We start from the raw sequence: 46077 nt of genomic DNA, 5'->3' as shown, positions 1-46077 counted from the left end.
CCGGCCGCAGAGTCGATGCCCCAGGTCCTGCGCCGACCCGCCCCCTGCCGCGTGTCGGGGGGACCACGGGCGCCGGCGGTCCCGGGGCGCATCCCGAGGACGCGCGCGCCGGAGCGTGGGGCGAGGAGCCGCAGCCCGTGCACGACAGCCGCGGACACGGCGGCCCTGCCGGGCCCGGCGGTCCGCCGCGCACCCGGCGTCACCGTGCCCGGAGCCCGCGCCCGATGCGGCTCGGCGCGACCCTCGCCGTGCTGCTGCTGGTGATCGTGCTGGGCTGGGGCGCGGGCCTCACCCTCTGGGCGAACAGCCGGATCGAGCACGTCGACGCGCTGTCCGAGGCGGAGAACACGCCCGGGACCACCTATCTCATCGCCGGCTCCGACGAGCGCGACGGCGAGGCCGTCAGCGCCGACGGCACCGAGGGCGCCCGCACCGACACGATCATGCTCCTGCACAAGGCGCGGGGCGGGAAGAGCTACCTGATCTCGCTGCCCCGCGACACGCTCGTGGACATCCCCGGGTACGGCGGGTACAAGCTCAACGCCGCCTACTCCTTCGGCGGCGCTCCCCTGCTGGTCGAGACCGTCGAGGAGTTCACGGGGCTGACGATCGACCACTACGTCGAGATCGGCTTCGACGGCGTCTCGCAGGTGGTCGACGCGGTCGGCCATGTCAACCTGTGCATCGACCAGGACGTGGACGACGAGAAGTCGGGGCTGAAGATGACGGAGGGCTGCCACGACGTGGGCGGCGAGCAGGCCCTCGCCTTCGTGCGCGCCCGCTATTTCGACCCGACCGCCGACATCGGCCGCCAGGCCCGCCAGCAGCAGTTCGTCTCCGCGCTGATGGACCGGGCCACCTCCCCCGCCGTGCTGCTGAACCCGATCACGCAGGTGCGGCTCGCGGGCGCCGGCTCCGGCGCGCTGACCACCAGCGACGGCACCGGCATCGTGGACGTGGCCCGGATGGCGCTGACCGCCCGCTCCGCGATGGGCTCGGGCTCGCTGTCGATCCCGATCGAGGATCCCGAGTACCAGACCAACAACTCCGGCGTCGCGATCCTCACCGACGACGAGGACATCAGGGCGTTCTTCGACTCGGTAGCCGACGGCACGGCCGAGCCCACGCCGACGGAGGGGTGAGCGCGGGGCGCCGAGGAGCGCCCTTCACGACGAGGAGCGGCCGGCGTCCCAACGTACGTCGGCCGCTTCCTTGTCATGGGCCCTTGCGGGCTGGGGCCCTGCCTCGTGGGGCGCCGGGCTCAGCGGAAGAGTATGTCGATGACGATGTTCACCGAGTTCAGCACCGACTGGCCCTTCGAACGGGAGTAGTCGGTGTAGAGGATGTGCACCGGGTGCTCGGCGACGGTGAGCTTGTGGCGGCCGATCTCCTCGACGATCTCGGAGGCGTGCGCCATCCGGTTCTGCTCGATCGTGATCTTCTCGCACGCCCCGCGGCCCAGCACCCGCAGCCCGTTGTGGGCGTCGGTGAGCTTCACCCCGGAGGTCAGGTTCGAGTACCAGACCGCCCCGCGCAGCACCATGCGCTTGATCAGGCCGGGCTTGGTGCGGGCGTCGAGGAAGCGGGAGCCGAGCACGATGTCCACGCCCTCCGCATCCCGCTTGCGGATCATCTCCGCGGCGTCGTCGACCTGGTGCTGCCCGTCGGCGTCGAAGGTCACGATCTGCCGCATCTGCGGGTCGCGCAGCGCGTAGTCGATGCCGGTCTTCAGCGCCGCGCCCTGGCCCATGTTGTAGGGGTGGCGCACCACGGCGGCCCCGGCCTCCTCGGCGATCCGGGCCGAGCCGTCCGCGCTGCCGTCGTCCACGCAGACCACGAGCGGGTAGCGGGAGCGCAGGTCACGGATCACGTCGCCGATGACGACGCCCTCGTTGAACAGCGGCACGACGAACCAGGTGCAGTCGGCCCCGGGCGCGTTCGTGGCGCGCGAGGGGTCAGGGCTGTCCATGGGTTCTCCTCGTGTGACGGAGCATTCGGCGGCGGGGAGGCGCACGCCCGAGGAGGATACCCTGTTGCGGTGGACACTCTGCTCGAAGCGCTCGGCCCTGCCCTCGGGGTGAGCGGGCGCACCTTCATCATCCAGCTGCTGCTGGTGGCGGGGATCGTGGCGATCGTCGCGTGGCTCTTCGTCAAGCGCGGCGCGAAGCAGCTCGCAGTCCGGCGCCTGCTCGTCATCGCCTTCGCCGTCTTCGCGGCGCTGAACGTGCTGTTCCCCACGATGCTCACGCGCGTGGCGCACATGGTCGGGGTAGGGCGCGGCGCCGATCTGCTGCTGTACGCGACGGTCCTGGTGCTGCTGGGCTTCCTGGCCCTCCAGGAGGCGCGGACGAAGAACGCCGAGAAGCGCACCACCTATCTGGCCCGACAGCTCTGCCTCGACGAGGCGGAGCCGGCCGCGCAGTACCGGGAGCGCTCCCTGCGCGAGCACGACGGATGACGGGCGCCGCGAGCCTCCTCCTCGTCGTCCTGATCGTCCTCGCCGCCGCGTACGTCCCCGGCTATCTCGCCGTCCGCGCGCTGGCCGGCTCCCGCCTGATCGCCCTCGCGTTCGCGCCGGCGATCGGGACCGCGGTGGCCGGGATCGGCGCGATCATCGCCTCCGTGGCGGGGGTGGCCTGGACGCTGCTCCCCTTCGTGGTCCTCTCCGCGCTGCTGGTGCTCCTCGCCCATCTCCTCGCCCGGCGCGGGGTGCGCCTCCCCTCGACGGTGCTCGACGGCCCGCTGCTCGCGCCGCGCCCGCTCGCGGCGCACCTGGGCTGGGCCGGCGCGCTCGTCGCGGGGCTCGCGGTCGCGGTGGTCCCCATCGCGCGGCAGGCCGGCGGCGCCGACGCCGTGCTGGAGCGCTACGACACGCTCTACCACCTCACCGCGCTGACCCACATCCGCGAGACCGGCGACGGCTCGAGCCTCACCCTGAACGCGGTGACCAGCAGCACCCGGGCCCCGTCCTCCTATCCCGCGGCCTTCCACGACCTGGCCGCGCTGGTGCCCGGCGTCGACATCCCGATCGTGCTGAACGGCTCCGTGCTCGCCCTCGCGGTGGTGCCGTGGGTGGTGGGCCTCGCGCTGCTGGCGCGGACGCTGTTCCCGCAGCTGCGGTGGGCACCGCCCGCCGTCGCGCTGGTCGCCGCGGTGATCCCCGCCAGTCCGCTGAACCTGTGGATCCATCTCTCCCCCGTCCCGAACCTCACCGGCTTCGCCGCCCTGACCGGGGCGCTCGCGGGCGCGGTCGCGATCTGGCACGCCCTGACCGGCCCGGTGCGCGCCCGGGCGGGCCTCGACGAGGACGCCTCGGTCTCGGTCCTGCCGCCGCCGTCCTCCCCCGCCGTGCGCGACGCGGCCGACGGCTCCGCCGACGCGGCCCCGGTGTGGCCTGCGATCGGGGCGGCGCTCGGGGTGGTGGGGCTCGCCGGGATCGGTCTCACGCTCATGCAGCCGAACGTCGGGGTGATGGCGCTGATCCTGATCGCGGTGCTGACGATCGTGACGGGGCTTCCCCTGCGGCACACCTGCCGGCGCCTCCTCGCCGTGCCGGTCCTCGCGCTGCTGCCCGTCGCGGTGCTGACCTACACGCCGCTGGGCGCCCGGGTGACGGGCTTCTCCGGCGGTCTGCAGGTGCCGTGGTGGTCGGCGCTGGGCGAGGTGGGCCTCGGCCTGCTGACGGTGTGGCCGATGGCGCTGGGGACGGTGATCGCGGTGCTGTGGTGGCCGGGCCTGGTCTCCACGCTGCGCGGCCCGCTGCGCTGGCTGGCCGTGGCCTGGATCGTGGTCGCCGTGATGTACCTCGACGCCGCGGTCGGCTCGCCGCTGAACCTCTCGGTCCTCTTCTTCCGCGGCCAGGACCGGATCGCGATCCCGCTCGCGATGCTGTCCGCGCTGCTGATGGTGCCGGGGCTGCAGGCCTGGGCTCGCCTGCTGCGGCGCTCCCTGCCGGTGGGCGGGCCGACCGTCCGCGGCCGCGCCGTGGTCGGGGTGCTGGTCGTGCTCGCGACCCTCGCGGCCCTCGGCTCGGTCCCGCCACGGCTGGACAACGCCGAGAAGAACCTCGCGGCGGAGTATCCCGGGCGGGGCCGCTTCCTCCAGGCCGACGAGCTCGAGGCCTTCGCCCGCATCGCCCCGGAGCTGGACCCGGACCTGTCGATCCTGGCCAGCCCGTACTCGGGCGCCGCGCACATGTACTCGCTGTACGGGCTGAACGTCCATCTGCCCGTCGCGGGCACGGCGCTGACCGACCAGGACCGCGCCGCGATCGCGGCGGTCCCCTACGCCGACCGGTGGACCTGGCGCTGCCGGACCCTCGCGGAGGCGGGGATCGGCTACATCTACCAGGAGCGGCAGCCCTACCAGTACGACCCCGCCTTCAGCGCGATCGAGCAGGGCGGGGAGTCCCTCGGCACGGTCCTGTTCGAGACGGACCACTCGCGGCTGATCCGGATCGAGTGCGATCCGCCGCTGTGACCCCGCCCGGTCGCTGATCCCGGCGGAGCGCCGCCCCCTTCAGTGGGCCTGCCGCCGCTGCCCCGGCAGGGCGGCCCTCCGCCGCCCCGCTCGCCGGCACGGACGGCGAGAGGGCGCCACGGCTCGCAGCCCGTGGCGCCCTCTCCGCATCTGCCGGGCCTCCGTGGGGTCAGCCGGCGACGGCCTTCCGGGTCACCTCGATGACGCGCTCGACGTCCTGGTCGGTCAGGCCCGGGAACATCGGCAGCGAGATCTCGCGGCGGTAGTAGTCCTCCGCCACGGGGCACATCCCGCGCTGGTAGCCGAGGTCCTCGAAGACCGGGTGCCAGTAGGCGGGGATGTAGTTGACCTGCACCCCGATGCCCTGCTCGCGCATGGCCTCGAAGATGGCGCGGCGTCGCTCGGCGGGGACCCGCAGCGGATAGAGGTGCCAGGCGGGCGCCGCCCCCTCGGGCACGCCCGGGATCTCGACGCCCTCGAGGTCGCCGAGCGCCTCGTCATAGGCCTTCTTCACCTCGGCGCGGCGGGCCACGAACGCATCGAGGCGCGCGAGCTGGCTCGTGCCGAGCGCGCACAGCACGTCCGGCAGGCGGTAGTTCAGCCCGAAGCTGTGGACCTCCTGGTGCCAGGGGCCCTCGTCGGGATAGCGCTGCACCGCCTTGTCGCGCACCAGGCCGTGGTTCTTGAACGCCCGGGCGCGGGCGGCGAGCTCCGCGTCTGCCGTCACGACGGCACCGCCCTCGGCCGTGGTGAGGTTCTTCGTCGGGAAGAACGAGTAGGTCGTGAGGTCGGCGAGGGAGCCCACCGGGGCGCCGTCCTGGGTGGAGCCGATGGAGTGCGCGGCGTCCTCGAGGAACAGTGCGCCCTGCCGGGAGGCGATCTCGCGCAGGGCCGTGGCGTCGACCGGCACGCCGGCGTAGTCGACGCCCGCGATGACCTTGGTCCGCTCGGTGACCGCGGCCTCGACGGCGGCGGGGTCGAGGTTGCCGGTGGCCGGGTCGACGTCCGCGAACACGATCTTCGCACCGTGCAGGGCGGCGCCCGCAGCGGTCGCGACGAAGGTCAGCGGGGTCGTGACGACCTCGTCGCCGGGCTCGATGCCGGCGGCGGCGTAGGCGACATGCAGCGCGGCGGTGCCGGAGGTGACCGAGACCGCGTGCTCCACGCCCGCGCGCTCCGCGATCGCCGCTTCGAACCGGTCGACCTCGGGGCCCGTGGTCAGCCAGTCGCTGCGCAGCGCCGCCTCGACGGCCGCGATGTCGTCGGACTCGATGGACTGACGGCCGTACGGCAGCACCTCAGATCCCTCCCTCGATGATGTCCGCGATCTCCTGCTGGGTGTACCACTGGTCGTTGGAGTCCGAGCGGAAGAAGAACCCGGGCTCGACCGGCACGGCGCCCTCGGGGGCCTTGTAGCCCCAGGTCGCGAGGTCGGGCTGGATGATGAAGTACTTGCCGTCCTCGATGATGACCGCGCGGCGGCCCTCCTCGGGGCTGATCATCTCCTCGTGGAGCTTCTCGCCGGGGCGCAGGCCCACGTCGACCATCTCGGCGCCGGGCACGACGGCCTGTGCGAGGTCGGTGACCTTCATGGAGGGGATGCGCGGCACGAGCAGCTCGCCGCCCTGCATGAGCTCGAAGGTGTCGATGACCATCTGCACGGCCTGCGGCAGGGTGATGAAGAAGCGGGTGCAGGTCATGTCCGTGATCGGCAGCGGCTTGCCCTCCTCGCCGAGGCGGCGGAAGAAGGGGATGACCGAGCCGCGCGAGCCCATCACGTTGCCGTAGCGCACCACGGCGAAGCGGGTGTCGTAGCTCGCGGCGTAGTGGTTGCCCGTGATGAAGAGCTTGTCGGCGGTGAGCTTGGTGGCGCCGTAGAGGTTGATCGGGCTGGAGGCCTTGTCGGTGGACAGGGCCACGACCTTCTTGACGCCGGCGTCGATGGACGCCTCGATGACGTTCTGGCTGCCGAGGATGTTGGTCTTGACGAACTCGAAGGGGTTGTACTCCGCGGTGTCGACCTGCTTGAGCGCGGCGGCGTGGACGACGTAGTCCACGTCCTTCAGCGCACGGGCGAGGCGGCGCTCGTCGCGGACGTCGCCGAGGAACCAGCGCAGGCGGGGGTCGTTGCCGAACTGGTTGCGGACCTCGTACTGCTTGAGCTCGTCCCGCGAGAAGACGACGACCCGTCGCGGGTCGTGGTTGTCGAGCACCTCACGCAGGAAGGCCTTGCCGAAGGAGCCGGTCCCACCGGTGATGAGGATGGAGGCACCGTTGAGGAGCGACATGCAGATCTCTTTCGTCGACGGGGTTGGGGCGGCGCGCGGGCGACCCAGGACGCGCGTGCCATTATGGCACGGTGACCGATACACGAACCGTCGCAGTGATCCAAGCTCGGACAGGTTCCTCCCGCCTCCCCGGGAAGGTGCTCCGGCCGCTCGGCGGCCGACCGGTCCTGGGATGGATGGTGCGGGCCGCCCGCGCCGCCAAGGGCATCGAGGACGTGGTGGTGGCGACGTCCACCGCCCCCGGGGACGACGCCGTCGCCGAGCTCGGCGAGGAGCTGGGCGTGCAGGTGGTCCGCGGCAGCGAGGACGACGTCCTCTCCCGCTTCGTGCTCGCCCTGGAGGAGACCGGGGCCGATGCGGTGGTGCGCCTGACCGCGGACTGCCCGCTGGCGGACCCCTCGCTGATCTCCGCCGTGGTAGGGCTGTGGAGGACCGATCCGTCGCTGGACTACACCGCGACCACGCTGGTGCGCACGCTGCCGCGCGGACTGGACGTCGAGCTCGCCTCGCGGGAGGCGCTGCTGACGGCCGACGCGGAGGCCGAGAGCTTCCACCGCACGCACGTCACCTCCTATCTCTACGACTCCAAGCGCTACTTCCGCACCATGGGCCTGGTCGTCCAGCCGGCCGCGAACGACCTGCGGGTGACCCTGGACACCGTCGAGGACGGCGAGATGCTCGACGCGGTCGTCGCCGAGCTGGGGGATCGCGCCCCGGCATGGCACGAGGTGGTGGACCTGCTGCGCTCACGCCCCGACATCACCCGGATCAACGCGGGCGTGCGCCAGAAGAAGCTGGCCGACGGATGACCCACGTCGCGATCCGGTGCGACGCGACCCCGTCGGGAGGCATCGGCCACCTGGTGCGGGCGCTCTCCGTCGCCGACGCCGCCCGCGCCGCCGGGCACACCGTGGTGGTCGCCGGCTCGATCGAGGCGCCGCTCGCCCGGCACCTGCTGGACGAGTCCGGTCTCGAGGTGACCGCGGCGCCCGAGGACCTCGGGATCCTCGCCGCCGAGCAGGGCGCGAGCGTCGTCCACGTCGACGACTACTCGATCGGGGCCGACGCCCGGGACCAGGTGCGCGCGGGCGGCGCGCTGCTGTCCTCGATGGAGGACGGCGCCTTCGGCCGCCGTCCGGCCGACGTCGTCGTCGACTCCACGATCCGCGCCGAGCGGGTCGGCCGCCCCGAGGACGGCAGCGGCGAGGTGCTCCTCGGCATCGCCTACGCCCCCATGCGCGCCGAGGTGCGCGCCGCGCGGGAGAAGCGGGTCCATGAGGACCACGACGTCAGCCGCGGCGCCCGGGTGCTGATCGTCATGGGCGGCACCGACGCGACCGGCGCCGCCGGGACCCTCGCCGCCGTCTGCGCCGCGGCAGAGGGCGTCGCGCACGTGAGCGTCATCGCGCCCGAGCACGGCTGGGACGCGGTCCGGGCCGAGGCCGGGGAGGACGTCGAGCTGCTCGCCCCCTCCCCCGCCTTCCTCGAGCGGGCGAGCGCGGCGGACCTCGTGGTCAGCGCCGCGGGCACCACGGCCTGGGAGCTGGCCTGCATCGGGGTTCCGAGCCTGCTGGTCGCGGTGGTGGAGAATCAGCGCGCCGGCTACGAGGCCGCCCTTGCCGAGCGGATCGCCCGCGGGCTCGGCACCCTTGAGCAAGTGCGCACCGACCGCCCTGCGGCGACCGCGGAGGTGGAGCGGGCGATCGCGGACCTGCGCGCGATGCGCAGCTGGACCTCGGTGGGCCGGGAGAAGGTCGACGGTCACGGCGCGGAGCGGATCGTCGCCGCCTGGGACGCGGCGCTCGCGCGCCGGATCGGAGCGGCGGAGACGCCGGTCGCGGCGCGTCCCGCGACCCCGTCGGACTCGCCGCTGCTGCTGCGCTGGCGCAACGACCCGGAGACCCGGAAGGTCTCCCGCGACTCCGCCCCGGTGCCGTGGCAGTCCCACTCCACCTGGTACGCGCGGACCCTGGAGAACCCGTCCCGCGAGCTGTACGTCGTCGAGCGGGGCGGCGCGCCCGTCGGCACCGTGCGCTTCGACGCGCTGGAGGAGGCGCCCGCGGGCGAGGAGTGGGAGGTGTCCATCACCCTCGCCCCCGAGGCGCGCGGCCACGGGCTCTCCCGTCCGGTGCTCGCCGCCGGCGAGGCGGCCTTCGGGGCGCGTCACCCCGGCGCCGTCGTCGTCGCCGCGATCCTTCCCGACAACCTGCCGTCCCAGCGGCTGTTCGCCGGGGCCGGCTACGTGCTCGATCCGGACCGCGACGGCGGCGAGTTCGACGTGCTGGTCAGACGAGATCCCAGCTGAGCGGCGTTCCGCGCTCGACGTCCTTCGCGAAGGTGCGGCCGAGGACCACGTCGAGATAGCGCGGCTCGAGCCCGCCCGCGGGGCGGATCGAGCGGACGTTCTCCGCGGTGATCTCCTCTCCGGCGCGCACGTCCTTCACCACGAACAGCGAGCGGCGCAGGCGCTGGGACTCGGCCTCGGACGTCGTCGGGCCGACGTGCACCTCGCCGAGCGCGAGCCAGGCCGCGTAGGACTCGTCGACCAGGGCCTTCAGCTCCTCGGGCTCGAGGGAGAAATCGGAGTCTACGCCGCCGTCGGCGCGGCGCAGCGTGACGTGCTTCTCGAGGATCGCGGCGCCGAAGGCGACGGCCGCGACGCTCACGCCGATGCCCTTGGTGTGGTCGGAGAGGCCGCCGACGACCTTCCAGGTGTCGGCGAGCACCGGGATGGTGCGCAGGTTCGACGCCTCGGCGGTCGCCGGGTAGGAGGAAGTGCAGCCGAGCACGGCGATCTGCTCGTTGCCCTCGGCGCGAAGGGTCTTGACGGCGAGGTCCACGTCGCCGGCATCGGCGGCGCCGGTGGAGAGGATCACCGGCTTGCCGGTGCGGGCCACCTTGCACAGCAGCGGGATGTCGCCGATCTCGAGCGACGCGATCTTGTAGACCTGGGCGCCGAGGTCCTCCAGCAGGTCGACGGCCGTGTCGTCGAAGGGGCTGGAGAACGGGATCATGCCGTGCTCGCGGGCGCGGGCGAAGATCGCCTCGTGCCACTCCCACGGGGTGTGCGCCTCCTGGTAGAGGCTGTAGAGGTTCCGTCCGCCCCACAGGCCGTGGCTGTCGGTGATGCGGAAGGCGGGGCCGTCGGCATCGATGGTGATCGTGTCCGCCGTGTAGGTCTGGAGCTTGATCGCCGGGGCGCCGGTCTCCGCGATCGCGTCGACGATCGCGAGGGCGCGACCGAGGTCGCCGTTGTGGTTGCCGGACATCTCCGCGGCGACGAAGGGGGCATGGGTCTCGCCGACCTGGAGGTCGCCGATCCGCAGGGACTTGGGGGTACCGTTCTGGCTGAAGGACATGCGCCGATCGTACTGGAGCAGGTGGCGGCGCCCGCCCGTCAGCTGTGCAGGGTGCTGCGGACGAGACGCTCCAGCCGGGTCCGGCACTCCGCGAGGACGGGGTCGACGCACTCCTGGTAGGGGGCGGTGAAGTCGATCCAGGGCGGGGCGATGATCGTCGAGTTGCGGGAGAGCTGGTCGACGGATGTCCTGCCGCCCGCCGTGCGGTAGAGGTAGTTCTCCGGCGAGAAGCCGAGCAGCCAGGTCGGGGTGCCGACGGCGGCGGCGAGCTCCATCGGGACCGTGCTGATGCCGATCACGAGGTCCATGGAGGCGACGTGCGCCGCGAGCCCCTCGAGGTCGTCGAAGAGGTCGACGCCATGGATCTGCCGGATCCCGTGCTCCTCCAGAGAGGCCCTCTCCGCGTCGTCGGTCGCGTGCTGGATCGACCAGAACTCGACCCCGTCCACGTCCAGCAGCGGGGTGAGCTGCTCGAGGCCGATGTACATCATCCGCCGGGTGCCGCCGGAGAAGCGGCTCCTCCACACCAGGCCCACCTTGAGCCTCCCCCCGGCGCGCGGCACAGCCCGGGCGGGATCCGGGACGAGAGAGGCACCGGTGTCCTGTCGCGGGAGCACGCCGGCGAAGCGGTTGAAGGTGAGGTTCTGGCCGTAGGTGACGTGATCGGCGGCCTCGACGTAGGGGTCGCAGTGGGCGGGCAGGTGGCTGGCGAGGATGAAGTCGCTGTACCGGCCGTCGTAGACGGGGTTCAGGTGGCCGCGGATCCGACGGGCGACGTCGACGAACCCGATCGTGGGGAAGCTCCGCTCGAGCAGGGTCCGCAGCCGCGGGTCGCAGGTGGCGGTGACCCGGTAGCGCGCGGCGAGCTCGCCGAGGTGCTGCGCGCCGCGGATCTCGTCGCCCACTCCGTCGTCGGTGATGAGGAAGAGGGAGGAGCCGGGATCCTCGGGCAGCGGCGCGGCGTTCAGGAACCTCTCCCCGAGGTCGCGCTCGAGGATCCGCCACGGCGGCGCGGTGCGGCGCACGCTCCAGGCCTTCAGGTACTGGCCCGTGAGCATGAGGGTGGTCCCCTGGTCGCGGTCGCCGCGGCGGATCCCGGCGCGGCCGGCGCTGGCGCTGCCGTAGCCGATCTCGTTCCGGAGGTCGATGACGGTGCGGTCGCCGTCCAGGCGGGCGTAGACGAGCCGGAGCCCGGTCGCCGCGACGGTGTAGGTCGGGTCCTCGACGAGGACGGAGTGGAGCAGGTCCGCGGCGTCTCGGTGCTCGCCCCGCTCCATCGCGATCAGCCCGCGGCCGCAGCGGGCGCCGAGCATCGTCTCCGGCACGCCGCGGAGGGTGGGGACCAGTGCGTCGAGCCCGGGCAGGAGGTCCTTCACGGTGAGCACGCGCAGGAGAGAGTCGCGGGTGTGCACGTCCATGGCGTCGAAGCGGGAGGTCGTCGCCTCGAGGCACGCTTCGTAGAAGTCCTGGTGCGCGGGACTCTGCCCCCGCAGGTCGTGGGCGAGGGCGAGCACGCCCGGCATGCCGCGGTGCTCGGCGGGGACGGCGTCGAGGTCCGCGACGAGGGCGCCCGAGTCGAAGCGCAGCGCGGCCTCGGCGACGGCGCGGTCGCGCAGCCCGTGCTCGGACAGCTGCCGCTCAAGGAGGGTGCGGGCGGTGTCCGCGTGCCCGTGGGTGACGAGGTCGTGGACGTAGCGGAGGTTGTCCTTCCAGCGGAAGGGATCCTCGTCCCCGCCGGCGAAGAAGTCCCTCACGTCGATCTTCTCGAACCCGGCCGTGCGGAGGCGGAACTCGCGGAAGCGCAGGTCTCGGAGGGTGGCGCCGGGGGCACGTGAGCCGCCCTCGGAGGTGCGCAGCGTGCGGAGCGCCGCTACCTTCTCGGCGGTGGGGAGACCCGAGAGCTGGATCCACTCGGCGAGCCTCACACGCTGGGCCGGGGTGAGGTCCCGATCGGCGAGGGAGCCGAGATGCGGGGCCAGGAGCTGGTCGGCGCGCAGCCCCTCCTGGCCGCTGAGCAGGGTGACGCCGACGAAGCACTCGTCCAGCAGGTCCAGCTCGTCCGTGTCGATCCCGTCCAGCAGCGCGGCGGCGGAGCGGAAGTTCCTCATCCGTGCGAGATGGCGGGCCCCGGTCAGGACGATGTCCGGGTCGGTCCCCGGGTCGTTCGCCGCGACGAGCGCGCGGCGCTCCGAGAGATCGAGCAGCGGTCTCACGACACGGGTGAGCTTGCGGAACACGGCACCACCTGGGATTCGGGTCGAGCACCGATCGGCTCGTCACTGAGCCTTATCCTATCCGGGTGATCCGCGTGTCACCTGCGAGATCGGAGGCCCGGCCGTGGGTCCGCGGGCAGCGACGCACCCCCGGACGGAGCCGCCCCTCAGGCGGTCCCGAAGATGTCGTGCCGGCTGGCGGGGACCTCGTAGGGGACGAGGTCGTGCGGCGAGGTCGCGAGGCGGAACAGGTCCGACTCGACGTCCTGCAGGGTCTCCTCGTGGCCCGGCACCGGGATCACGAAGGTCGGGCAGCCGAGCGCCGCGGACTCCCACAGCGAGGTGGAGAACGTACCCACCGCCATCGCGGAGCGCGTGATGGTGGTCAGCGTGTCCTCCTCGGCGATGTCCACGGCCTCCTCGAGGCCGGCGGCGGCGAGCTCGCGCCCGATGATGGTCCGCTGCGCGGGATGCGGGGCGATCACGACACGCATCCCCGGCCGCTCGCGGACGAGCTCCTGCACGAAGGCGAGGATCCGCCGCAGCACCCGCGGCTGGGAGACCACGCAGACGTCCCAGCGCTTCTCCACGGTCGAGGGGCTCTCGATCGCAGCGGTGAGCTCCTCCTGCTGGCGCGGCACCACCACGTGCTCGTCGTAGACGTTGGTGCGCTCGGCCCAGAAGTCCGACCAGGCGTAGAAGCGGGTCGCGCCGTAGCGGGGCTTCTGCCCGAACCAGAACGACGGGGCATAGTGGCTGGTCAGCGCGTACTGGATGTCCGAGACCCGCGCCCCGGAGCGGCTCGCGGCCGCTGCGATCCCCGCCCACCAGTGGCTGGAGGCGATCAGCACCTCCTCCGGCTTCACCCGCTCGAACACGGGCGTGAAGAACTCCCGCTCCGCGAGGAACTTCACCAGGCGGTTGCGCAGGTGATCGCCGAGGTCCACCCGGATCCCGAGCGCCTCGCTCAGCGCGGCCTCGAAGGGGCGCGCATCGACCTCGGGCACGCGGAGGTGGGACCAGCGCCGGCGCCAGTCCTTCTTCCACTGCGTGAACTCCGCGAAGGGGTAGACCATGTTCGTCTCGTCCACGTCCGGATAGCCGTCGGCGCCCGGCTGCACCACGAACAGAGACTCGTCGTCGACGAACGGGGCAGTGCGGTAGCCGCTCTGACCGCGCCGCGCGTAGTCGAACACGACCCGGTCGGCCCGAGGAGCCTTCGACAGGCGCTTGCTGCCGAGGTACTCGTCCCGCACGTCGCCGCCGACGGCGGGCGCCGCGCCCCAGAAGCCGGCGGCCTCGGCCAGCTGGATCACCAGTGCCGAGCGTCCGAGCTCCCACAGGTGCACGTCGTCGGCCGTGGTGATCTCGAACAGGCCGTGCTTCCGCTCGGCCTCGCAGAGGCGCTCGAACATCTCGCCGTAGGACCACGGCGGGCTCACGCGTCGGCGCGAGGCGCCGTCGCGCAGCTCCACCCAGTCGTACTCACCGCGCACCGAGACCGTGGGGCGCTCGGCGGTGCCGGCGTTGCGGACCTGCACCCCCCCGGTCTGGTTGATCGGCGTCCCGAAGCTGTCCACGCCGGCGGTGACCGGGTACCACGGATGGCGCGGGATCTCGCGTCGGGTGGGAGCTGCCGGCGCCCGGGACAGGCCGGAGAGGATGCGCATCGTCGAGGCCGCGGCGCTCGGGCCGATGTCCAGCAGCGGGGTGAGGATCGAACGGGCGTCGACGGTCCCGCCGGCGGAGGTCTCGTCCTCGAGGTCGAGGTCCGCGGACTGGCCGAGCGGGGCCTCGCCCTCGGTGGGGTTCGCCGAGGGCTGCGAGAGCGTCGCCCCCTCGGCGCCGGCGAGCTCGCGCCGAGCCCGCATCCGAGTGCCGACCGTGGTGGCGACGTCGCGCGCCTTCCACACGACGTCCCGCGGAGCCCGCATGGCGAGATGAGCCAGTGCGGTCGGGGCGTGCAGCGGGAGCGTCCCGCCGGAGGTCCCGAAGATCGCGTCCTGCGCCGCGGGCCGTCCGGCGCCGTATCGGGCGTCGCGGCGCAGATGGGCCAGCACGACGAGCTCGTGCTGGGCGGTGGTGCTGGCGAGATAGTGCCGGTCCCCGGAGCCGGGGGCGGTGGTGTACGAGATCACCACGGGGGCGGAGGCCTCGAACTCGATCCGGGTCGTACCGCGCTGGGTCCGCACCTTGGCGGCCCGGGTCTGGAGGCCGTCGTCGACCTGCACGTCGTGCAGCCCGACGAGCGAGGTGACGGTGAGCTGGTGGAGGCGTCCGCCGCGGGTGCGGCGCGCGCGATGCTCGATCTCTTCGGTCCCGATCGGCTCCTTCCCGTCGGTGGCGAACACGTTCGCGAGGTCGAGCGGCGCGTCGTGCGGGCCGAAGAACTCGCGGTACTGCTCCACGACTGCCGAGGGGGCGAACCGCTCGTCGTAGCGCTCCCGTGCGCGTCGCCCGAAGCGCTCCCGCAGCGCCGCGTCCGCGGCGACCTCGCCGAGCCGTGCCGCGAGCTGCTCGACGTCGCCGAGGGGGACGATGTATCCGCTGGCGCCGTCCTCGATCGCCTCACGCGGTCCGAAGTCGAAGTCGTAGGAGACGGTGGGGCGTCCCTGGTACATCGCCTCCAGCAGGGGATACGGGAAGCCTTCGGAGAGCGAGGACATCAGCACGATGTCCGCGGTGGAGTAGACGTCGTGCTCGGTGCCGAAGCCGGGCATGTGCACGCGGCCGCCGAGGTCGAGGGAGTCCACGAGCTCGCGGACGGCGACGTAGTAGGGGTTGTTGCGGTTGATGTTCCCCCACAGCGTGAGGTGGACGGACTCGTCCTCGATCAGGGACAGCGCCCGCACCGCGTCGAGCTGGTTCTTGCGGTGCTGGAAGGAGGCGGGCAGGGCGATGTTCACGCCCTCGTGCTCGACGCGCTGGATCGCCCCGGGACCCTCCCCGGGGAAGTTCGGGATGAACACCACGTCCTCGTCGGCGAAGGTCGGGATGAACTGCTGGCGCAGTCCGTCGGCGACCGTCTGCAGCCGGTCGATGACGTCGCGGGTCGCCATCAGCGGGTCCCAGAGCTCGGCATGGTGGAGGTAGTCGCCATGGATCTGAAGGACGGTGCGGGGGCGGCGTGCGTCCCCGCCGAGCGCGTGCTGGAAAGCGAGGGCCTGCACCGGGGCGGTGAACACGATCGTGTCCTCCTCCGTGAGCGCGTCGTTGAGCTCCCGGAGGGCGGCCAGCTCGTTGGCCGTGAACTCGTAGTGCAGCGCGCCGAGGTCGCCGGTGAGCTCGGGGTGCGCGTTGCGGTGCAGCAGACGGCCGCCGTCGGCCGGAAGCGCACGCAGCGTGTAGGCGGGGACCTCGAAATCCAGCGGCCACACCGGGAGCATCCGGCTCGCGATGTCGCCGGTGCCGAGGAAGCCCAGCACCGCCACCGCGTATCCCGCCGCACTCAGCCCGTTGCCCAGCTGGACGACGGACTTGTGGTAGCCGGTGGGTCCGGCGACCTCGTTGGTGCAGATCACGATCATTCGGGCGACAACCTTCCTCAGGTCACGGGGTCAGGGGAGAGTGCTCCACGGGGTCACCGTGCGGGGACGAGCGGCTCCGGCAGGAGGGCGTCGCGCGAGGGGAGGCGCGGGAGCCGGCCGGGCAGATGGCTGAGCGGGTGGCGCAGGAACACCAGAGGGGACTGTCCGGAGCCGGCGTCCTGCGCGCCCTCGGTCCGCTCCACGAGGCCGAGCACCGCGCCCGCCTTCCGCAGCGGGGCACCGCCCCAGTAGCTGAGGAACGGTCCGGCGGTGCTGCGATCCCAGCCGAGCGCCGCCCGCAGCGCCGCCGGGGACAGCAGGTGCTCGTGGCCGAGCTCCGCCAGGGCGACGGCGCGCCGGGTCGCGTCCTCGACGGTGTCGTCGTGGAACTCGGGCCACAGCTCGCGCGTGCGACGGGAGACCTCGGTGCCGAGGGAGCCGATGGCGAGGTCGCCTCCGTAGATCGCGGTGGGCGTGCCCTCGGCGGCGGCGTAGACCACTGCGGTGGAGAGCTGGTTGGACACGACGCGCCGCGCCCCGCGGACGAGGCGGAGGATCCGGCCGAGGAACTGCGGGTCGCGCCGCTCCCCCGCGCTGACGACGCGGTGGCCGTGCTCGCTCCAGACCTGCACCTTCTCCGGGCGATCGAGGTCCTCGGGGTGGAGGCAGACGAGGGAGGGGCCGTCGCGCTCGGCGAGCTCGCGAGCGAGGTCCGCGTCGTCGTGCTGGAGCTTGACGAGGCGGGTGTCGTGGACGGGGAAGGCGACGGTCGCACCGAGAGCGGCCACGGACTCGTCGGCCGTCAGCGCGCTGAGGTACAGGAAGGGCGCCCCGATCGGCGTGGTGAGGAAGGGGTCCTCGGCGGGCTCCCAGCCCCGCGCCCGGTGGCTCCACACCAGACGGCGGGAGGTGCGGGGAAGGCGCGCGAAGTCGGAGAAGTGCACCAGCGAGGGCGAGCGGACGGTCCAGCCGTGCTGGAGGAGCCCGTGGAGGTGGCGGACGGAGTCGAGCCCCGCGTGGAGGGCGAGGGCGGCGCTGTGCCCGTAGTAGTGGTTCTGGATGTCCATGGGCTCAGCCGAAGATGTCGTGTCGGGAGGCGGGGACCTCGTAGGGGACGAGGTCGTGCGCGGTGCGCGCGAGGCGGAACAGGCCCGACTCGACGTCCTGGAGGGTCTCCTCGAAACCCGGCACCTCGATCACATAGGTCGGGCAGCCCAGTGCCGCGGACTCCCACAGAGAGGTGGAGAACGTGCCGACCGCCATGACCGACCTCGTGATCGTGGTCAGCGTGTCCTCCTCGGCGATGTCGACCGACCCCTCGAGCCCGCTCGCAGCGAGCTCCTGCCCGATGATCTCGCGCTGCGCGGGATGCGGGGCGATCACGACACGCAGCTCGGGGCGCTCCGCCACCAGCTCCTGCACGAAGGTCAGGATCCGCCGCAGCACCCGCGGCTGCGAGATGACGCAGACGTCCCAGCGCTTCTCCTCCGTGCTGGGGGCCTCGATCGCGGCGGTCAGCTCCGGCTGCTGCCGGGGGACGACGACGTGCTCGTCGTAGACATTGGTGCGCTCGGCCCAGAAGTCCGACCAGGCGTAGAAGCGGGTCGCGCCGTAGTGCGGCTTCTGCCCGAACCAGAAGGAGGGGGCGTAGTGGCTGGTCAGCGCGTACTGGATATCGGAGACCCGCGCCCCCGAGCGAGCAGCGGCGGCGCCGATGCCGGCCCACCAGTGGCTGGAGGCGATCAGCACCTCCTCCGGCTGCACGCGCTCGAACACGGGCGTGAAGAACTCCCGCTCCGCGAGGAACTTCGCGAGGCGGTTGCGCAGGTGGTCGCCGAGGTCGATGCGGATCCCGAGCGCCTGGGTCAGCGCGGCCTCGAAGGGGCGCGCATCGACCTCGGGCACGCGGAGGTGGGACCAGCGCTGTCGCCAGTCCTTCTTCCACTGCGTGAACTCCGCGAAGGGGTAGACCATGTTCGTCTCGTCCACGTCCGGATAGCCGTCGGCGCCCGGCTGCACCACGAACAGAGACGCGTCGTCGACGAACGGGGCAGTGCGGTAGCCGCTCTGACCGCGCCGCACGTAGTCGAAGACGACGGTGTCCGCGGACGGCGCGGTGGTGAGCCGCTTGCCGCCGGTGTAGACGTCCTGGACGGTGCCCTGCGCGGCGGCGAGGGGTCCCCACAGGCCGGCGGCCTCGGCCAGCTGGATCACGAGCGCCGAGCGGCCGAGCTCCCACAGGTGCACGCCGTCGGCCGTGGTGATGTCGAACAGGCCGTGCTCGCGCTCGGCGGCGCAGAACCGCTCGAACATCTCGCCGTAGGACCAGGGCGGGGTGATCCGTCGGCGGGAGGCGCCGTCGCGCAGCTCGAGCCAGTCGTACTCGCCCTGGATGCGGACCGTGGGCCGCTTCTCGGTGCCGGCGTTGGTCACCTGGACGCCGCCGCCGGAGTTGATCGGGGCGCCGAAGGAGTCGACGCCGCCGGTGACGGGGAACCAGGGGTGGCGGGGGATCTCGCGGTGGGTCGGCGCGGGTTCGGTGACCGCGACCGCCTTGACGAGCATCGAGGCGGCGGTGGAGGCGTAGGTCCTCGCGACCCGGCCGACGGAGCCCATCGCCTGGGCGGGGAGCCCGACGGCCTTCCCGAGGCCGCCGAGGGTCCCCGCGGAGCCGCCGCTCGAGCTGGCGGGGGCCGACGTGCCGGCCGGCGCGTCCGCCGATGCGTCGGGGGCCGACGGGGCGGCCGGTGCGTGGGCTGCGGTCGCCGGCGCCTCGGTCGTCGGGGTCCCGGCGTCGGGCCCGGGCTGTGCCTCGGCCGACGGGTCGGGAGCGGACGTCGACTCCCCCGCCTCCTGCGCCGTGCGCTCGGGCGACCCGCCGGCAGGCGGCGTCGCGTCGCCCGAGGGCTTCGCGCCCCGGAGCGCAGGCAGGGAGGGCATGAGCTGGCGCAGCTTCCAGGTCACGGCGTCGACGCCCTGCGCCCCGAACTCGGCCAGGTCCGCCGGGGTGGTGCGCCAGGAGACGTGCTTCGCCCCGCCGCGCGAGGCGAGGAGCGAGTCGTCGACCGGCGGCGTGCCGTCGCCGTAGTCCGCGTCGCGGCGCAGACGGGGCAGGACGGGGAGCGTCCCGCCGTTCGCGGGGCCGGCGAGGTAACGGCGGTCGGTGCCGCCGGGGACCGTGCTGAAGGAGACGACGCCGCGGCTCCCGACGGGGAACTCGATCACGGTGGTCCCGCCCACGCGGCGCACCGCGGGGCGGAGTATGCGTTCGCCGTCGTCCACCTGGACGTCGTGCAGGACCGTGTCGGAGCGCACGGTGACCTGGTGCAGCCGGCGCAGTCCGGAGCGCGTGACGCGGTGGCTGATCGCGCTCGCGGGCACAGGCTCCCCGCCGTCGGTCGAGAACACGGCCGAGAGGTCGAGGGAGCGGCCCGGGGGCGGGCCGAGCACGGCGCCGTACTTCGCCACGACCGCCTCGGCGGAGAAGCGCTCGTCGAAGATCTCGCGGGCTCGTCGGCCGAAGCGCTCGCGCAGCTGCGCGTCCGCGACCAGCTCGTCGAGCCGGGCGACCAGGGCGTCCACGTCGCCGACGGGGACGATGAATCCGCTGGCGCCGTCCTCGACCGCGTCCCGCGGCCCGAACTCGTAGTCGTAGGTGACGGTGGGCAGTCGGTGGTAGGCGGCCTCGAGGAGCGGGTACCCGAACCCCTCGGACAGCGAGGTCATCAGCACGATGTCCGCGCTGGAGTAGACGTCCTGCTCGGTGCCGAAGCCGGGGATCGAGACCCGGTCCCGCAGCCCGAGCGAGTCGATCAGCTCGTTCACCGCGATGAAGTAGGGGTTCAGCGGGCTGATGTTGCCCCACAGGGTCAGGTGCACCGAGTCGTCCTCGAGCCGGGACAGGGCCCGGATCGCGTCGAGCTGGTTCTTGCGGTGCTGGAACGAGGCCGGCAGCACGATCTCGACGCCGGTCCGGGGCTTGCGCACCACCTGCGCGGGATGGTGGATGTTGGGGATGCACACCACGTCGGCGGCGTCGAAGCGCGAGGCGAACTGCTCGTTCAGCCCCTCGGCGACTGTCTGCACGCGATCGATGGATTCCCGCGCCTCGTCCACCAGCGCCCAGAGCTCGTCGTGGTGGCGGTAGTCGCCGTGCACCTGCAGCAGGGTGCGGGGGCGTCGCTCCTGGCCGGAGAGGGCGTGATGGAAGGCGAGGGCGTGCAGCGGTGTCGTGAAGATCACGGTGTCCTCGGACGTGAGCTCCTCGTTGAGCTGGCGCAGGGCGGCGAGCTGGTCGGCGGTGTAGGCGTAGGGCGTCGAGTAGACGCGCCCGGTGAGGACCGGGTGGACGTTCTCGGCGAGCAGGCGGCCGCCCTGGGCAGGCAGCGTCTGGAGCACGTAGGCGGGTATCTCGGGGTCCAGCGGCCAGCGCGGCATGGCGAGCTCGGCGCCGTCCCCCGTCCCCAGGAAGCTCAGGACCGCCAGCGGGTATCCCCCATGATGCAGGGCGTTCGCGGTCTCGACCACGGACTTGTGGTAGCCGGTGGGGCCGGACAGCTCGTTGACGCAGATCAGGATCATGGTCCGCGCAGTGTATCCACGCGGTCCCGCTCAGATCCGGTTCTTGCGAAGTGCCGCGAGCGACCCGGTGACCAAGTGCACGGCGGCGCTCGGCACGGACAGCCGCTCCTGGCCGCGCAGCACCTGCCACACGGCGCGGATCGCACGGATGCGGTCGGAGGAATGGGAGTCCTCCTGCGCGGCGCGGTAGAGCGCGAGCGGCTCGTCGATCCCGGCGGCGGTGCCGCCCTCGCGCAGGATGCTCAGCCACAGCGCGTAGTCCTCGGCGCCGGGGACGTCCGGCATCGTCACCGGTCCCGTGCGCTCGAGGTCGACCACGGCGGTGAGGTTGCCGATCACGTTGCGGCGCAGCAGACCCTCGCGGGTGAGCTGCGTGGGGACGTGCACGACGCGGCCCTCGGGCACGAAGTCCGCGCCGGTGCCCGCGAAGTCGGCCGGCACGCGGTGGTAGCCGCAGTACAGAAGTGACGCACCGCTCGTCCGGGCGAGATCGAGCTGCCGCTCCAGCTTCTCGGGGAGCCACAGGTCGTCGGCGTCACAGAAGGCGAGGAACCGGCCGGTGCCGCCGGCGATGCCGGAGTTCCTGGCCGCGGCCGGGCCGCCGCTGCGCTCCCGGCGGATGATCCGCACCCGCGCATCACTCTCCGCGAGCTCCTCGGCGATGCGCACCGTGTCGTCCGTGGAGGCGTCGTCGACCACCACCAGCTCGAGGGAGCGGAAGGTCTGATCGAGTACGCTTGTCACCGATCGACGCAGGGTCCGCGCACCGTTGAACACCGGCATCACGACCGTCACCAGCGGGAGCGGATCCTTTGCGGTAGTCACGACGCACGATCATACCGACGCCCGAGGACGGCCCAGCCCGCCGCGCCCGTCCGGCTAGAGGAGAACGAACTTGGCAGATCAGAAGGCGGAGGTACCGCTCGCTCCGCGCCTGACATCCGCAGAGTCAGAAGCGCTCGCCGCGCGGGCGGGACTGGACGAGATGGGGGTCCGGCCGCCGCTGGGCCGCTACATCAAGCAGGTCTGGCAGCGGCGCTCGTTCATCTGGAACCTCTCCGCGTCCCGCGCGTACTCCCGCAACCAGGGCTCGTACCTGGGTCAGGCCTGGGCGATCCTGCGCCCCGTGCTCGACGCGGCCGTGTACGTGATCATCTTCGGCTTCCTGTTCCACTCGAGCGCGCCCGGCATCGAGAATCGGGCGGCGTTCATCACCATCGGCACGTTCACCTACTCCCTGTTCCAGACCTCGGTGATGTCGGGCCTGAACTCGGTGCCCACGAACCTGCAGCTGATCAGATCGCACAAGTTCCCGCGCGCGGTGGTGCCGCTCGCGACGGTGATGACCGAGACCGTGCTGTTCGCCCCGATCCTGGTGGCGATGATGGCGGTCGTGCTGGTGACCGGCGTGCTGCCGGGCATGGGCGTGGTCGTGCCGACCTGGTCCTGGCTGCTGCTCCCCTTCGCGGCCGTGCTGCTCGCGGTGTTCTCCGCCGGCGTCGCCATGTTCTTCGCGCGCCTGGGCGCGCGCGCCCCGGACATCGCCAACGCCATGCCCTTCATCCTGACGCTGGGCCGCTACGCCTCCGGCGCCATGTTTCTGATCTCGGCGATGGTCCCCGACGAGCTCTGGCTGAAGCCGCTCCTGCTGCACCAGCCGGTCGCGATCTACCTGGAGCTGTTCCGTGCGGCGTTCGGCAACGAGCCGCTGATCCCGATGACACCGGGCCTCTGGCTCGAGGCCACCGCCTGGGCAGTGGGCGTCTTCGCCATCGGATTCCTGTACTTCTGGCGCGCAGAGGAGACCTACGGTCGTGACTGAGGACATCGATTTCGAGATCGACCCCGAGAACCTCCCGGACCGCGTGGACCGCGACAAGCCGCTGGGCGCCCCGTCGGTGGTGGTCGACGACCTGCACATCACGTACCGCGTGTTCGGCGCCCGCCGCAGCGGGACCACCAAGCAGCGCGCCTCGCTGTGGGACAAGATGGTCAGCCTCGGCCGCCCCGACACCGGCCCGATCACCGAGGTGCCGGCCGTGCGCGGCGTGTCCTTCGTGGCCCATCACGGCGAGTCGATCGGCATCCTGGGCACCAACGGCTCGGGCAAGTCGACCCTGCTGCGGGCCGTGGCGGGGCTGCTGCCGCCGTCCTCGGGCCGGGTCTTCACCTCCGCCGAGCCGGAGCTGCTGGGCGTGAACGCGGCGATGCTCCCCCGCCTCACGGGCGAGCGCAACATCATGATCGGCGGTCTCGCCCTCGGGCTGAGCACGAAGGAGGTCAAGGAGAACATCCCGAGCGTGGCGGAATTCGCCGAGCTCGGCGACTTCCTGTACCTGCCGATGACGTCCTACTCCTCCGGCATGGCCTCGCGCCTGCGGTTCGCGATCTCGACGATCCGCACCCCGGAGATCCTCATGATCGACGAGGCCCTCGCCACCGGCGATGCCTCGTTCCGCAAGAAGAGCACCGCCCGGATCGAGGAGATCCGCGGACAGGCCGGCACCGTGTTCTTCGTGTCGCACTCGCTCGCCTCCGTGCGGGCGATGTGCACGCGCGCGCTCTGGATCGACAAGGGCGTGCTGGTGGCCGACGGCGACGTCGACGAGGTCGCGGACCTGTACCACGCCTACGTGGAAGGCCGCACCGACGCCTCCTCCGGCGCGAAGCTGAAGTAACGGCCGAAGGGCACGGCCCCGTGAGGGCCGCCCCTGCGAACGGCGGGCCGGGCGATCTCTCGCCCGGCCCGCCGTTCGTCGTGGTTCGTCGGCCCGCCGCCCGTCGGGGCTCGGACGTCGCGCGCTGTGGGTCGAGCGCCGTCGGCCGCTCTCGTCGGGTCCCGGCACTGCTCACCGCGAGGCGCGCAGCGCCTCGCCCTTGGCCATCGCGATCCCGCGCAGCTCCTCCTGGAAGGCGACCATCCGCTCGCGCAGCTGCGCCGCGTGCTCGTCCCCGCCCGCGGCGAGGATCCGCGCGGCGAGCAGCCCGGCGTTGCGGGCCCCGCCGATGGACACGGTCGCGACCGGCACCCCGGCCGGCATCTGCACGATGGAGAGCAGGGAGTCCATGCCGTCGAGGTGCTTCAGCGGCACCGGCACGCCGATCACGGGCAGCGGGGTGAGGGAGGCGAGCATGCCGGGCAGGTGCGCGGCGCCGCCGGCGCCGGCGATCAGCGCGCGCAGGCCGCGCTCGGCGGCGCCGCGGCCGTAGGCGACCATGTCCTCGGGCATGCGGTGGGCGGAGACCACGTCGACCTCCACCTCGATCCCGAACTCGGCGAGCGCCTCCTCCGCAGCGCGCATCACCGGATAGTCGGAGTCGGAGCCCATCACGATCCCGACCAGGGGGCGGGATGCGGCGTCGGCGGTCATCGGGGATCTCCCTCGGGGGTGGGGGCGGTGGGCTCGGCGGCCGCGCCCGGGCCGTCGATGATCAGTCGCTCGGCGCGGTGAGCGCGGGCGAGCAGGTCCTCGGCGTCGTCGCCGAGCAGGGTGACATGGCCGATCTTCCGACCGGGGCGCACCGACTTGCCGTACAGGTGGACCTTCAGCCGCGGCTCCTCGGCGAGGGCCACGGCGGTGCCGGGGGCGAGGTCCTCGGCGCCGCCGCCGAGGAGGTTGACCATCACGGCCACGGGGGCGAGCGGCGCGGTCGCGCCGAGGGGGAGGTCGGCGACGGCGCGGAGGTGCTGCTCGAACTGGCCGGTGACGGCGCCGTCCATGGACCAGTGGCCGGTGTTGTGGGGGCGCATGGCGAGCTCGTTGACGAGCACCGGGCCGTCCGCCGTCTCGAAGAGCTCGACGGCGAGCATCCCTGTGACGTCGAGGTCCTCGGCGATCGCGAGGGCGAGGGCCTGGATGCGCTCCTGGGCGGCGGCGTCGAGGCCCGGCGCGGGGGCGACGACCTCGTAGCAGACCCCGTCCTTCTGGAGCGACTGCACCACGGGATAGGCGACGGCCTCTCCCCCGGGACGGCGCGCGACCTGGGCGGAGAGCTCGCGGGTGAAGGGGACGAGCTCCTCGGCGAGCAGCTCGCCGTGGGTCTCGAGCCAGTCCGCGGCCTCCTCGACGGCCGAGACGATCCTCACCCCGTGGGCGTCGTAGCCGCCGCGCGGCGTCTTCACCACGAGCCGGCCGCCGGCATCGTCGAGCGCCTGCTCGAGCGCTGCGAGGCTCCCGATCCGCCACCAGCGGGGGCAGGGGTGTCCGAGCGCGGTGAGCCGCTCGCGCATGACGAGCTTGTCCTGGGCGTGGACGAGGGCGCCGGGTCCGGGGCGCACGGCGGCGAGCCCCTCCCCCGCGATCCCTTCGAGGATCGCGGTGGGCACGTGCTCGTGGTCGAAGGTGAGCGCGTCGACGCCGTCGGCGAGGCCTCGCACCGCCTGCTCGTCGTCGTGCCGGCACAGCCGCACGGTCGCGGCGACGGCGGCGGCGCTCTCGTCCGGAGCGGTCGCGAGCACCTCGAGGTCGAGACCCAGCTCGATCGCGGGGCCGAGCATCATGCGGGCCAGCTGACCTGCTCCGACCACCCCGATCCGACGGGCGGGAGCTTCCTCGAAAGCGGCGGGCTGAGCGGGGCGGGGCGGGTTCGCAGACACGGCCGCCAGTGTACTGAGGTCAGGCGCGGGGCCGGGGGCGGCGCCGCACCACGGACCCCTGCGGGAGGGAGTCGAGGTCGTCGCCGCCGGCGGCATGGCGGCCGCCGGAGACGCCGCTGGGGGTCATGTCCGCGCGCTGGCCGCGGGGCCGTCGCCCGGCCTTCTCACGGCGGCCCGGCTCCCCGTCGGACTGCGCCCCGTGCTCGTCCTCCGGCTCCTCGCCGGGAGCGGAGATGAGGAAGACGCCGAAGGTGGCGGGGTTCTCGGTGAGCAGCTCGAGGCGGCCGCCGTCGTCCTCGACGAGGGTGCGGGCGAGGGCGAGCCCGACCCCGGTGCCGCCCGAGGAGCGGCCGGAGACCGAGCGCTCGAAGATCCGTGCGCCGAGCTCCGGGTCGATGCCGCCGCCCTCGTCGGTGACCTCCACGACGGTGGAGTGGTCGTTGCGCCGCACCTTCACGCAGGTGCGCCCGCCGCCGTGGGTGAGCGCGTTCTCGATGAGGGTGGCGATCACCTGGGTGAGCGGACCGGTCGAGCCCCACACGGCGGCGCTGCGCGGCACCTGGATGTGCAGCTCACGGCCGGCGCGGCGGTAGGCCGGGGACCACTCCTCGCTCTGCTGGGTGAGCACGGTGCTGAGCTCGACCACGCCGGGGGTGCGTCGCTGGGAGGAGCGGGGAGCGTTGATGAGGTCGTGGACCACCTCGGTGAGGCGGTCGATCTGCTCGAGCGAGATCCGGGCCTCGTCACGCACCCACTCCTCGGTGCTGGTCGCGAGGATCTCGTCCAGCCGCATCGAGAGCGCGGTCAGCGGGGTGCGCAGCTGGTGGGAGGCGTCGGAGGCGAGGCGGGACTCGGCCTCGAGGCGCTCGTTGAGCATCGCGCCGGAGCGGGCGAGCTCGATCGCGACCTCGTCGATCTCCGCGATGCCGGAGGGCTGCCAGGGGCCGCGGGCGCGGCCGGAGCCGATCTCCTCGGCGCGCCGGGCCAGACGGGCCAGCGGCAGGGAGATGCGCTGGGCCTGCCACAGCGCGACCGACACGCCGATCGAGAGGGCCGACAGGCCGGCGACCGTGATCAGCACCCAGGCGCTCGCGGTGTGGGCCCGCACGTCGGATTGCGGGATGAACACGGTGATCAGCTGCCCCGAGGCACCGGTGGTGCTCCGCTTGACCGGGTCGTCGCCGGGAGGATCACCGGCCGTGGTGGTCTCCCCCTCGAAGACGACGGTGACGGCGATGTTGAGATCGGTCTGCTCGTCGACCCGTCGCTGCAGGAGCGCCTCGTCGATCGTCCCCTCCTCCTGGAGACGGGTCTCGGTGTCGATGCGCACCTGGTCCAGGATCAGGTTCGCCTGGTTGGCGAGGTTCTGGTTCGCCAGCTGCAGCCACGAGATGCCCAGCGGGATGCCGAGCATCAGCACGACGAGGACCACCGTGATGAGGGTGGCCTGCAGCACGCGCTGCCGCACGGGTCAGCTCTCCGTGCCGGTCTCGAAGCGGAAGCCGACTCCCCTCACCGTGGTGATCCGCCGGGGGTCCGTGGCGTCGTCACCCAGCTTGCGGCGCAGCCACGAGATGTGCATGTCGAGGGTCTTGGTGGAGCCCCACCACTCCGCGCCCCAGACCTCGCGCATGAGGTCGTCGCGGGTGACGACGCTGCCGGACTCGCGCACGAGCACGGTGAGCAGGTCGTACTCCTTCGCGGAGAGGCTGAGCTCCTCCCCGTCGGCGTAGGCGCGACGGGCGGAGACGTCGAGGGTGACGCCGTTGACGTCGTAGTTGTCGCCGGACTCCTCGGTCGCCTGGGAGCGCCGCATGAGGGCGCGGATCCGCGCCTGCAGCTCGCCGAGACGGAAGGGCTTGGTGACGTAGTCGTCGGCTCCCGCGTCCAGGCCCACCACCGCGTCGACCTCGTCGGCCCGGGCGGTGAGGATCAGGATCGGCGACTCGAGCCCGCCCTTGCGCAGGCGCCGCGCGACCTCGAGGCCGTCGAGATCGGGCAGGCCCAGATCCAGGATGACCAGGTCGATCGGGTCCGGTCCGGCGGCGATCCCGAGCGCGTCCATCCCTCGGGAGGCGCGCGTGACGGTGTATCCCTCCCGGTCCAGGGCCCGGGAGAGCGGTTCAGCGATGGCCGAGTCGTCCTCGACGAGAAGCAGTCGTGTCACGTCAGCCATAGTACGTCCCGCCTCAGAGCCCGAGATCCAGAGGGGCGGAGCCGGCGCGGCTCATCTCCTGCACCGTCACCGTGCCGATGCCGTGGAGGTCGACCTCCTCGCCCTCCCCGAGGGCGAAGCCCCCGGGCAGCGCCTGCGTGATCGCGGAGGCGGTGTCGGCGTCCACGAGCACGGCCCCCGGCCGGGCGACGGACTCCATCCGGGCGGCGAGGTTAACGGTGGGTCCGAACACGTCCCCGTAGCGGGAGAACATCGAGCCCCAGGAGAGGCCGACCCGCACGGGCGGGAGGTCGGGATCGGCGCCGATGGTCTCGGAGAGGCTGACCGCGATCTGGGCGCCGTCCTCCGGCGTGTCGGCCAGGAACATGATCTCGTCGCCGACGGTCTTGACCACGCGCCCGCCGCCGACGGAGATGATGTCGCGGCTGAGCGACTCGAAGCGGCCGACCATGTCGGCGAGCTGCGTGCCGGGCATGTCCTGGGCCAGGCGCGTGAACTGGACGAGGTCCGCGAAGCCGACGGCCCGGTGCAGCGGGAACAGCTCGTCGGTGTCGCGGTGGAGCACCTCGCTGCCGGCGCGAGCGGCGTAGGCGGCGAGCTGGCGCCGGAAGGTGAACATGACCTGGGACTCGAAGGTCTCCAGCAGCTCGGGGATCTCGTCGAGCATCTGCTGGCGGGCCCGGGCGTCGTCGAGCCCGTCGGCGTGCTTGGCCTCGTCGACCAGCGCCTCGGTGATCCACATCGCGAGGCGTCCCATGTGGAAGCCCATGCCGCGGGAGATGCTCGCGAAGGCGCGCTCGGAGAGCACCCCGTCCTCGACGATCGCGGCGAGGTCGCCGATCGCCTGGGCGTCCTCGTCGGTGAACACCACGGTGTCCTCGTCCACGGGCATGAAGCCGAGGGAGCGCCAGTACACGGAGGTGAGGCGCTCGGCGATCCCGTGCTGCTCGGCGAGGTCCCGGCGCGAGTACTTGCGCGGCCCCTGCAGGAGCACCTTCTCGAGCGCGCCGACGCTGCGACGCACGGAGGAGAAGCGGCGGTTGAGGTCGAGGATCTCCTGCTCGTCGAGGGCGGTGAGCTCCGCGTCCTCCGCGGAGAGGTCCGGGAGCTCCTGGGTCTGCGTCGACACCACGTCGACGGTCCCGGTGGGGATGCGGGTCTCGAGGGCGTCGTCCGCACCCTCGAACGCCTCGCGCTCCCCTCGCTCGTCCATCCCGTCGGTCACAGCGCGGTCCCTCGCTTCCGAATGCCCGGCTTCTCCATGCCTGCTCCTGCTCGTGTGCTCGTGGTCGGTGTGGTGGGGGCGCGCCCGGGCCGCGGGGTCAGGGCGCCGCGGGCCGCAGATGCCGCACGTCGCCGACGTCGACGGCGATCCGCCCCTCCCCGTCCGCGCGGTCGAGCACGAGTCGCCCGTGCTCGTCGACGTCCAGGACGGTGCCGCGCAGGGCAGGGTCGACGTCCGCTCCCGCTGCGGCCTCCCCCAGGGGGTCGACCCTCACCGTCCGCCCCAGTGTGAGGCAGGTCATAGTGTAGCGGTCCCGGGTGCCGGCCGCGCCACCGTCTCCCTGGGCGGACTCGAGCGCTGCGAACTCCTCGTCGAGCGCGGCGACGAGCGCCTCCTCGAGCGCCTCCCGCAGTCTCCGGTCCTCCGCCGGCCCGGGGTCGGGGCGGAGACCGCCCTCCCCGCGCAGCCAGGCGGCGCCGGGCACCGGCTCGCCGTCCTCGTCGAGAACGGGGCCGCGGAGGTTCAGTCCGATGCCGAGCAGCAGGTCCTCGCCGCCGCGCGCCTCGACGAGGATCCCGCCGAGCTTGCGGCCGTCGGCGGTGTGGAGGTCGTTGGGCCATTTCAGGCCGATCCGCTGCTCGCCGACCGCGGCGGGCACCACCCGCCCGAGGGTGGCGACGGCGGCGAGCCCCGCGGCCAGCGGGAACCAGCCGCGCCGGGCGGGGTCGAGGGAGGTGCGATGGGCGAAGGTGAGGGCGAGGCTCGCCCCGTCCGGGCTCGCGAAGGCGCGTCCGAGACGGCCCCGCCCGGAGGTCTGCCGCGTCGCGGTGACGGCGAAGGGCGGCGCGTCCCCGGCGCGCAGGAGTGCGGAGGCCTCGTCCTGGGTCGAGCGGACCGCGCCCAGGCGGTGGATCCGCGGCAACACGGTGCCCGTTCCCTCCGCGGAGGTGTCGGGCAGTGCGGGGACGTCCATGCGCTCCTCCTCCTGCGAGACCTGCGTGACGGATCGCTCCATCGTCGCGCCGCCCACTGCATCGTTCCTGGGAGCGGCGTGGACGGATGCTCCGCGCCGGGCGTGCCGCCCCGGACGGGGTCGGCCGCCGTCGGACCTGCGTAGCGTAGTATCCCGGTGTTCGAATCCCCCACAGCTTCAGGCGGCCGCAGTGCCGTCGCAGGAGGTCCCGTGACCGACGCCCCGCGGCCGCTCACCACCGCTCAGCGACTCGAGGACCTGCGCGAGCGGGATTCCGCGGCGGTCTCCGCCGCGGACGACCTCGCCGTCCAGAAGCAGCATGCGCGGGGCAAGAAGACCGCCCGCGAGCGGATCACGGACCTCCTGGACGACGGCTCGTTCGTGGAGACCGACCGCTTCGTGCGCCATCAGGCCAGCAGCTTCGGCATCGACGCCAAGCGCCCCGACGGCGACGGCATCGTCACCGGCTACGGCACCATCGACGGCCGCCAGGTGTGCGTGTACTCGCAGGACTTCACCGTCTTCGGCGGCTCGCTCGGCGAGGCCCACGGCCGCAAGATCCAGAAGATCCAGGACCTCGCGCTGCGCACCGGCGTGCCGATCATCGGGATCCTCGACGGCGGCGGCGCCCGCATCCAGGAGGGCGTCGCGTCGCTGGCGATGTTCGCCGGGATCTTCAAGCGCAACACCCGCGCCTCGGGCGTCATCCCGCAGATCTCCCTGATCATGGGCCCGGCCGCGGGCGGCGCCGTGTACTCCCCCGCGCTGACCGACATCATCGTGATGGTCGAGAAGACCTCCCACATGTTCATCACCGGCCCGGACGTGATCCGCACGGTCACGGGCGAGGACGTCGGCTTCGAGGAGCTCGGCGGTGCGCGCACCCACTCCAGCCGCTCGGGCGTGGCCCACTACATGGCACCGGACGAGGCCGAGGCGATCGAGTACGTCAAGGACCTGCTCAGCTACCTGCCGGCCAACACCCTCACCCCCGCCCCGGCCTTCCCGGTGCAGGTCGAGGAGAGCCCGAACGCGGCGGACGCCGCGCTCGACTCCCTCGTGCCGGACTCCCCCAACCAGCCCTACGACATGCTCACGGTGCTGCGCACGGTGCTCGACGACGAGGAGTTCCTCGAGGTGCAGCCCCTGTTCGCGCGCAACGTGGTGGTGGGCTTCGGTCGCATCGAGGGGCACAGCGTCGGCATCATCGCCAACCAGCCCTCGCACCTGGCCGGCACCCTCGACATCGACGCCTCCGAGAAGGCGGCCCGCTTCGTGCGCCTGTGCGACGCGAACAACATCCCGGTGCTGACCTTCGTGGACGTGCCCGGCTTCCTGCCCGGCACCGACCAGGAGTACGGCGGCATCATCCGTCGCGGCGCGAAGCTGCTGTACGCCTACGCCGAGGCGACGGTGCCGCTGATCACCGTGATCACCCGCAAGGCCTACGGCGGCGCCTACATCGTGATGGGCTCCAAGGAGCTCGGCGCGGACATCAATCTCGCCTGGCCCACCGCGCAGATCGCGGTGATGGGATCCCAGGGCGCGGTGAACATCCTCCACCGCGGCGACCTGAAGCGAGTCGCCGAGGAGGGCGGGGACGTCGCCGCCGAGCGCCGGCGCTACGAGGCCGAGTACGAGGAGCAGTTCGCGACCCCGTACACCGCGGCCGAGCGCGGCTGGATCGACGGCGTCATCCGCCCGGCCGAGACCCGCGTCGAGATCACCCGGTCGCTGCGCGCGCTGCGCACCAAGCGCGACTCGCTGCCCACCAAGAAGCACGGGAACATCCCGCTGTGAGCGCCGGGACGAGGACCGTCGCGAGCGCGGCCGAGGCCGCGCAGGGGGCCGGGGCGTCCGGCAGTGCAGTCACCCCGTCCGACGTGCGCCTGGTGGCGGGCCGGCTCGCGCCCGACGAGCTCGCCGCGATCGCCGTGGTCGTCTCCGCGATGAGCGTCACCAGCCGGCTCGAGGCGGAGGAGCGCTCCCTGGCCGACGGCGTCGGCGGCGCGAGCGCCTGGAGCTCCCCGGTGCACACCCACGTCGGCGGCCACACCGAGCGGCTCCGTCCCTCGAGCACCTGCTGGACCTTCACCGACCGCTGACCCGGCGACCCCGCCGGTCGGCCCGGAGCGCCGCCCTGTTGGCCCTGGCCCGTGAGGCTTGCCGCACGACCTAGACTGCGGCACATGTCCTCCCCGACCCCGGCCCGCAACCCCTCCGCCCTGGACGCGCTCGCCGACCGCTACGTCGACGACCTCGCCGCGCAGGACCCCTTCCTCGCCACCGAGCTCGGCATCGCCGGGCACGACGGGGAGGTGACCGACTACTCCCCCGCCGCGGTCGCCGCACGGGAGGACCTCGCACGCGAGCTGCTCGCCGCGATCGCCGAGGTGCCCGACGCCGATGACGTCGACGCCGTCACACGCGCCGCCTTCTCCGAGCGGCTCGGCCTCGACCTCGAGCGCGCCGAGCAGCGCCTGGACATCGCCGCCGTCAACAACCTCGCCTCGGTGCTGCAGTCCCGCGACGTGCTCGACCAGATGCCCACCGACACCGCCGAGGACTGGGAGGTGCTCGCCGAGCGGATGGCCGGCTTCCCCCGTGCGCTCGGCAGCTGGGCCGAGTCCCTGCGCGAGGCCGCGGCTGCCGGCACCGTCTCGGCGCGCCGCCAGCTGCTGCTCGGCGCGGAGCAGGCGCGCGGCTACGCGGCCGACGGCGGCTTCTTCGATGCCTTCGCGGGCGAGGCCATCGGCACCGAGGCGCAGAAGGCGCAGGTGCGCGCGTCGGCCGAACAGGCCCGCACCGCCTATCGCGAGATCGCGGGCGTGCTCGAGTCGCTGGTGCCGCAGGCGCCGGAGGCCGACGCGGTGGGCCGGGACGCCTACCAGCTCCACTCCCGCACCTTCCTCGGCACCCAGATCGATCTCGAGGAGACCTACGCCTGGGGCGTGGAGGAGCTGCGCGCGATCATCGCCGAGCAGGAGCAGGTCGCCGCGCGGCTGAACGAGCGCTACGCCACCGGCGGCGGCAGCTCCGTCGCCGCCGCGAGGCAGGCGCTCAGCGCCGACCCGGCCCGGCTGCTGCACGGCACCGACGCCCTGCAGGCGTGGATGCAGCAGCTCTCCGACTCCGCGATCCGCGACCTCGCCGGCACCCACTTCGACATCCCCGAGCCGCTGCACCGCCTCGAGTGCCGCATCGCCCGCACCGGCTCCGGCGGCATCTACTACACCGGCCCCAGCGAGGACCTCACGAGGCCCGGCCGCATGTGGTGGGACGTCCCCGCCGGGACCGAGGAGTTCCGCACCTGGGAGCAGACCACGACCGTCTACCACGAGGGCGTGCCCGGCCATCACCTGCAGGTGGGCATCCAGACCCTGCAGGCCGACACCCTGAACCGCTGGCGCGCCATGCTGTGCTGGGTCTCCGGGCACGGAGAGGGCTGGGCGCTGTACGCCGAGCGGCTGATGGAGCAGCTGGGCTATCTCGAGGACGACGGCGACCGGATGGGCATGCTGGACGCCCAGCGCCTGCGCGCCGGGCGCGTGGTGCTCGACATCGGCCTGCACCTGGGCCTCGCGATGCCGACCGGCCTGCCGGGCGCCGACGGCGGCACCTGGGACGAGCGCACTGCCTGGGAGTTCATGACCGAGAACTGGGGCGTGGAGGAGGCCGAGCGCCGCTTCGAGCTGAACCGCTATCTGGGCTGGCCCGGCCAGGCCCCCTCCTACAAGCTCGGCCAGCGCACCTGGGAGCAGCTGCGCGAGCGCGCCACCGCGGCCGACTCCTCCCCCGCCGCGGTGCGGGACTTCCACCGCCGCGCGCTCGAGCTGGGCAGTCTGCCCCTGTCGGTGCTGGAGGGTGCGCTGTGAGCGCCGCCGCGCACGACCCGTCGGCCGGAGCGGCGAACGCTCCGAGCGCCGACCCGATGCTCGACCCGTCGGCCGACGCGGAGGAGCACGAGCCGCTGCTCCTGCTCGCCTCCGCCTCCGCCGGACGCCGCGCAACCCTCGCCGCGGCCGGCATCGAGCACCGAACCCTGCCTGTCGACCTCGACGAGGACGGGATCCTCGCCGCGGCCCGCGAGGCCGCCGGCGACGCCCCGCTCGCCCCCGCCGAGGAGGTGCTGCTGCTGGCCCGTGAGAAGGCGCTCGCGGCGACCGCGCGCAGCGAGGGCGGCTACGTGGTGCTCGGCGGCGACTCGATGCTGGAGATCGACGGCGAGGTCGTCGGCAAGCCCCACGAGCCGGCACGGGCCGCGGCGCGCTGGCGCGCGATGCGGGGACGGACCGGGGTGCTGCACTCGGGCCACTGGATCGTGGATGACCGCGATCCGGAGGACGGCGGCACCGGGGCGACCTTCGGCGCGACCGCGTCCTGCGCCCTGACCTTCGCGGACCTCTCCGACGAGGAGATCGACGCCTATGTCGCCACCGGCGAGCCGCTCGGCGTCGCCGGCGGCTTCACGATCGACGGCCGCGGCGGCCCCTTCGTCGACTCCGTCGAGGGCGACCCGCACGCGGTGGTGGGGCTCTCGCTGCCGCTGCTGCGCCGCCTGCTCGCCGACATCGGCCTGGGGATCCACGAGCTGTGGGCACCGGCCGGCGCCGGGTCCGAGGACGACGCCGCGCCGGGCGGCGACCCCGCGCCCGGCCCCGACGAGCCCGACCGGTCACGGCCTGCCGCTGACTGAGCATCCGCGGTACTACACTCGACCTCTGCTGCACTCCCCGGAAGGAACCTCCGCCTCATGGCCCCTCGACCCGCCAAACCCCGCCCCCTGTCCACGGTGCTCATCGCCAACCGTGGGGAGATCGCGGTGCGCGTCGCCCGGGCCTGCAAGGACGCCGGCCTCCGGTCGATCGCCGTGTACGCCGACCCGGACCGCGACGCGCTGCACACCGTGATCGCCGACGAGGCGTACGCGCTCGGCGGCAGCACCGCGGCGAGCTCCTATCTCGTCGTCGACAAGATCCTCGACATCGCCAAGCGCTCCGGCGCCGATGCGATCCACCCCGGCTACGGCTTCCTCTCCGAGCGTGCCGACTTCGCCCAGGCCGTGATCGACGCGGGCCTGACCTGGATCGGCCCGCCGCCCGAGGCGATCGAGAAGCTGGGCGACAAGGTCTCCGCCCGCCACATCGCCCAGAAGGCCGGGGCCCCGCTGGTCGCCGGCACCAAGGACCCGGTCAAGAACTCCGACGAGGTCGTCGACTTCGCCCGCGAGCACGGCCTGCCGATCGCGATCAAGGCGGCCTTCGGCGGCGGCGGGCGCGGCCTGAAGGTCGCCCGCGAGGAGTCCGAGGTGCGCGAGCTGTTCGACTCCGCGGTGCGTGAGGCCGTCGCCGCCTTCGGCCGAGGCGAGTGCTTCGTGGAGCAGTTCCTCGACTCGCCCCGCCACGTCGAGACCCAGTGCCTGGCCGACATGCACGGCAACGTGCAGGTCGTCTCCACCCGCGACTGCTCCCTGCAGCGCCGCCACCAGAAGCTCGTCGAGGAGGCGCCCGCGCCCTTCCTCACCTCCCAGCAGCGGGCCCAGCTGGTCTCCTCCTCCAAGGCGATCCTGCGCGAGGCCGGCTACGTCGGCGCCGGCACCTGCGAGTTCCTCGTCGGCAAGGACGGCACCATCTCCTTCCTCGAGGTCAACACCCGCCTCCAGGTCGAGCACCCCGTGACCGAGGAGGTCGCGGGCGTGGACCTCGTGCGCGAGCAGCTGCGCATCGCGGCCGGGGAGCGGGTCAGCGAGGAGGACCCCGTCTCGCGCGGGCACTCCTTCGAGTTCCGCATCAACGGCGAGGACCCCGGCCGCGGATTCATGCCCGCTCCGGGCCGCATCCAGCGCTACGACGTGCCCTCCGGCCCGGGCGTGCGGATCGAGTCGGGCGTGCGCGCCGGCGACGAGGTCTCCGGCGCCTTCGACTCGATGCTCGCCAAGCTCGTCGTCACCGGCGCGACCCGGCAGGAGGCGATCGAGCGCTCCCGCCGCGCCCTGGCCGAGTTCCGCATCGACGGCATCCCCACCGTGCTGCCCTTCCACCGCGCGGTGATGGAGGACCCGGCCTTCACCCCGGAGGACGCCGAGGAGCCCTTCTCGGTACACACCACCTGGATCGAGACCGAGTTCGCCGGTGACCTGCCCGCCGCGCCGCTGCCGGCGCAGCCGGAGGAGCCCGAGGACCGCGAGTCCGTGGTCGTCGAGGTCGACGGGCGCCGCGTCGAGATCAGCCTGCCCGCCTCCCTGCGCGCCCCGCAGGCCGCGGTGCGCCAGCGCCGCAAGCGCCAGCACCGCGGTGCCGGCGAGGGCGCCGCGGGCGGCAACGGCGTGGCCGCGCCGATGCAGGGCACGATCGTGAAGGTCGCCGTCGAGGAGGGCCAGACCGTCGCCGACGGCGATGTGCTGGTGGTGCTCGAGGCGATGAAGATGGAGCAGCCCATCACCGCTTCCCGCTCCGGCGTGGTCAAGGGCCTGAACGCCGAGATCGGCGCGACCGTCTCCGCCGGCGCGGTGCTCTGCTCGATCGAGGACTGACCCGGCTCGGGCGCCACCCGCCCGCCCGCCCCCCGCCGCACAATTCTGCGCTCTGTGCGTGACCTCAGCACGGAACAGCCGTCGAGGTCACGCACAGAGCGCTTTTGTGTGCGAGGCGCCCTGCCCCGGTGGGCCCAGGGCGCATCGGTGTGCGCGGCGCCCTGACCCGGTCAGCCCAGGGCGCATCGGTGTGCGCGGCGCCCTGCCCTGGTGGGCTCAGGCGCTGCCGCCGGCCAGCACCTTCCGCCTCGCCACCTCGGCGAGGGAGCCGGTCAGCGAGGGATAGACGGTGGAGGTGCCCGCGAGCTGCTCCGCCGTCAGGCGGTGCGCGACGGCGAGCGTGTAGGGCAGGATCAGCTCGCTCGCCCGCGGCGCGACCACCACGGCGCCGAGCACCGTGTGGGAGTCGGGGCGCACCAGCAGCTTCACGAAGCCCTCGTCGATGCCCTGCATCTTCGCGCGCGGGTTCGTCTCCAGGCCCAGCATCAGCACGTCGGCCCGCACCTGGCCGGAGGCGACCTCCTGCTCGCTCACGCCGACCACCGCGATCTCGGGGCTGGTGAAGATCGCGGAGGAGACCTGCGCGGCGATCAGCGGGGAGACCGCCTCCCCGAGGGCGTGGTGCATCGCGATCCGGCCCTGCATCGCGGCGACCGAGGCGAGCGGGTACACGCCGGTGCAGTCCCCGGCGGCGTAGATGCCCCGCACGGAGGTGCGCGAGACCCGGTCGGTCTCGATGTGGCCGCTCTCGCGCACCCGCACCCCCGCGGTGAACAGTCCCAGATCGGAGGTGCAGGGGATCCCGCCGAGGGCCATCAGCGCGTGGCTGCCCTCGATCTCCTCGCCCGAGGTGAGGGTGACGACGACCCCGTCGGCCGTGCGCCGCGCCCCGGCGGCCCGGGAGCGGGGGCGGACGGTGACGCCGCGGCGCGCGAAGGCGTCCTCGAGCACGTCGGCGGCGTCGGCGTCGGTGCCCGGCAGCACCTTCTCGCGGGAGGAGACGAGGGTGACCTCGCTGCCGAGGGCGCGGTAGGCGCTGGCGAACTCGGCGCCGGTCACGCCCGAGCCGACCACGATCAGGTGCTCGGGCAGCTCCTGCAGCGAGTACAGCTGGGTCCAGTTCAGGATCCGTTCGCCGTCGAAGGGTGCGGTCCCGAGCTCCCGGGGGCGGGCGCCGACGGCCAGGAGGATCACGTCTGCCTCGAGCACGCGGGTCTCCCCGTCGGCGCCGCTCACCTCGACCCGGTCGGGGCCGTCGAGGCGGCCGCGCCCGTCGAGCACCTCGACCCCGGCCGCGACGAGGCTCTGGCGGATGTCGGCGGACTGGGCGTCGGCGAGTCGGCGCACGCGCATGTTGACCGCGTCGAGATCGACGTCGAGGGTCTCGGCGGTGGGGGCGGCGCCGTCGTCGGCGTCCCGGATCCCGAGCTCCCGGGAGCCGGCGACGAGGTCGAGCACCTCGGCGGTCGCGATGAGGGTCTTGGACGGCACCACGTCGGTGAGCACGGCCGCGCCGCCGACGCCGCGATCGGAGACGAGGGTGGTGCGGGCGCCGTGGCGCGCCGCGGTCAGCGCGGCCTCGTAGCCGCCGGGCCCACCGCCTATGATCACCACCTGGACGTCGTCGTCGCTGCGGGGCACCCGGCGGGGGTCGGGCGGCAGGGCGGTGCTCGGATCGCTCACCCCGCCATCGTGGCATGACCTGTGACGTCAGGGGCCGATTCCGGGAGCATGCGCCGTGGGGCTTCGTCGTGCCCCCTCCCTGCGCTACCTTCGGTCCATGACTGCATCGAGCACCGATCCGTACCAGCTCGCCCGCGACGCCGCCGCCGCGATCGCCGAGGCCAGCTCCTCCCCCGCCCACGACCTCGCCCTGGTGCTCGGCTCGGGCTGGTCCGGCGCCGCGGACCTCCTCGGCGAGACCGTCTGGCAGGCCGACGCGACCTCCATCCCCGGCTTCCGCCCGCCGGCCGTCGCCGGCCACGTCGGCACGCTGCGCTCGATCCGCGTGGAGGGCACCGGCGCGCGGGCGCTCGTGCTCGGGGCCCGCACCCACTTCTACGAGGGCGCGGGAGTGGACGCGGTCGTGCACGGCGTGCGCACCGCCGCCGCGACGGGCGCCCGCACGATGGTGCTGACCAACGGCTGCGGCGGCATCGACCCGTCCTGGCGTCCGGGCACGCCGGTGCTGATCAGCGACCAGATCAACTTCACCGGCGCGACCCCGCTGGTGGGCGCGAACTTCGTGGACCTCACCGATCTGTACACCCCGGCGCTGCGCGCGATCGCGAAAGAGGTCGACCCCTCCCTCGACGAGGGCGTGTACATGCAGTTCTCCGGCCCCACCTACGAGACCCCTGCCGAGGTGCAGATGGCGAAGACCATCGGCGCGCACCTCGTGGGCATGTCCACCGCGCTCGAGGCGATCGCCGCCCGCGAGGCCGGCCTGGACGTGCTGGGCATCTCGCTGGTGACGAACCTCGCCGCCGGAATCTCCGGGGAGGCGCTCAGCCACGAGGAGGTGCTCGAGGCGGGCCGGGAGGCCGGGCCCCGCATCTCCCGCCTGCTCGCCGAGACGGTGCGCCGCATCACCGCGGGATCGGCCGACGGCGCGGGCGCCCCGGCAGGGGCCGACGGGGGCGCGGCATGAGCCCCGATGCGACTCCCACGCCCGGCTCCGCCGAGGGGGTAGGCGGCGCCGCCCTGGACGCCGAGCTGCGCGCCCGGGTCGCCGACTGGATCGATGACGACCCCGATCCCGTCACCCGGGCCGTGCTCGAGAACCTCCTGGAACAGGCGGATGCCGGCGACGCCGCGGCCGCCGAGGAGGTCCGCGACGCCTTCTCCGGCGATCTGGAGTTCGGCACCGCCGGGCTGCGCGGCCGCATGGCCCCGGGCCCGCACCGGATGAACCTCGCCGTGGTCTCCCGCGCCGCGCGCGGCCTGGCCGACCATCTCACCGGCGATCTCGGCCTCGAGCAGCCGCTGGTGGTGATCGGCTTCGACGCCCGCCACCGCTCGGAGGACTTCGCCCGCGCCTCGGCGGAGATCATGACGGCGGCCGGCTGCCGGGTGCATCTGCTGGAGCGGTTCGGCCCGACCCCGCTGATCGCCTTCGCGGTGCGGCACCTGGGCGCCGACGCGGGCATCGTGGTCACCGCCTCCCACAATCCGCCCGCGGACAACGGCTACAAGGTCTACCTCGGCGGCCGCGCCTCCGCGCCCGACGGGCAGGGCGTGCAGATCGTGCCGCCCTCGGACGCGCAGATCGCCGCCCGCATCGCCGCCGTCGGCCCCGTGCGGGAGATCCCCCGCGCCGCGGGCTGGGAGGTGCTCGGCGAGCAGCTGCGCGAGGACTATCTCGCGGCGATCTGCGCGCTGCCGGACCCGGAGGGGCCGCGGCAGGTGCGGATCGTGCACACCGCGATGCACGGCGTGGGCACCGAGACGGCGCTCGCGGCCCTGCACCGCACCGGCTTCGCCGAGGTGCACCCGGTCGCGAAGCAGGCCGATCCGGACCCCGACTTCCCCACCGTCACCTTCCCTAACCCGGAGGAGCCCGGCGCGATCGACCTCGCCCTCGAGCTCGCCCGCACCCTCGAGGCCGACGTGGTCATCGCGAACGACCCCGATGCGGATCGCTGCGCCGCCGCGGTGCTCGACCCGCACCTGGGCGACTGGCGGATGCTCACGGGCGACGAGCTCGGCGTGCTGCTGGGCGACCACCTGATCCGCCGCCACGGCTATGCGGGGACGGTCGCGAACTCGGTCGTCTCCAGCCGCTGGCTGGGACGGATCGCGCAGGCTGCGGGGCTCGAGGCCGCGACGACGCTGACGGGCTTCAAGTGGATCGCCCGTGCGCCCGGGATCGTCTTCGGCTACGAGGAGGCGATCGGCTACTGCGTGCTGCCCGATCTGGTGCGCGACAAGGACGGCCTCTCCGCCGCGCTGATGGTCGCCGAGATGGCGGCGCTCGCCCGCGCCGAGGGAACCACCCTGGTCGGACGACTGGACGAGCTCGCCCGCGAGCACGGACTCTTCGCGACCTCGCAGCTCTCGCTGCGGGTCACGGAGCTCGCCGAGCGGGACGTGATGATGGCGCGGCTGCGCTCCGAGCCGCCCGCCGCGCTCGCGGGCAGCGAGGTGAGCGACGTGCAGGACCTCGCCGAGGGCTCGGCGGAGACCACCGGCCTCCCCGCGACCGACGGAGTGCTGCTCGCCACCGCCGACGACGCGCGCGTGATCGTCCGCCCCTCAGGCACGGAGCCCAAGCTCAAGTGCTACATCGAGGTGCGTGAGGAGGTCCCCGCCGCAGCCGACGAGGCGGCGCTGGGCGAGGTGCGCCGTGCGGCCTCGACGCACCTGGAGCGGATCACCGAGGACATGCGCACGGCCCTCACCGGCGCCTGAGCCGTTCCGGCACAGCACGAGGCCCTTCCGCGGAGCTGCTTCCGGACGGGCCCCGTGCTGTGCGGGGCGGGCCGACGGCGCGGCCCCCTCGACGCGCAGGTCACGCTCCCGGGCCGGCCGCGCGGTGTTCGCGCGCGGGCGGCCCGGGCCCTGCTCAGTAGCCGGAGCCGGTGCCGCCCTCGAGGATGGCCTTCGAGGAGGACAGGCCCAGCCGGCTCGCGCCCGCGGCGACCATGGCCTCGGCCGCCTGGCGGGTGCGGATCCCTCCGGAGGCCTTGACACCGAGGCGGTCGCCGACGGTCTCGCGCATGAGCGCCACGGCGTGCTCGGAGGCGCCGCCGGCGGGGTGGAAGCCGGTGGAGGTCTTCACGAAGTCGGCGCCGGCGCGCTCGGCGGCCTGGCACACGGCGACGATCTGCTCGTCGTCCAGGGCGGCGGACTCGATGATGACCTTGAGCAGCACCGGGGCCTTCGCGACGTCGCGGACGGCGCGGATCTCATGCTCGACCTGGTCGAACTTCCCGGCGCGGGCGAGGCCCACGTTGATCACCATGTCGATCTCGTCGGCGCCCTTGGCCACGGACTCGCGCGCCTCGAAGGCCTTCACCTCGGCGCTGTGCTGGCCGGAGGGGAAGCCGCAGACGGTCGCGACCTTCACGGAGGTCTCGACCGGGAGCATCGAGGGCGAGACGCAGATCGAGTAGGTGCGGAGGGCCTCCGCCTCGCGGGCGAGGGCGTCGACGTCGGAACGGGCGGCCTCGGGCTTGAGCAGGGTGTGGTCGATGAGCTGCGCGAGCTGGGCGTTCTCGATGGGGGTCATGCACGGAATCCTCCCACGGCGGGGCCGTGCCCGTCGACGTGGCGGGAAGGTCGCGGCGCAGTAGGATCGTCGTCCATGACCGGCCCCTCCGCGCTCCCCCGTCCCCCGCGCCGCATCGTCATCGTCGCCGGCCCCTCGGGCAGCGGGAAGGGCGTGATGTCGCGCCGTGCGGGACTGCCCACGGTGCCGCTGGACGAGTTCTACCGCGACCACGACGATCCCTCCCTCCCCCACCGCTTCGGGATCGTGGACTGGGACGATCCGGCCTCCTGGAACGCTGGGGCCGCGCTCGAGGCACTCGTCGCCCTCGCCCATGACGGGGTCGCCGAGGTGCCCGTCTACTCGATCCCGCTCTCCCGCCGCACCGGCACCGCGACGCTGCACGCCGAGGACGCCGAGCTGCTGATCGCCGAGGGGATCTTCGCCGCCCAGCTGATAGCGCCGCTGCGGGAGCTGGGGCTGCTGGCCGACGCGATCGTGCTGCAGCGCCCCACCCCGGTGGTGTTCGCGCTGAGACTGGCCCGGGACCTGCGCGAGGGCCGCAAGCCGCCGCTGACCCTGCTGCGGCGCGGCTGGGGGCTGGCCCGTGACCAGCACGGGGACCTCGAGCGCTGGAAAGCGGCGGGGATGCGCCCGGTGGGCCTGCGCGAGGGCACCCGCCTGCTGCGACGCCTCACCGCCCTCGCCGCGGCCGAGCAGCGCCAGCGACCGGCCGCGGACGGCGCCGGGACGGTCCTCGAGATCACCGCGGTCGCCTTCCTGCGCGAGGGCGAGGACGGGGCAGAGCTGCTCGCGGTGCGCAAGCGCGGCACCGGCTCCTACATGCAGGTGGGCGGCAAGCTCGAGCCGGGCGAGTCGGCGCTCGAGGCGGCGGTGCGCGAGGTGGAGGAGGAGCTCGGCGCGCGGCTCGATCCGGCAGGTCTCTTCCCGCTCGGCGAGTTCGAGGCCGTCGCCGCCAACGAGCCGAGCACCCGCGTGCGCTCGACGGTCTTCGTCTGCCGGCAGTCCCTCCCGGAGCCGCTCGAGGTGCGGGCCGAGCTCGCCGACCACCGCTGGTTCCCGCTGTCCGGGACGCCGGCGGGCGTGCGGCTCGCCCCGCTGATGACCGAGCACATCCTTCCGGCCCTTCGCGGCTCCTGAGGCGCCCGGGCTCCGGAGGCTGCGGCCGGGCACGAGACCTGGCGGTCTGCGCGAAGGGAGCCTCGTTCCGGCGCATCGCCGCGTCCCGACGGCGCCGGACAGGCGCAGCACCCTGCCGGCCAGGTGAGGCCGGGACGGGCCCGGGTCAGGCGATCCGGTCCCGCACGATCCTCCGCTCGGGCATGGCGGTGCCGGGCGCGGCGAGGGTCCAGGAGCCCTCGAGCGCCTCGAGGGCCCGGCCGATCCGCTCGGGGGTGTCGGTGTGGAGGCGGGCGAGCACGTCCCCTGCCCGGACCTCCTCTCCCAGGTGCTTCTCGATCTCGACGCCGGCGGCGGCCTGCACGGCCTCGCCGGGCCGGGAGCGGCCCGCGCCGAGACGCCAGGCCGCCACGCCCACGCCCATCGCGTCCAGGCCCGTGACCACGCCGTCCTCCGTGGCGCGCAGCTCCTCGACGTGCTTCGCCGTGGGCAGCGGTGCGTCCACGTCGCCTCCCTGGGCGGCGATCATGGCGCGCCAGGTGTCCATGGCGCGGCCGTCGGCGAGCGCGGCCTCGACGTCGGCGTCCTGGACGCCGGCGGCCTCGAGCATCTCGCGGGCCAGCGCCACGGTCAGCTCGACCACGTCGGCCGGACCGCCGCCGGCGAGCACCTCGAGCGACTCGCGCACCTCGAGGCCGTTGCCGGCGGTGCGGCCGAGCGGCGCGGACATGTCGGTGAGCAGGGCGACGGTGCGCACCCCCGCATCGGTGCCGAGATCGACCATGGTGCGGGCGAGCTCGCGGGCGTCGGCCTCGTCCTTCATGAAGGCGCCCGCGCCGGTCTTCACGTCCAGGGTCAGCGCGGCGGTGCCCTCGGCGATCTTCTTGGACATGATCGAGGAGGCGATCAGCGGGATCGCCTCGACGGTGCCCGTGACGTCGCGCAGGGCGTAGAGCTTCTTGTCGGCCGGGGCGAGGCCGGAGCCGGCCGCGCAGATCACGGCGCCGACGTCCGCCAGCTGACGCATCATCTCGTCGTTGCTGAGCGAGGCGCGCCAGCCGGGGATCGCCTCGAGCTTGTCGAGGGTGCCGCCGGTGTGGCCGAGCCCGCGCCCGGACAGCTGGGGCACGGCGACGCCGAAGGAGGCGACCAGCGGCGCGAGCGGCAGGGTGATCTTGTCGCCGACGCCGCCGGTGGAGTGCTTGTCGGTGGTGGGCTTGGCGAGGGAGGAGAAGTCCATCCGCTCGCCGCTGGCGATCATGGCGGCGGTCCAGCGGGCGATCTCGCCCCGCTCCATGCCGTTGAGGAACACGGCCATGGCGAGGGCGGCCATCTGCTCCTCGGCGACGACGCCGCGGGTGTACGCGTCGATCACCCAGTCGATCTGCTCGGGGCTGAGCCGCTGCCGGTCGCGCTTGGTGCGGATGACGTCGACGGCGTCGAAGGGCTCGACGGCGGGGCGGGAGATCTGGTCGGTCATGGCGTGCTCCTGGGTGGTGGAGGGCGGCAGGGATCAGCGAGCGGGGCGAGCGGCCGGGATCGGCGCGGCCGGAGTCAGAGGGCGATGTCAGCGGGCGAGGTCGGAGGGGCCGAAGGCCTGCGGCAGCACCTCGGCCATCGTGCGCGGCCCCTCGGGGGTGAGGATCACGAGGTCGGCGCCCGCGTGCTCGGACAGCAGCTGGCGGCAGCGCCCGCAGGGCATGACCACTCCGCGCTCGTCGCGGGCGAGGGACTCGTCGCCGCCGACGCACACGAAGCGGTGCAGCTTCCCGCCGCCGCCGGCGATGAGGTCGCTGATCAGCCCGCACTCGGCGCACAGCGTCACGCCGTAGCCGGCGTTCTCCACGTTGCAGCCGCGCAGCAGGCGGCCGTCCTCGGCGAGCGCGGCGGCGCCCACCCGGAAGCGGGAGTACGGGGTGAAGGCGCGCTCGGCGATCGCACGGGCCTCGGCCAGGAGGCTCTCGAACTCGGCAGGGGCGGTCGGCGCCTGGGGCGCGGGGTCGTTCGCGGTCATGTGCTCGATGCTCTCACTGCGGCGGCTCGGGAGGGGAGGAACGCGCCGTCCCGGGAGGGCGGAGCGCGACGTGCGGCGCCGCTCCCCGGGGCGACGGGACTCGATGCGGGACGCCGCGCCCCGGAGACGACGGGACGCGGCGGCGCGGTGCCGCCCGGCGGAGCGGCTCGGTGCCGCCCGGCGGAGCGGCGGGAGCTCACTGCTTGACGTAGGGCTGCCCGTTCGCAGCGGGGACCCGCACCCTGCCCACCACGCCCGCGACCGCGAACAGCGCGACCACGTACGGGAGCATGAGCAGGAAGTCGCCGGGGATGGAGACCCCGCCCTCGGCGGCGGACATGGTGCCCAGGCGCAGCTGGAGCGAGTCCGCGAAGGCGAAGGTCAGCGCCGCCAGCAGCGCGCCGACGGGGTGGTAACGGCCCAGGATCATCGCGGCCAGCGCGATGTAGCCCTTGCCCGCGCTCATCTCCTCGCCGAAGGCGACGCCGGTGCCGATGGTGAGGGTCGCACCGCCCAGGCCCGCCACGGCGGCGCCGAGCAGCACGTTCTTCCAGCGGGTGAGGTTCACGGCGATGCCGACGGTGTCCGCGGCTTTGGGGTGCTCGCCGACGGCGCGCACGCGCAGCCCCCAGCGGGTGCGGAAGAGCGCGACGGTCAGGCCCGCGACGATGATCCACATGAGATAGACGAGGATGTTCTGCTCGAACAGGACCCTCCCGATCACGGGGAGGTCGGCCAGGACCGGGACCCGCAGGGTGGGCAGGCGCAGCGGCGCGTTGAACAGCCCGGGGTTGTCCCGCATCACGGTGCCGAAGAAGAACGAGGTCACGCCGATGGCGAGGACGTTCAGGACGACGCCGACGATGATCTGCTGGACCTGGTAGCCGACCGCGAAGAGCGCCAGCAGCGCACCCATGATCAGGGCGACCAGCGGGGCGGCGAGCAGTCCCAGCCACACGTTCCCGGTGAGGGAGCCGACCAGCGTCGCGCCGAAGGCGCCGAACAGCAGCTGTCCCTCGATCGCGATGTTGATGACGCCCGCGCGCTCGGAGAGCACTCCGGACAGCGCCCCGAAGGCGAGCGGCACGGCCAGCACGATCGTGCCCTGCAGCAGCGTGGTCACGTCGAGGGAGCGCTGGGAGATCACCCAGGTCATGAAGGCGAGGACCCAGGCGACGGCGAACACGGCGATCAGCGCGATGCGCACGCCGCGGGAGGGGCGGGCCTGGCGCGCCTGGAGGACCCAGAGCCCGGCCGACGCGGCGAGCGCGAGCACCGACAGGACGATCGCCCCGCCCTGCGAGGGCAGGGTGACGCGCTCGGGGACGAGGCCGAGGGGGTTCAGGTCGGTCTCGCGAGCGAGCGCGTACACCGACTCGGCGCCGGGCAGGCCGCGCAGCCCGAAGAACACCAGCGCGATCAGACCGAGCACGGTGGTGGTGGCGGGCAGGTGCCACCAGCCGGCGGGGCGGGAGTCGTCCAGGCGCTTCTCGACGACGGAGTCGTCGGCGACGACCACGGGGGCGGTGCTCATCGGTGGTCCTCCTGCGCATCGGTGGTGTGCTCGCCGCGCTCGGGCGCCGGAGCGGTGTCGTCGGACGGATCCTGTCGGGCGTGCGTGCCGGTCCCGGAGGCGCCGGTCGGCGGCGCGTCACCGGGCGGCGCTCCCCCGTCGACGGGCACGTCGGCGCGGTGGGCGCCGCCGGTGGAGCTTTCGTCGGCCCCGTCCGCGGCGGGCCCGTCGGCCGTCGTGCCCGCGGTCCC

The 46077-nt window shown here is 73.3% G+C and carries 35 protein-coding genes and 1 pseudogene; 15 read left to right on the top strand and 21 right to left on the bottom strand.

Annotated elements, in window-relative coordinates; genetic code table 11:
* Positions 1 to 137 precede the first annotated feature (137 nt).
* Positions 138 to 1142: an LCP family protein gene (locus L3K22_RS12900; protein ID WP_263311724.1), complete on the top strand. Its 1005-nt coding sequence runs from the start codon at positions 138 to 140 to the stop codon at positions 1140 to 1142.
* A 119-nt stretch (positions 1143 to 1261) separates the two neighbouring features.
* On the opposite strand, the gene L3K22_RS12895 is transcribed toward L3K22_RS12900, so the two are convergent.
* Positions 1262 to 1969 carry a glycosyltransferase family 2 protein gene (locus L3K22_RS12895; protein ID WP_263311723.1) on the bottom strand — a complete coding sequence of 236 codons (708 nt, stop codon included), beginning with the start codon at positions 1967 to 1969 and terminating at the stop codon, positions 1262 to 1264.
* Between the two features lie 69 nt (positions 1970 to 2038).
* Between L3K22_RS12895 and L3K22_RS12890 the strand changes: the two genes are divergently transcribed.
* Entirely contained in the window at positions 2039 to 2458 is a 420-nt protein-coding gene (locus tag L3K22_RS12890) for a DUF2304 domain-containing protein (protein WP_263311722.1), read from the top strand.
* Positions 2455 to 4479 carry a DUF6541 family protein gene (locus L3K22_RS12885; RefSeq protein ID WP_263311721.1) on the top strand — a complete coding sequence of 675 codons (2025 nt, stop codon included), beginning with the start codon at positions 2455 to 2457 and terminating at the stop codon, positions 4477 to 4479. Before L3K22_RS12890 ends, L3K22_RS12885 begins: the two co-directional genes overlap by 4 nt.
* A 169-nt stretch (positions 4480 to 4648) precedes the next feature.
* Here L3K22_RS12885 and pseC read toward each other — a convergent pair whose 3' ends face one another.
* The gene (gene pseC / locus L3K22_RS12880; RefSeq protein ID WP_263311720.1) at positions 4649 to 5776 is read right to left on the bottom strand and encodes a UDP-4-amino-4,6-dideoxy-N-acetyl-beta-L-altrosamine transaminase; all 1128 of its coding nucleotides are present in this window, start codon (positions 5774 to 5776) and stop codon (positions 4649 to 4651) included.
* Position 5777: 1 nt separating this feature from the next.
* Positions 5778 to 6767 (bottom strand): UDP-N-acetylglucosamine 4,6-dehydratase (inverting), encoded by a 990-nt coding sequence (pseB, locus tag L3K22_RS12875; RefSeq protein ID WP_263311719.1) that lies wholly within the window; start codon positions 6765 to 6767, stop codon positions 5778 to 5780.
* Positions 6768 to 6838: 71 nt separating this feature from the next.
* Between pseB and L3K22_RS12870 the strand changes: the two genes are divergently transcribed.
* Both L3K22_RS12870 and L3K22_RS12865 read left to right on the top strand, forming a co-directional pair.
* Positions 6839 to 7576, top strand: a complete 738-nt coding sequence (locus L3K22_RS12870) for a cytidylyltransferase domain-containing protein (protein ID WP_263311718.1) — start codon at positions 6839 to 6841, stop codon at positions 7574 to 7576.
* Positions 7573 to 9072 carry a bifunctional UDP-2,4-diacetamido-2,4,6-trideoxy-beta-L-altropyranose hydrolase/GNAT family N-acetyltransferase gene (locus L3K22_RS12865; RefSeq protein ID WP_263311717.1) on the top strand — a complete coding sequence of 500 codons (1500 nt, stop codon included), beginning with the start codon at positions 7573 to 7575 and terminating at the stop codon, positions 9070 to 9072. The genes L3K22_RS12870 and L3K22_RS12865 overlap by 4 nt, the downstream gene beginning before the upstream one ends.
* Here L3K22_RS12865 and pseI read toward each other — a convergent pair.
* From pseI to L3K22_RS12835, 6 genes are all read right to left on the bottom strand, one after another.
* Positions 9053 to 10126 carry a pseudaminic acid synthase gene (gene pseI, locus L3K22_RS12860; RefSeq protein ID WP_263311716.1) on the bottom strand — a complete coding sequence of 358 codons (1074 nt, stop codon included), beginning with the start codon at positions 10124 to 10126 and terminating at the stop codon, positions 9053 to 9055. The two genes, L3K22_RS12865 and pseI, sit on opposite strands and share 20 nt — an antisense overlap.
* A 38-nt stretch (positions 10127 to 10164) precedes the next feature.
* Entirely contained in the window at positions 10165 to 12363 is a 2199-nt protein-coding gene (locus L3K22_RS12855; protein ID WP_263311715.1) for a glycosyltransferase family protein, read from the bottom strand.
* A 143-nt stretch (positions 12364 to 12506) separates the two neighbouring features.
* Positions 12507 to 15866: a glycosyltransferase gene (locus tag L3K22_RS12850; RefSeq protein ID WP_263311714.1), complete on the bottom strand. Its 3360-nt coding sequence runs from the start codon at positions 15864 to 15866 to the stop codon at positions 12507 to 12509.
* A 53-nt stretch (positions 15867 to 15919) separates the two neighbouring features.
* Positions 15920 to 16933, bottom strand: coding sequence for a hypothetical protein (locus L3K22_RS12845; protein WP_263311713.1), 1014 nt, complete (start codon positions 16931 to 16933; stop codon positions 15920 to 15922).
* Positions 16934 to 16937: 4 nt separating this feature from the next.
* Positions 16938 to 20447, bottom strand: a complete 3510-nt coding sequence (locus L3K22_RS12840) for a glycosyltransferase family 4 protein (protein WP_263311712.1) — start codon at positions 20445 to 20447, stop codon at positions 16938 to 16940.
* A 30-nt stretch (positions 20448 to 20477) separates the two neighbouring features.
* A complete protein-coding gene (locus L3K22_RS12835) occupies positions 20478 to 21272 on the bottom strand; it encodes a glycosyltransferase family 2 protein (protein ID WP_263311711.1) in 795 nt (264 codons plus the stop codon).
* A 70-nt stretch (positions 21273 to 21342) separates the two neighbouring features.
* Here L3K22_RS12835 and L3K22_RS12830 point away from each other — a divergent pair, with 70 nt between their 5' ends.
* Both L3K22_RS12830 and L3K22_RS12825 read left to right on the top strand, forming a co-directional pair.
* A complete protein-coding gene (locus L3K22_RS12830; RefSeq protein WP_263311710.1) occupies positions 21343 to 22269 on the top strand; it encodes an ABC transporter permease in 927 nt (308 codons plus the stop codon).
* On the top strand, positions 22262 to 23125 hold the full coding sequence (locus tag L3K22_RS12825) for an ABC transporter ATP-binding protein (RefSeq protein ID WP_263311709.1): 864 nt from the start codon (positions 22262 to 22264) through the stop codon (positions 23123 to 23125). Before L3K22_RS12830 ends, L3K22_RS12825 begins: the two co-directional genes overlap by 8 nt.
* A 171-nt stretch (positions 23126 to 23296) precedes the next feature.
* Here the strand turns inward: L3K22_RS12825 and purE are convergent, their stop codons facing one another.
* The 6 genes from purE to L3K22_RS12795 all read right to left on the bottom strand — a co-directional run bounded on the left by purE (position 23297) and on the right by L3K22_RS12795 (position 29418).
* Entirely contained in the window at positions 23297 to 23818 is a 522-nt protein-coding gene (gene purE / locus L3K22_RS12820; RefSeq protein ID WP_263311708.1) for a 5-(carboxyamino)imidazole ribonucleotide mutase, read from the bottom strand.
* Complete coding sequence (locus L3K22_RS12815) at positions 23815 to 25044, bottom strand: 5-(carboxyamino)imidazole ribonucleotide synthase (protein ID WP_373318057.1); 1230 nt, start codon at positions 25042 to 25044, stop codon at positions 23815 to 23817. The genes purE and L3K22_RS12815 overlap by 4 nt, the downstream gene beginning before the upstream one ends.
* A gap of 19 nt (positions 25045 to 25063) precedes the next feature.
* The gene (locus L3K22_RS12810) at positions 25064 to 26512 is read right to left on the bottom strand and encodes an ATP-binding protein (RefSeq protein WP_263311707.1); all 1449 of its coding nucleotides are present in this window, start codon (positions 26510 to 26512) and stop codon (positions 25064 to 25066) included.
* 3 nt (positions 26513 to 26515) lie between these two features.
* Positions 26516 to 27220 carry a response regulator transcription factor gene (locus tag L3K22_RS12805; protein WP_010549836.1) on the bottom strand — a complete coding sequence of 235 codons (705 nt, stop codon included), beginning with the start codon at positions 27218 to 27220 and terminating at the stop codon, positions 26516 to 26518.
* A gap of 13 nt (positions 27221 to 27233) precedes the next feature.
* Complete coding sequence (locus L3K22_RS12800; protein ID WP_263311706.1) at positions 27234 to 28445, bottom strand: adenylate/guanylate cyclase domain-containing protein; 1212 nt, start codon at positions 28443 to 28445, stop codon at positions 27234 to 27236.
* 97 nt (positions 28446 to 28542) lie between these two features.
* On the bottom strand, positions 28543 to 29418 hold the full coding sequence (locus L3K22_RS12795; RefSeq protein ID WP_263311705.1) for a biotin--[acetyl-CoA-carboxylase] ligase: 876 nt from the start codon (positions 29416 to 29418) through the stop codon (positions 28543 to 28545).
* A gap of 210 nt (positions 29419 to 29628) precedes the next feature.
* On the opposite strand from L3K22_RS12795, the gene L3K22_RS12790 reads away from it, so the two are divergent.
* The 5 genes from L3K22_RS12790 to L3K22_RS12770 all read left to right on the top strand — a co-directional run bounded on the left by L3K22_RS12790 (position 29629) and on the right by L3K22_RS12770 (position 35950).
* Positions 29629 to 31218 (top strand): acyl-CoA carboxylase subunit beta, encoded by a 1590-nt coding sequence (locus L3K22_RS12790; RefSeq protein WP_263311704.1) that lies wholly within the window; start codon positions 29629 to 29631, stop codon positions 31216 to 31218.
* Positions 31215 to 31523, top strand: a complete 309-nt coding sequence (locus tag L3K22_RS12785) for a hypothetical protein (protein WP_263311703.1) — start codon at positions 31215 to 31217, stop codon at positions 31521 to 31523. Before L3K22_RS12790 ends, L3K22_RS12785 begins: the two co-directional genes overlap by 4 nt.
* 84 nt (positions 31524 to 31607) lie before the next feature.
* Positions 31608 to 33293 carry a DUF885 domain-containing protein gene (locus L3K22_RS12780; RefSeq protein WP_263311702.1) on the top strand — a complete coding sequence of 562 codons (1686 nt, stop codon included), beginning with the start codon at positions 31608 to 31610 and terminating at the stop codon, positions 33291 to 33293.
* A 56-nt stretch (positions 33294 to 33349) separates the two neighbouring features.
* The gene (locus L3K22_RS12775; protein WP_263311725.1) at positions 33350 to 34114 is read left to right on the top strand and encodes a Maf family protein; all 765 of its coding nucleotides are present in this window, start codon (positions 33350 to 33352) and stop codon (positions 34112 to 34114) included.
* 57 nt (positions 34115 to 34171) lie between these two features.
* Positions 34172 to 35950, top strand: coding sequence for an acetyl/propionyl/methylcrotonyl-CoA carboxylase subunit alpha (locus L3K22_RS12770; protein WP_263311701.1), 1779 nt, complete (start codon positions 34172 to 34174; stop codon positions 35948 to 35950).
* Positions 35951 to 36166: 216 nt separating this feature from the next.
* Here the strand turns inward: L3K22_RS12770 and L3K22_RS12765 are convergent, their stop codons facing one another.
* The gene (locus L3K22_RS12765; protein ID WP_263311700.1) at positions 36167 to 37633 is read right to left on the bottom strand and encodes an NAD(P)H-quinone dehydrogenase; all 1467 of its coding nucleotides are present in this window, start codon (positions 37631 to 37633) and stop codon (positions 36167 to 36169) included.
* A gap of 97 nt (positions 37634 to 37730) precedes the next feature.
* Here L3K22_RS12765 and L3K22_RS12760 point away from each other — a divergent pair, with 97 nt between their 5' ends.
* Positions 37731 to 38600, top strand: a complete 870-nt coding sequence (locus L3K22_RS12760; protein ID WP_263311699.1) for a purine-nucleoside phosphorylase — start codon at positions 37731 to 37733, stop codon at positions 38598 to 38600.
* On the top strand, positions 38597 to 40360 hold the full coding sequence (locus tag L3K22_RS12755) for a phospho-sugar mutase (protein ID WP_263311698.1): 1764 nt from the start codon (positions 38597 to 38599) through the stop codon (positions 40358 to 40360). The genes L3K22_RS12760 and L3K22_RS12755 overlap by 4 nt, the downstream gene beginning before the upstream one ends.
* Before the next feature lie 154 nt (positions 40361 to 40514).
* On the opposite strand, the gene deoC is transcribed toward L3K22_RS12755, so the two are convergent.
* Positions 40515 to 41180 (bottom strand): deoxyribose-phosphate aldolase, encoded by a 666-nt coding sequence (gene deoC, locus L3K22_RS12750; protein WP_263311697.1) that lies wholly within the window; start codon positions 41178 to 41180, stop codon positions 40515 to 40517.
* 75 nt (positions 41181 to 41255) lie between these two features.
* Between deoC and L3K22_RS12745 the strand changes: the two genes are divergently transcribed.
* A complete protein-coding gene (locus L3K22_RS12745) occupies positions 41256 to 42320 on the top strand; it encodes an NUDIX domain-containing protein (protein WP_263311696.1) in 1065 nt (354 codons plus the stop codon).
* A 145-nt stretch (positions 42321 to 42465) separates the two neighbouring features.
* Here the strand turns inward: L3K22_RS12745 and L3K22_RS12740 are convergent, their stop codons facing one another.
* The 4 genes and pseudogenes from L3K22_RS12740 to L3K22_RS12725 form a co-directional block, all read right to left on the bottom strand.
* A complete protein-coding gene (locus L3K22_RS12740) occupies positions 42466 to 43779 on the bottom strand; it encodes a thymidine phosphorylase (RefSeq protein WP_263311695.1) in 1314 nt (437 codons plus the stop codon).
* A gap of 87 nt (positions 43780 to 43866) precedes the next feature.
* The gene (locus L3K22_RS12735) at positions 43867 to 44313 is read right to left on the bottom strand and encodes a cytidine deaminase (RefSeq protein ID WP_263311694.1); all 447 of its coding nucleotides are present in this window, start codon (positions 44311 to 44313) and stop codon (positions 43867 to 43869) included.
* Between the two features lie 196 nt (positions 44314 to 44509).
* A complete protein-coding gene (locus tag L3K22_RS12730; RefSeq protein WP_263311693.1) occupies positions 44510 to 45847 on the bottom strand; it encodes an ABC transporter permease in 1338 nt (445 codons plus the stop codon).
* A pseudogene (locus L3K22_RS12725) lies at positions 45844 to 46077 on the bottom strand (ABC transporter permease); the annotation flags it as partial. The gene L3K22_RS12730 and the pseudogene L3K22_RS12725, both read right to left, overlap by 4 nt.

The organism is Brachybacterium atlanticum (assembly GCF_025669985.1).
Taxonomy (GTDB): domain Bacteria; phylum Actinomycetota; class Actinomycetes; order Actinomycetales; family Dermabacteraceae; genus Brachybacterium; species Brachybacterium conglomeratum.
This window is presented reverse-complemented; position numbering and strand designations above follow the sequence as displayed.

Bases quoted from the DNA above. Each gene is read 5' to 3' on its own strand.
- L3K22_RS12805 (WP_010549836.1), bottom strand. From the start codon at position 27,220: ATGGCTGACGTGACACGACTGCTTCTCGTCGAGGACGACTCGGCCATC.
- L3K22_RS12780 (WP_263311702.1), top strand. From the start codon at position 31,608: ATGTCCTCCCCGACCCCGGCCCGCAACCCCTCCGCCCTGGACGCGCTC.
- L3K22_RS12865 (WP_263311717.1), top strand. From the start codon at position 7,573: ATGACCCACGTCGCGATCCGGTGCGACGCGACCCCGTCGGGAGGCATC.
- deoC (WP_263311697.1), bottom strand. From the start codon at position 41,180: ATGACCCCCATCGAGAACGCCCAGCTCGCGCAGCTCATCGACCACACC.
- purE (WP_263311708.1), bottom strand. From the start codon at position 23,818: ATGACCGCCGACGCCGCATCCCGCCCCCTGGTCGGGATCGTGATGGGC.
- L3K22_RS12840 (WP_263311712.1), bottom strand. From the start codon at position 20,447: ATGATCCTGATCTGCGTCAACGAGCTGTCCGGCCCCACCGGCTACCAC.
- L3K22_RS12845 (WP_263311713.1), bottom strand. From the start codon at position 16,933: ATGGACATCCAGAACCACTACTACGGGCACAGCGCCGCCCTCGCCCTC.
- L3K22_RS12730 (WP_263311693.1), bottom strand. From the start codon at position 45,847: ATGAGCACCGCCCCCGTGGTCGTCGCCGACGACTCCGTCGTCGAGAAG.
- L3K22_RS12795 (WP_263311705.1), bottom strand. From the start codon at position 29,418: ATGGACGTCCCCGCACTGCCCGACACCTCCGCGGAGGGAACGGGCACC.
- L3K22_RS12775 (WP_263311725.1), top strand. From the start codon at position 33,350: ATGCTCGACCCGTCGGCCGACGCGGAGGAGCACGAGCCGCTGCTCCTG.
- L3K22_RS12735 (WP_263311694.1), bottom strand. From the start codon at position 44,313: ATGACCGCGAACGACCCCGCGCCCCAGGCGCCGACCGCCCCTGCCGAG.
- L3K22_RS12885 (WP_263311721.1), top strand. From the start codon at position 2,455: ATGACGGGCGCCGCGAGCCTCCTCCTCGTCGTCCTGATCGTCCTCGCC.
- L3K22_RS12740 (WP_263311695.1), bottom strand. From the start codon at position 43,779: ATGACCGACCAGATCTCCCGCCCCGCCGTCGAGCCCTTCGACGCCGTC.
- L3K22_RS12850 (WP_263311714.1), bottom strand. From the start codon at position 15,866: ATGATCGTGATCTGCACCAACGAGGTCGCCGGACCCACCGGCTACCAC.
- L3K22_RS12755 (WP_263311698.1), top strand. From the start codon at position 38,597: ATGAGCCCCGATGCGACTCCCACGCCCGGCTCCGCCGAGGGGGTAGGC.
- L3K22_RS12770 (WP_263311701.1), top strand. From the start codon at position 34,172: ATGGCCCCTCGACCCGCCAAACCCCGCCCCCTGTCCACGGTGCTCATC.
- pseB (WP_263311719.1), bottom strand. From the start codon at position 6,767: ATGTCGCTCCTCAACGGTGCCTCCATCCTCATCACCGGTGGGACCGGC.
- pseI (WP_263311716.1), bottom strand. From the start codon at position 10,126: ATGTCCTTCAGCCAGAACGGTACCCCCAAGTCCCTGCGGATCGGCGAC.
- L3K22_RS12895 (WP_263311723.1), bottom strand. From the start codon at position 1,969: ATGGACAGCCCTGACCCCTCGCGCGCCACGAACGCGCCCGGGGCCGAC.
- L3K22_RS12760 (WP_263311699.1), top strand. From the start codon at position 37,731: ATGACTGCATCGAGCACCGATCCGTACCAGCTCGCCCGCGACGCCGCC.
- L3K22_RS12745 (WP_263311696.1), top strand. From the start codon at position 41,256: ATGACCGGCCCCTCCGCGCTCCCCCGTCCCCCGCGCCGCATCGTCATC.